The sequence below is a fragment of the Streptomyces sp. NPDC002676 genome (assembly GCF_053592455.1).
The window spans coordinates 247,109-303,795 of the sequence record NZ_JBSFVT010000001.1 but is presented as its reverse complement, the minus strand read 5'-3'; the positions used below and the strand labels follow the sequence as shown (position 1 = coordinate 303,795).

Sequence of the window (56,687 nt, the reverse complement as noted above, 5' to 3'; positions counted from 1 at the left end):
TCGGCGGGATGACGTGCGCCTCCTGCGCCGCCCGGATCGAGAAGAAGCTCAACCGGATGGACGGCGTCACCGCCACGGTGAACTACGCCACGGAGAAGGCGAAGGTCACCTTCGCCGAGGGCGTCCAGGTCGCCGACCTCATCGCCACCGTGGTGAAGACGGGCTACACCGCCGAGGAGCCCGCACCGCCGGAGCCCGAACCCGCCGAGACTCCCGAGGCGGCGGAACAGGACCCCGAACTGGGCGCCCTGCGGCACCGCCTGCTCGTCTCCGCGCTGCTCGCCGCGCCCGTCGTGCTGCTCGCCATGGCCCCCTCCCTTCAGTTCGACAACTGGCAGTGGCTCTCGCTCACGCTCGCCGCACCGGTCGTCGTCTGGGGCGGCCTGCCCTTGCACCGCGCCGCCTGGACCAACGCCCGGCACGGCGCCGCCACCATGGACACCCTGGTCTCGGTCGGCACGCTGGCCGCGTTCGGCTGGTCGCTGTGGGCCCTTTTCTTCGGCGACGCGGGCACGACCGGCATGCACGACGACTTCCGCTTCACCGTCTCCCGGATGGACGGCACCTCCACGATCTACCTGGAGGTGGCCGCCGGAGTCGTCGCGCTGATCCTGCTCGGCCGCTTCCTGGAGGCCCGCGCCAAGCGGCGCGCGGGAGCGGCGCTGCGGGCCCTGATGGAGCTGGGCGCCAAGGACGTCGCCGTACTCCGCAACGGCCGTGAGGTCCGTATACCCGTGGCCTCCCTGTCCGTCGGCGACCGGTTCGTCGTACGGCCCGGCGAGAAGATCGCCACCGACGGCACCGTGGTGGAGGGCCTCTCCGCGGTGGACGCGTCCATGCTGACCGGCGAGTCGGTTCCGGTGGACGTCGCCCCGGGCGACACGGTCACCGGCGCGACCGTCAACGCGGGCGGCCGGCTGGTGGTCGAGGCCACCCGGGTCGGCGCCGACACGCAGCTGGCCCGGATGGCGAAGCTGGTCGAGGACGCGCAGACCGGCAAGGCCGAGGTGCAGCGGCTCGCCGACCGGATCTCCGCGGTGTTCGTGCCGGTGGTCATCCTGATCGCGCTCGGCACGTTCGGCGTCTGGCTGGGCGTCACCGGGGACACCGTCGCGGCGTTCACGGCCGCGGTCGCCGTCCTGATCATCGCCTGCCCCTGCGCCCTGGGCCTGGCCACCCCGACCGCGCTGATGGTCGGCACCGGCCGGGGCGCACAGCTCGGCATCCTCATCAAGGGCCCCGAGGTCCTGGAGTCCACGCGCCGCGTCGACACGGTCGTCCTCGACAAGACCGGCACGGTCACCAGCGGCCGGATGACCCTTCAGGAGGTCTACGTCGCCGAGGGCGAGGCCGAGGAGGAGGTGCTGCGCCTCGCGGGCGCCCTGGAGCACGCCTCCGAGCACCCGGTCGCCCGCGCGGTCGCCGTCGGCGCCGAGGAGCGGATCGGCGCGCTGCCGCCCCTCCAGCACTTCGAGAACGTGCCCGGGCGGGGCGTGCGCGGGCGCGTGGAGGGCCGCGAGGTGGCCGTGGGGCGCCTCTTCGAGAGCCTGCCGGACGACTTGGCACGAGCCCGGGAAAAGGCCGAGAGCGGCGGCCGTACGGCCGTCCTGGTGGGCTGGGACGGCCGGGCCCGCGGGGTGCTGGCCGTCGCCGACGCGGTCAAGGAGACCAGCGCTCAGGCGGTGCGCGAGCTGCGCGCCCTCGGACTCACGCCGGTGCTGCTCACCGGGGACAACCGGACGGTCGCCGAGGCGGTCGCGCAGGCGGTCGGCATCGACGAGGTGATCGCCGAGGTGCTGCCCGAGGACAAGGTGGAGGTCGTACGGCGGCTGCAGCACGAGGGGCGGACCGTGGCCATGGTCGGCGACGGAGTCAACGACGCGGCGGCGCTCGCCACCGCCGACCTGGGCCTCGCGATGGGCACCGGCACGGACGCGGCGATCGAGGCGGGCGACCTGACCCTCGTACGCGGCGACCTGAGGGTGGCCGCCGACGCCATCCGGCTCTCCCGGCGCACCCTCGCGACCATCAAGGGCAACCTGGTGTGGGCCTTCGGCTACAACGTGGCCGCGCTGCCGCTGGCCGCGGCGGGGCTGCTGAACCCGATGATCGCGGGCGCGGCGATGGCCTTCTCCTCGGTGTTCGTGGTGACCAACAGCCTGCGGCTGCGCCGCTTCCGCTGATACCGCGCCGAAGTAGGAGTCCCTCTAGAGTCCTGCCCTCGGCTCACATAAGCTCTTCACAAGGCTCTCGCATCGTCTCTACGCTTGGGCTCCGATTTTCGTATCGGGGCTCTTGCGCACTTAAGGGACATATGCAAGAGACGCACATCACAGTGATGCGAACGTAACCATCGAAGGGGTTCGACGGTCTAAGTTGGCGATGTCGGTTCGGCGTCTTGGGGGGCGCCCAACCGCCATCTGAGGTTGTCTTGGGGGACTTCCTCAGAGATGCGTTGCCGGGGCACGTACACCGGGAAGCTTTGAGCGGCCCTCCCTGCGTGCGCTGTCCCGGCAGATCGCACCGCATCACTGGAGCCCAGCGGGTCAGCTCGTTGTGCTCAGACAGCGATTCAGGCGCTGTCTTCTCCGAGCGCCCGGCCGGATCCCGTGGGGGGAATCCGCACCGGGACACGGGAAGGCGCCCTGACCGTCGGCCCGTGGGGGGACCGGCGTTTCAGGGCGCCTTCTGCTCGCTCAGCACTGATTCAGGGCCCGCCGCCCAGGCAGGCCCTGCACTCAATACGCTCAGCGCTCCTCGACCGGAACGAAGTCGCGCTCGACGACACCCGTGTAGATCTGGCGCGGGCGGCCGATGCGCGAACCCGGCTCCTTGATCATCTCGGTCCACTGGGCGATCCAGCCCGGCAGACGGCCGAGGGCGAACAGGACCGTGAACATCTCGGTCGGGAAGCCCATGGCGCGGTAGATCAGGCCGGTGTAGAAGTCGACGTTCGGGTAGAGGTTGCGCGAGACGAAGTAGTCGTCGGAGAGCGCGTGCTCCTCCAGCTTCAGCGCGATGTCCAGCAGCTCGTCGGACTTGCCGAGCGCGGAGAGGACGTCGTGCGCGGCGGCCTTGATGATCTTGGCGCGCGGGTCGAAGCTCTTGTAGACCCGGTGGCCGAAGCCCATCAGACGGACGCCGTCCTCCTTGTTCTTCACCTTGTTGATGAAGGAGTCGACGTCGCCGCCGCCCGCCTGGATGCCTTCCAGCATCTCCAGCACGGACTGGTTGGCACCGCCGTGCAGGGGGCCCCACAGCGCGCTGATGCCGGCCGAGATCGAGGCGAACATGTTGGCCTGCGAGGAGCCGACCAGGCGGACCGTGGAGGTCGAGCAGTTCTGCTCGTGGTCGGCGTGCAGGATCAGCAGCTTGTCCAGCGCGGAGACGACGACCGGGTCCAGCTCGAACTCCTGCGCCGGCACCGAGAAGGTCATACGGAGGAAGTTCTCGACGTAGCCGAGGTCGTTGCGCGGGTAGACGAACGGGTGACCGATCGACTTCTTGTACGCGTACGCCGCGATCGTCGGAAGCTTGGCGAGCAGGCGGATCGTGGAGAGGTCGCGCTGGCGCTCGTCGAACGGGTTGTGGCTGTCCTGGTAGAACGTGGACAGCGCCGAGACGACCGAGGACAGCATGGCCATCGGGTGGGCGTCGCGCGGGAAGCCCTTGTAGAAGTTCTTGACGTCCTCGTGCAGCAGGGTGTGCCGCGTGATGTCGTCCTTGAACGTCGTCAGCTCGTCGACGGTCGGCAGCTCACCGTTGATCAGCAGGTACGCCACCTCAAGGAAGGTGGAGCGCTCGGCCAGCTGCTCGATGGGGTAGCCGCGGTAGCGGAGGATCCCCGCCTCGCCGTCGAGGTAGGTGATGGCGGATTTATAGGCGGCGGTGTTGCCGTACCCGCTGTCCAGGGTCACCAGACCGGTCTGGGCGCGGAGCTTGCCGATGTCGAAGCCCTTGTCGCCGACGGTGCTGTCGACCACCGGGTAGGTGTACTCGCCGTCGCCGTACCGCAGTACTACAGAGTTGTCGCTCACGTCTTCCCTCACCGACGTAGTGCCTCATCTTCGAGGTGCCCTGACTGTCTCTACCATCCCCCATTTGGCTCAGGAGAGTGCACTCGGGGTCGACCATTGGGCCTATTGGCGGCACTCAGTGCCGCCAACCTGCTCATCCTGCCCCGTTGTCTCCCTATCTGGAAGGGCTCTGTGACCTTCATGACTCATTTGATCGATCATTTTTCGTGATGAGCCTGAAGTCCAGCGCCGTACAGCGCCGTCCGGCCGACACCGTGCGCACCGCCTGGCCGATCGCCTTGCGTGAACCCACGAGAACGACCAGCCGTTTGGCCCGCGTCACCGCCGTGTACAGGAGGTTCCGCTGGAGCATCATCCATGCTCCCGTGGTGACGGGGATCACCACCGCGGGATATTCACTTCCCTGTGAACGGTGGATGGTCACCGCGTACGCGTGGGCCAGTTCGTCCAGTTCGTCGAATTCGTACGGAACCTCCTCATCCTCGTCCGTCAGCACCGTCAGACGCTGGTCGACCGGATCGAGCGAGGTGACGACGCCCACGGTGCCGTTGAAGACACCGTTCTGCCCTTTGTCGTAATTGTTGCGAATCTGCGTCACCTTGTCGCCGACCCGGAAGACCCGGCCGCCGAACCGCTTCTCCGGCAGCTCGGGCCGGCCCGGCGTGATGGCCTGCTGGAGCAGTCCGTTGAGGGTGCCGGCGCCGGCCGGTCCGCGATGCATGGGCGCGAGCACCTGGACGTCCCGGCGCGGGTCGAGCCCGAACTTGGCCGGAATCCTCCGGGCGGCCACGTCCACGGTGAGCCGGCCGGCCTCCTCGGTGTCGTCCTCGACGAAGAGGAAGAAGTCCTTCAGCCCTTCGGTGAGCGGATGCTGCCCGGCGTTGATGCGGTGCGCGTTGGTGACGACCCCGGACTGCTGGGCCTGCCGGAAGACCTGGGTGAGCCGGACGGCCGGGATCGGGCCGCCGTCGGCGAGGAGATCGCGGAGGACCTCCCCCGCACCCACGCTGGGCAGCTGGTCCACGTCCCCGACGAACAGCAGATGGGCCCCCTGCGGCACGGCCTTGACCAGCTTGTTGGCGAGCAGCAGGTCCAGCATGGAGGCCTCGTCCACGACCACGAGGTCGGCCTCCAGCGGCCGGTCCCGGTCATAGGCCGCCTCGCCTCCCGGTTTCAGCTCCAGCAGCCGGTGCACGGTGGAGGCCTCGGCTCCGGTCAGCTCGGCCAGCCGCTTGGCGGCACGACCGGTGGGCGCGGCGAGCAGCACGGTGGCGTTCCTGGCACGGGCCAGCTCCACGATCGAGCGGACCGTGAAGGACTTGCCGCAACCGGGACCGCCGGTGAGCACGGCGACCTTCTCGGTCAGCGCGAGCTTGACGGCGGCCTCCTGCTCGGGCGCCAGCTCGGCGCCGGTACGGGAGCGCAGCCAGCCGAGCGCCTTGCCCCAGTCCACGTCCCGGAAGCCCGGCATCCGGTCCTCCCCGGTCCGCAGCAGGCGCAGCAGCTGGGCGGAGAGGGACAGTTCGGCACGGTGGAAGGGCACGAGGTACACGGCGGTGACGGGCTCGGAGTCACCCTCGGGACCCGGCACCTTCTCCCGTACGACGCCCGGTTCCTCGCCGTCCTCCCCCGGCTCGGCCAGCTCGGCGAGGCATTCGATGACCAGCCCGGTGTCGACCTGAAGGAGTTTGACGGCGTCGGCGATGAGCCTCTCCTCCGGCAGAAAGCAGTGCCCCTGGTCGGCGGACTGGGACAGGGCGTACTGCAGTCCGGCCTTGACCCGCTCCGGGCTGTCGTGCGGGATGCCGACCGACTGGGCGATCTTGTCGGCGGTGAGGAAGCCGATGCCCCAGACGTCGGCGGCGAGGCGGTAGGGGTGCTCTTTGACGACGGAGATCGACGCGTCCCCGTACTTCTTGTAGATCCGCACGGCGATGGACGTCGACACCTCGACGGTCTGGAGGAAGAGCATGACCTCCTTGATCGCCTTCTGCTCCTCCCAGGCGTCGGCGATCTTCCGCGTCCGCTTCGGCCCGAGCCCCGGCACCTCGATGAGCCGCTTGGGCTCCTCCTCGATGATCCTGAGCGTGTCCAGCCCGAAGTGCTGGGTGATGCGGTCGGCGAAGACGGGCCCGATGCCCTTGACCAGCCCGGAGCCGAGGTAGCGCCGGATGCCCTGGACGGTGGCGGGCAGGAGCGTCGTGTAGTTCTCGACGTGGAACTGCTTGCCGTACTGCGGATGCGAGCCCCAGCGGCCCTCCATGCGCAGGGACTCCCCCACCTGGGCACCGAGCAGCGCGCCGACGACCGTGAGGAGGTCGCCGGCGCCTCTTCCGGTGTCGACCCGGGCGACCGTGTAGCCGTTCTCCTCGTTGGCGTACGTGATGCGTTCGAGCACACCTTCGAGTACGGCCGCTCGCCGCTCGCCCGTGGGATTCCCCGCCTGTTGCACCATGATCCGACGGTACCGGCGCCGACTGACAGTCCGGACCGGCCCGGGGATCCGGACCGGCTCAGGACGCCTGGAGGGCAGGGAGTACGTCCCGCTGTTACGGTGCGCCCGTGATGGATCCGAACAGCTCAGCGACTGCCCATGAGTTCGCCCTGAAGGTCCGGGACGCCGCTACGGGCACCCCGTACCGCATGTCCCGTACAGAGCGGGGATTCGAGCTGACGGTGGACGTCGACGTCCCACAGTGGCAGGAGCTCTTGACCCGTCACCGGACCAGCGAGGTGGTCACGTACCGCGTCGTCATGCGCCCGGAGAAGAAGGCCTTCTCGATCACGGATGTCGTCCGCACGGTCGAGTACTCGGCGGGCCCTGCCGGTGTACGGCTGGGGAAGACGGTGTCCGTCGGCCGGAGCGTGTCGATCACCTCGTCCCGCTCCCTGGACGGTACCGAGCAGTACACCTTCTCGTCCGCCGAGGGGCACCGCCTGATCCGGGGCGTGGCCGGGGAGCTGGGCTGGCGGGAGATACAGCCCGCCAGCGTGAAGATCGCCATAGGCGCCGCGATCGTCGGCGGACTCGGCGCCGTCGCCGCGCTGATCGCGGTGGCCGTCGTCAAGTGGCTCTGACAGGCAGGTGGGACAAACCTCGGGGCGGCCCTGGTCAGGGCTTGCGGTGCCGTCCGGCCCCCGGCGCCATCGGCCGACCCCTGCCGGGGACAGGCCTGATCCGAGCCGCCTCGTCGCCGATGCCGTGCAACATGCGTTGCGCGGCTGCGTAGTCGTCCACGGTGGTCACCGGAGCCCATTGACAGCCGTCCCACTCCACGATCAGCCGGGGCGCATCCGGGTTCAGGTGTGCGGCACGCTGCGGGCCGGGGCCGAGGGGGACGGCGCGGCGTTCACCGACCGCTCGCAGACGCGCGGCGCGGCGGGCCGCCCGCTCCTCCAACGATTCCTCGGCGTCCATGCAACGCTCCTCAGAGGGTCCAGGTCTGAGAGGGGTCATCCAACCACGCCCGTTGACCGTCGGGAGTGACCGTCAGCCCGAATCGCTCGACAGAGGGGCACCCTCGCTCGGTCCACCACGCGTAGGACGTCGCCACCTCGTCCCACAGGCGGCGGGGCCCGTACTGCCACACGGTGCACTGGTCGGCACCTCGGGTGCCGTCCCAGTCGACCGCTGCCCACGACGTGGCGTCCGTGGTCGCCAGCCACAGGCGTACGTCGACGCCTGGCACGCCCGGCTGTTCGTGCCAGGCGTGCCACACGTCCGGCAGCCGCAGCCCCACGGCGAACTGGGCGGCGGCGTCTTGGCCGGCGACCAGCCACGGGTCAAGTCGCGTGCTCGACTCGTCGGGGGTCTGCTCGTCGCGGACCACGTCGCGGTAGATCCGCAGGTCGGTGCGCTGTCCGCGCATCAGCATGAAAGCGGAGTGCGGGGAGAAACGGCCAGAGGCGATGCCGTCGCCGCCCACATGCAGGCGCAGCAGCCCGTAGCAGAGCCAGGGCGTTTCCCAGGGGGTGAGGATGGCTCCGCCGGGCCGGGTCTGCTCCACCCACGCATAGGGCAGGCGGCGCACGGAACAGGTGGCGATGACCCGGTCGTACGGCGCGTTCGGCGGGAAACCGCCCGCGCCGTCCGCCGCCGTGACGGCCGGGTGAAGGCCTGCGGCCTTCAACGAGCGTGCTGCGGTCTCGGTGAGTGCGGTGTCCACGTCCAAGGTCGTCACGTTCTCGTCGCCGAGCAGGGCGGTGAGAAGACCGGCGTTCCATCCTGTGCCGGTGCCGATCTCCAGAACCCTGTGTGTGGGGCGCGGGTCGAGCATGCGCAGCATGCGGAACACGATCGACGGAGCGGAGGCGGACGACGACGGCCACACGTCCCCGTCTTGCGGCTCCTGGCCGTCGTTGACCTGGGTGACGACCGGCCCGTTGGCGTAGGCGGCCTCCAGCCAGCTTGCGGGCTCCACGTCGCGGTCACACGGGGTCCAGTCGCCGTCGTCGTCCAGCCACACCAGGCGGGGCAGGAACGAGTGCCGCGGGGCGCGACAGAAAGCGGCTTCCAACTCCGCCCCCAGATGGCCGAGTTCTTCCGATACGGCGCGGAGCAGGCCGCGCGCGGCGGCCTGCTCCTTGGTGCTCATGGCGTTCATGCCGAAGGTCAGCCCTTCTTGTGCTTCGGGTCGGACTTCGGCTGGCTGGTGTCCGGAGACGGCTTCGAGGTGCCCGGGTCCTTGCCACCCGCGTGCCTGCCGTCGCCGCCCGATCCGCCCTTGCCGGTTCCCCATCCCATCGGGGCCTCCTTGTCGGTGTATGAGTTTCTGGTGTAACGGCCCATCGGTCGCGCGTTCAGCTGTTCGACGAGATTCGGCTGAGGGTCCGGTCCGCCGGCCGAGGGCTGGTCGGTTTGGGCGGCTTCGGCGGTGGCGGCGGTTGAGGCTGTTTCGTCATACGGTGGTCTCCCTTCCTTCGGGTTGGGGCCGGCCGGGGCGGATGTGTGAGAGCAGCAGCCCCGGCCGGGGCTCTTGTGTGGCCGCCCGCCCCAGAGAAGGGTCGGGCGGGCCTGGCAGATGATCAGCGCATCCGGTGGCGCTCGCTCACCGGTTGTCCCAGGTGCCGCGCCGGGCGACCAGCTCGACGGCCGTCCACTGCGCGCGCCATTCGGCACCGAGCCCGCCGCCGTACCGGGGGCGCAGGACCGGCACGCCGCCCTGTACGTCCGTCAGAACGGCCTCGCGGCTGCGCTCGGTGTCGCGCACGAGGTCGCCCACCTGAGCGCGAGCCTTGTCCGCGCCGGTCACTGCGGCTCCTTCGGATGCGTGCGCGGGGTGATCCGGCCGACCACTTCGAGCGTGCCCGGGTCCGTCGTCCACTCGCACCCGCCACCCATGGGCCGGAGCCACGCAACCAGCCGTCTGCCGTTCGGCTCGGGGGCGATGGCCCGCAGGATGCCCGTACGGCCACTCGCGGCGTCCAGCACCTGACGGCCCAGCCAGCGGCGCGCACGGTGCAGGAGACCGAGGCTGCTCCGGCTCACCGGGCCACCTCCGGAACCCCGTACATGCCCGCGAACGGCACGCACGCGTGCAGGCGCACATCGACCGCGCGCAGTATCCGCACGGGAAACCGCGGGTTCGGGGTTCCGGAGCACCAGCAGCAGGAGCGGCCCGCACGCTGCCGTTCGCTCAGCTGCTCGAAGTGGAGCGCGGGGGCGTCCACGAGTCCGTCGGCGGGTGGTGAGGGGGTGGTGCTGCGCGTCGTCAATGTCGGCCTCTTCGTCGTCTCGGTGCCCCGCCGGCCCCCCTCCGGGCTGGGAGGGACCGGCGAGCCGTCAACCGGCCGCCCTGAACAGGAGGCAATGCGGCCGGTAATCACCCAACACCTGTGCGCGACGGCCGGTAAGGGAGCAGAGTGGGGAGAGGGTTGAACTGGTTGAACGCACTCGGGGGTTCACCGATGGGACGACGACCGCGCACGCCTAACACCGCACTGGCAGAACTGACGCAGTCGGGAGGAATCGGAAACGCCCAGCTCGCGCGACGGGTGAACGCCACCGGCCGCGAACTGGGGCTGACCCTGCACTATGACAAGACGAGCGTGTCTCACTGGCTCGCCGGCAGCGTGCCCCGACCGGAGGTGAGGCCCGCAGTCGCCGAGGCTCTCTCGCGACTCCTCGGGCACCCCGTAACGTGCGCCGAGATCGGCTGGGAGACAGACCCTGCCGAGCCGCACGACCCGGTGACCGGGGTGATCGACCTGAGCCGAGCAGACATGGACCCCGCACGGCGGGGGGTACTCAAGGGCGGCATGTACGTTGCAGCGCTGGCCGTCCCGCGCTTTGAGGACATCGCCGACCGCGGCGCGCATGCCGAGGCCGATACGGCAGGTCGGACACTGCACATCGGTACATCCGACGTCGAGACCGTCCGCACGATGACGGACAAGATCGCTGACATCCTGGACCAGATGGGCGCCGGTCACGCCCGCCCCATGGCCGCCGCCTTCCTGGTCAACAGCGTAGGGACCTACCTACGCGCTTCCGGCAAAGGCCAGGTACAGCGGAACATGAAGGCCGCCGCTGCCGATCTGGTCTATCTCACGGGCTGGATGGCCATGTACGAGAACCAGCAGGGCCTGGGCCAGCAGTACTACCGGCGAGCACTCGACCTTGCCGGCGAAGCCGGTGACCACCTCACCTACTGCCGCACCCTCCGTGGCATGAGCCTTCAGGCCACCCACCTCGGCCACGGCAGGAAGGGCCTTGAACTCGCCGACTCCGCCGCCGAAGCGGCCCCCAGCGCAGGCCCGCGCCTGGTGGCGTTCCTACGCGGTCAGCAAGCTGCCGCCGCGGCGATGACCGGCGCCCGGCAAACCGCCCTCACTCGGCTCCGCGAGACCGAAACCGCCCTGTCCCAGGCCGACAATCGCCGGGACGCCGTGGGTGGCTACGACCAAGCCGCCTACTTCTTCCATGAGGCGCACGTACTTTGGCACCTGAAGGACCCCGAGGGCAGCATCAAGGCCCTGCGCCGGTCGAACGCGGTCAGGTCTCCGCTGGAGCGGCAAGGGCGTCTGCACTGCCTTGGGGTCATCGCAGAGCGGCAGTTCCGCATGCGGCACGTCGAAGCCGCCTGCCGGACGTGGGGGACATTCCTGGACGAGCACGTGGCAATCAGCAGTGCACGCGGGGACGAGCACCTGAAATCGATGCTCAAGTCTCTCCCGGCGTACCGCAGCGTCGCCGGGGTCCGCGAACTGGAGGAACGAGCCCGGCACGTGGCGGCCCTCAAGATGGCTTGACCCGCATGACCACGGCCCGCTCCCCAACGGGGCGGGTGGGTCACACCGTCCGGTCCGGGACCTCCAAAGAGTCGAGCCACCGGAGGAGACGCGCTCCCTCGCGGGTCATGATGTCCGGCTCGCGCAGGGCGTTGGCCAGGAGGGACATGCCCTGGTAGGCGGCGACGAGGGTGACGGCGAGGTCGTCAGGGTCGGGCAGGGACAGGGCGCGGAACTGGTGTGCGGTCCAGTCCAGCAGGCGCCGGATCACCGTGCCGGCCTCCGCGTCGAGGGTGCCGTCGGCGCGCTTGTCGAGTTCTACGGCCAGGGTGCCGGTCGGGCAGCCGTGGCGGGCGGCGACCTCGCGCTGGCCGACCCAGGCTTCGATCAGGGCCTTGAGGCGCTCGCGCGGGTCGGGCAACTCGTCCAGGTGGCCGGTGAGTTCGTCCAGGTGCGCGCTGTGCTCGGAGAGCGCGGCCAGGACCAGCTCGTCCTTGGTCTTGAAGTAGTAGTAGACGTTCCCGACGGGGACGTCGGCCTCGCGCGCGATGTCGGCGAGGGTGGTGCGCTCGACGCCCTGCTCGTGCAGGACCCGGGCCGCCGCGGCCGTCAGTCGCCTGCGCTTGTCGGTCGCTCGCACCCGCAGCTTCGCTGAGTCAGTCACCCAACTAACTATAGACAACCCCCGGGAAGGGCGTGCTACGGTCCTTCCACGCGAGTAAGTCAGCCAACTAACTAACTTGGGGAAAACAAAATGATCGTGGTGACCGGCGCTACCGGCAACATCGGACAGACCCTGGTGCCCCTGCTCGCCGAGGCCGGCGAGGACGTCGTGGCCGTCTCGCGGCGGCCGCAGCCCACCGAAGGGCTCCCGGCCGGCGTGCGGCATGCCCAGGCCGATGTCGGGAACGCCGCGGGCATGCGGCCGGTCCTCGACGGCGCCGACGCCTTCTTCATCCTGCTGGGCGGTGAACTCAACGGCCACGGCGAGCGCCCGGACGCCCTGCTCGACGCGGCCGTGGACGCCGGGGTCAAGCGGGTCGTCCTGCTCTCCTCCCAGATCAACTCCACCCGCCCCGAGGCCCCTTCACACACCCGCCTGCGCGCGTTCGAGGACGCCGTACGCGCTTCCGGAGCGGACTTCACGATCCTGCGCCCGGGCGGATTCGCCTCCAACGCCTTCGCCTGGGCCGAGCCGGTCCGCACCCAGCGCACCGTCTTCGCGCCGTTCGGCGATGTGGCCCTGCCCGTCGTCGACCCGGCCGACATCGCCGCGGTCGCCGCAGCCGCACTGCGCGAGGGCGGGCACGCGGGGCGCACGTACGAACTGACCGGGCCCGCTGCCATCAGCCCGCGCGAGCAGGCTGCCGTGATCTCCCAGGCCCTGGGCGAGGACGTCACCTTCGTGGAGCTGTCCCGCGCACAGGCCCATGCCCACATGGCGCAGTTCATGCCCGAGGAGGTCATCGACGGCACCCTGGACATCCTCGGCGTCCCGCTGCCGGCCGAGCAGGTGGTCAGCCGTGACGTGGAGAATGTCCTCGGTCGCCCGGCCCGGCCCTTCGGCGAGTGGGTCGCGCGCAACCTGCCCGCCTTCCGGTAGGACCTGACCTACCGGGTCGGAGAACGCGGCATGCTTCAGTTGCGGAACGGTACAACTCACCTAGCAGGGAGCCATGTTCCTAGACGACTTCGACCTACTCGGCGACGACGGCCACGGCCGTCTCCTGCTGGACTCGCTGCGGGCGGCCGGGGTCGACACGGTGGGTGTGCTGGTCGGCGGGGCCTCGACGGGCGCTGCCCTCAGTCCGTGGCTCGGGGATGCCCTGTCCCCGCGAAGGTGACCCAGCAGGTGTCATGGGCAGTGTCCAGGAGGTACCAGATGCGCCCTCCCCCGGTCACCTCGATCTGCCACTGCTCGCAGGTGTGTCCGCGGTGGGTGCCGTGCGCCAGGCTGCCTTTGAGACGGTGGTGCCGGGGTGACTCGATGGTCGGCCTGGGATCCGTACGCATGATGACCCAGGCTCGATAGGTGTTCTCCCGTGCCTGCCGGCAGAGGTTCTCCCATCCCTTCGCAGCAGCCCCGTCTGCGAAACGGACCTCCCATTGCCCCTCCGGTGCCGGCGGTGCGGCACGGTCACCGCGGCCCGCGCTCACGCGACGCCCCTCGGGTCCGGTGTCGGACCATAGTCCTCGCCGTGGTCCCTGGTCAGCGCGGCCAGCAGTTCGGGGTCGGAGTGCACCTCGGCCGTGTGCTGCCAGGCGATGAGCAGCTGGGCGACGGCAGCGCTGTTGCCGATGGAGTCGGCGGCCCGCATGGTATCGACCAGTTCGACGGCGAAGGCGTGGACATCGGCTTCTGGAAGGAAGCGGACCCAGGGGAAGGCGTCCGGCAGGATGTCCAGGAGAAGCTCCATGCTGCCGGGCTCGCGGCGCGCCATCGCGGCCAGCATGCGGGTCGCCGCCGACACCACGGTCTGGTCCTGCTCAGCCCTCGCCGCTGTGGTGAGGACCAGGTCTTCGCCGTCTCTGCGGTGCAGCAGCAGTCGTGGAGATTCCTTGAGACGGGCAAGTGTCTGCTTGTTCTTGTTCACCAGCTCGGAAAAGTTCACGGCGGCGTTTTCAGGTGGCATGACTTTGAAATTACTTCGAAAGTCGAGCGTTCGCCATCCCCCGAACGAGGGGCGGCAAGCCGGTGGGAAACGGGCACCTCAGCCCAGCCGCGCCAGACGCTCCCCCCTGCTCTCGGCGACCCGTTTGACCTCCCACAGGGACTCGCTGAGCCGTCGGGCGAGGTAGTGCAGCTCTCCGCCGGTCAAGCGGTGCTCGGTGAGGAGTTCGGCTGCGTGGTCGAGAAGGCCGTCCGCCATGCCGAGCTGAACGCTCTCGACCTGGTCCGCGAGCCGGGAGACGTACCCGGCGCCGTCACCCACGAGGTAACAGGGTTTGCCGTCGGAGCCGATCCAGGGAAGCAGGCGCCCGCTCATGCGGAGGCCTCCACGAGGTCGAGATAGGGGCGGACGAGTGGGCTGTCCTCACCACGAAGGGGGACCTCATGCCTGCGGTACGTCGTCGGGCGGCCGACGTATGGGCATGAGTACGGGTACACGTACGCGCACGGGAGCGGTACGACCGGCCTACGGCGCCGTCGCCCACGCGCGGGCAGGAGAAGCCGGAGCAACGGCTCGACCAGCCGGGCCAGGAGATGTGTCATGCCGACCTGCTTTCTCACCTGCGGTGACTGCGTTCTGTTGCGAATCACTCACAGCGTGGGGTCGGCGGTGGCTACGCTTCTAGACGCGGGGGGTTGACAACGAGCCTGTCAGCAAGGGAGTTGGCCGCATGAGCGTTGACCGCAGGCCGCGAACGCCGCGCGAGAAGTACGGGGAGGAGCTGAGGCTGCGGCGGGTGGCGGCTGGGCTCACCCAGGAGGAACTGGGCGAACTGGTCGTGTGCTCACCCACGCTGATCAGTCATTACGAGGCCGGGAGGCGGCTGCCCAAGCCCGATGACGCGCGGCGGATCGACCAGGCGTTGAAGACGGACGGGTTCTTCTCGCGGTGGCTGGAGGACCTGGAGTCGAAGTACGCCGACCACTTCGCGGCCGTAGCCGAGCTGGAGCAACAGGCCACGATGATCCAGCAGTTCGCCCTCTCGCTGGTACCAGGCGTGTTCCAGACCGAGCGCTACGCGCGTGCCCTGTTCCGCGCGTACCGGCCGAACCATACGGCCACGGAACTTGACGAAGCCGTTGTCATTCGAACAAAGCGTGCCCGGATTCTCGACGGACCGTTGAAGCCGGTCGTCTGGACGTTGCTCGACGAGTCCGTGCTGCGGCGCCGCGTCGGTGGCGCGCAGGCCATGGCCGAACAGCTCTACAAGATCGCGGACATGGCCGAGGCGGGACGGCTGCGGCTGCACGTGCTTCCGTACGGTGTCGGGGCGCACCCGCTCCAACAGAGCCTGCTCACGCTCATGAGCTTCGAGGACTCTGCTCCGGTGGCCTACGCCGAGGGCTTTCTCACCGGCCACTTGATGGACGATCCGGCGCTGGTGGCCGCCAGTCAGACCGCCTACGCTCTTGCGCTGAGCGACGCGTTATCGCAGCAGGAGTCACTGGCCCTCGTCAGGGCCGCAGCGGAGGAACACGCACATGGTCAGCAGTGAGCACACCGTCTCCGACTCGTCCACGCTCACCGGTTGGCACAAGTCCAGCTACAGCGGCGGCGACCAGGGCGAGTGCCTCGAAGTAGCCCGCGGCCACGCCGTCGTACCCGTCCGCGACAGCAAGGCCCTAACCGGCCCGGCGCTGATCTTCTCGACGGACGGCTGGGCGTCATTCGTGGCCGCCGTCAGGGAGGGAAGGATCGGCGACGCCTGAGTTTCCCAGCACCTGGGTCAGCGCCTCCTGCGTCCTGCGCTTCGTCATCATCTTCTTCAGCGGTGGCACGCGGGTGACCGCACCGTCCAGCCAGGCGGTGTCGGCGAGCCGGTGGATCTCACCCCTGGTGACCATCTCTTTCAGCAGGGCGTCGAGGAAGTAGACGTCGGGGAGCGGGTACCAGTGGGGGTGGCGGTCGAAGAAGACCATGTGGTCCTCGTAGGGATGGCGCAGCGTCATGTGGAGATAGCCGCCGCCCCGGCCCCTGAAGGGACCCGGCAGGCCGGCGAGCATGCCGAACTGGGTGACGTTCTCGCCCTTGCTGGGGTATTTGGCGCCCACGACGAGACGAAACCCCAGCATGATCCTCGTCCAGGGGATGAACTCCTCGCCGGAGTCACGCGCGTGGGCGCACAGGCCGTCCTCGCGGAACTCCACCCAGGCACCGCCGCCCGGCCTGCGGGTGTCGCCCAGCGCCCAGCGGTCCTCCAGCCGTACCAGCGGCCCCAGAGACCTGATCGTGTCGGTCATGTCCCCTATTGGATCACGTGTGCGGCAAACCGTTCAGTTGTCTCCGCCACGGACAAGGTCCGTTCCACGTCAAGTCGTTCGAGGGGGCGAACAGCCGGGGCTGTTGGCCTTATGGTCTGCTCGGCACCTCACGGAACCGTGGCCGCGCGCGGCCTGTCTACCAGGGCGTACGCCTACGAGGACCAAAAAGCACGACCAGAGGACGGACGACATGACGGTGACCCTTGCGGACGTGGCGGCCCGCGCCCAGGTCTCGCCCGCGACGGTGTCGCGCGTGCTGAACGGCAACTACCCGGTGGCCGCCGCCACGCGCGAGCGGGTGCTGCGGGCCGTCGACGAGCTGGACTACGTCCTCAACGGCCCGGCGAGCGCGCTCGCGGCGGCCACCTCCGACCTGGTCGGCATCCTCGCCATCGACATCGCCGACCCCTTCTTCGGGATCATGGCGAGCGCGATCCAGGCCGAGATAGGCGGGCCGGGCGGCCGGGCGGGCGGCGAACGCCTGGCGGTCGTCTGCAACACGGGCGGGTCGCCGGAGCGCGAGCTGACGTATCTCACCCTCCTCCAGCGGCAGCGGGCCGCGGCCGTGGTGCTGACCGGCGGAGCCATGGAGGACGCGCCGCACGCGGCGGCGGTGGCGGCGAAGCTGCGCAAACTGGCGGACGCCGGGACCCAGGTCGTGCTGTGCGGGCGCCCGTCGGCGCCGGACACCCGGGCGGTCGCGCTGACCTTCGACAACCGCGGTGGCGCCCGGCAGTTGACCGAGCACCTGACCGGCCTCGGCCACCGGCGCCTCGGCTACATCGCCGGACCGGAGGAGCGTACGACGACCCGGCACCGCCTGGAGGGCCACCGCGCGGCGCTGGCCGCGGCCGGCGTCGAGGACGACCCTCGCCGGCTCGTGCACGGCCGCTACGACCGCCGGTCGGGGTACGAGGCCACGCTGGAGCTCCTGCGCCGGGACCCGTCCCTCACGGCGGTGGTGGCCGCGAACGACTCCGTCGCCCTCGGCGCGTGCGCCGCGCTGCGCGAGTCGGGGCTGCGGATCCCGGAGGACGTGTCGGTGGCGGGCTTCGACGACCTTCCGTTCAGCGCCGATGCGGTGCCGTCCCTCACGACGGTGCGCCTGCCCCTGTCGGAGGTGGGGGCGCGGGCCGGCCGTATCGCGATGGGCCGCGAGGAGCCGCCGCCGGGGGACCTCGCCACCGTGCGCGGGGAGCTGATGGTGCGGGGGTCCACCGGGGTGCCGCGGGCGTAGACAGCGTGGGGACATGGGAGGCGTGGGGGCTCCGGGCCTTTCGAGCGGTCGGCGTCGGGGCGGAGGCGTAGGGTCCGGAGTATGAAGCTGGCGTTCTCCACTCTCGGTGTTCCCGGCCTGCCCGTGCCGGACGTCCTGGCGCTCGCCACCGCGCACGGTTACCACGGCGTCGAGCTGCGCGCCCACCCTGAGGAGCCGGTGCACCCCGGCCTCTCCCCCGCCGAGCGGGCCGAGACGGCCGCCGCGTTCCGGGCGGCCGGGGTCGAGGTGCTGGCGGTCGCCGGGTACGCGCGCGTCGCCGCGCCGGGTGACGATGCGGCCGTACTCGACGAGATCCGTCAACTCCTCCAGCTGGCCCACGACTTGGGTGCCCCCTTCGTCCGGGTCTTCCCGGGCGCCGACCCCAGCCGGCCCCTCGCCGAGTCCGATGCCGTCGCCGCGCGTCGCCTGGGCACCGTCGCCGAGGACGCGACCGCGCTCGGGGTCCGCATCCTGCTGGAGACCCACGACTCGCACCGCACCGGCGCCGACGCGATCCGCGTCCTCGGCCCGGTCGGCCACCGGCGGGTCGGCGCGCTGTGGGACGTCATGCACACCTGGCTGGGCGGCGAGCAGCCCGCCGACAGCTACGCCGCCCTCGCCCCGCACCTCGGATACGTGCAGGTCAAGGACATCTCCTCGGCCGAGGACACCACACCGTTGCCGCTCGGCGCGGGCGTGCTCCCGCTGACCGAGTGCGTGGACGTGCTGTGCCGGCACCACTGGGACGGCTGGCTGTGCTGGGAGTACGAGAAGCGCTGGTACAAGTCCGCCGCCCCACTGCCGGGTCTGCTTGACGCGGGCCGCCACCACCTGGGCCGGCTGCTGGACGAGGCGGCCTGAGCGACCGCAGAGGCGACAGCATCCGCGGAGACGACGCGGCCTGGCCGCCGTAATTCGGTGGCCCCTGCACCGTACGCCCCGCTAGCCTCCCCCGGTGATCCCGCAGCCCGCGCTCCGCGCCGCCCGCCCCCGCTCATGAGCCTCAGCAACTCCCTCATCGACGTACGGCCGCTGCGCACCTCGCCCGTCTTCCGGCGGCTGCTGATCGGCCGGACGGTGTCCCTGTTCGGCGGGTTCATGACCTTCGTGACGGTCATGTACCAGGTGTGGGACCTGACCCACAGCACCGTCTGGACCGGCGCCGTCGGGCTGGCGGACGCGCTGCCGCTGGTGGTGTTCGGGCTGTTCGCCGGGGTGTGGGTGGACCGGGCCGACCGGCGGCGGGTCTTCCTCGCGGCCACGGTCGGCCAGGCGGTCTGCTCGGCGCTGCTGGCCGTGCAGGGATTCACCGGGCACGTCCCGGTGGTGGGGATCCTCGCCCTCATCGCCGTGCAGTCGGCCTTCGGCGCGCTGGGCCACCCGGCTGCCGGGGTCTTCGTCCCACGGCTGCTGCCCAAGGAGCAGGTGGCCGCGGGGCTGGCCCTGCAAGGGGTCACCGGGCAGTCGATGATGCTGCTCGGCCCCGCTGTCGCCGGTGTGCTGCTGGGCTGGCTGGGCATCGGCCCCCTCTATCTGCTGGACGCCCTCAGTTTCGGTTTCGCCTTCTACGGCGCCTTCGGGCTGCCCGCGCTGCCGCCGGAGGGCGAGCCGTCGCGGGCGGGCCTGCACGGGGTGCTGGACGGGCTGCGGTTCCTGGCCGGGCACCGGGTGGTGCGGGGCGCGCTGATCACCGACCTCGCCGCCACCGCGCTGTCCTTCCCGGCCAGCCTGTTCCCGCTGGTCAACGCCGAGCGCTTCGGGGACAACCCGCGCACGCTCGGCCTGTTCCTGTCGGCGCTGGCAGTGGGCGGCATCCTGTCGTCCGCGCTGTCGGGGTCGCTGACCCGGCTCGGCCGGCCGGGCCCGGTGATGCTGTGCACGTCCGCCACCTGGGGCGCGGCCCTGGTGCTGTTCGGGCTGGTCGCCAACCCCTGGGCCGGTCTCGCGCTGCTCGTGGTCGCCGGGGCGGCGGACGCCATCTCGGTCGTCTCCCGCGCCACGATCGTGCAGACGCACACCCCCGACGCACTGCTCGGCCGGGTCTCGGCCGCCGAGGCGATCGTCGCCCGGGCCGGACCCAGCCTCGGCAACGTCCGCGGCGGCCTGGTCGCCCGCTGGACCTCCGGCACGACCTCCCTGGTCACGGGCGGCCTGCTGTGCGTACTGGCGGTGGCGGCGGTGGCCGGCTCGACGCCACAGCTGCGAGAGGCGGCCACGGCACCGGACGCGGCGTAAGGCGGCGCGAGGCGGGCGAGGCGCTGAGGCGGGCGAGGCAGGCGAGGCGGGCGACGCGGCGAGGCGCGCGAGGCGGGCAACGCGGGCGAGGCGCGCGGCGCGGGCAACGCGGGCAACGCGGGCGAGGCGCGCGACGCGGCAACTCGGGCGACACTGCGAGGCGCGACACGGCGACGCGGGCGACACGGCGAGGCTGCGACGCGGGCGACGCGGCTGTCGCGCCGCACGCAGCGTGCTGGCCGGGCACCCACCGGCAGGGCGCGGCAGCCGGCTTCACCCCGGTCACCGGCACGCGGTGAACGACCGGTCCACCCTCGCCGCCCTGGCCGAGGCGGGCGCCTGGAGGGCCCCGCCCCCCGGCCCCAGCCCCCGGCCCTTGGCCCCCGGCCCAACTACGGGCTACGGCGCCCGAGCCGGCCGCCGGTGTCACCTGGGTGCGCCGCCCCCTCAGCCCAGCCCGTCCGGCTCCCCGAAAGCCGCCCGGAACGCCTCGTGGAAGCCGGGGAACGTCTTGCGTACGCACCCGGGGTCGTCGAAGGACAGCCCCGGCACCCGCAGCCCGGTGACCGCGAAGGACATGACGATGCGGTGGTCGCCGTAGGTCTTGATCTCCGCTCCCGGCAGGGGTGAGCCCGGGCGGATCTCGATCCAGTCCGGGCCGGTCGCGACGTCCACGCCGAGCCGCCGGAGGTTCTCCGCGCAGGCCTCCAGCCGGTCGCACTCCTTGACCCGCGTGTTGGCCACGTCCTCGATGCGGACGGGCCCGTCGGCGAACGGCGCGAGCGCGGCGAGCGTCGGCATGGTGTCGGAGACGTCCCGCATGTTGACGGTGAGGCCGCGCAGAACTCCCGTGCCGCGTACGGTCGTCCGGTCCTCGGCGACCTCCACCTCGGCCCCCATCCGCCGCAGCACCTCGACGAACCGCAGGTCGCCCTGGAGCGCCCCCGCCCCGAGGCCCGGCACGGTCACCTCGCGGCCCGGGGTGAGGGCCGCGGCGGCGAAGAAGTAGCTCGCGGTCGAGGCGTCCGGCTCCACCGCGTAGGTGGTGGCCCGGTAGCCGCCCGCCGGCACCTCGAAGACGTCGCCGTCCTGGACGACGTCCACGCCGAACGCCCGCATCATCGCGAGCGTGATCTCGACGTACGGCGCCGACACCAGGTCGGTCACCCGGATCCGCAGGCCCGCGCGGGTCAGCGGGCCGAGCAGCAGCAGCGCGGTCAGGTACTGGGAGGACTGGCCCGCGTCCAGCACGACCTCGCCGCCCTCGACGCCGGCCGCGTGGACGGTGAGCGGGTGGTGGCCCTCGGCCTCCTCGTGCCGCAGGTCCACGCCCAGGTCGCGCAGGGCCCGGCTGAGGGGGCCGAGGGGGCGGCGGCGCATCTGCGGGGAGGCGTCGAAGCGGTAGGTGCCGTGGCCGGCGGCGGCCAGGGTGGGCAGGAAGCGGGCGGTGGTGGCGCCGTCGCGGCAGTAGACCTCGGCCTCGGCGACCGCCGGGCCCTGCGGGCGGCCGTCCACCTGCCAGGCGTCCGGCGTACGGCCGATCCGGTAGCCGAGCCGGGCCAGGCCCTCGGCGAAGCCCTCCGTGTCGTCGGAGGACAGGGGCCGGACGAGGGTGCTGACGCCGTCGGCGGCAGCGGCGAGGAAGAGCGCGCGGGCGGTGATGGACTTGGAACCAGGGATCTCGACTGCGGGCATGGCCTCATGATCGCAGCCCCGCCCGCGCGCCGGGCCCGACGGTCCAGGGGCTGGACGATCACCCTTCTGGGCGCTGCGCATTGCCTTGACGGAAAGAAACTTCCCGGATATTGGTGGCTGCTCGGAAGTTTCCTTCAGCGGTTCTCCTCCGGAAGGAGCGCACGTGCACGACAGCAGCACGGGAAACAGCACGGAAAACGGCACCGGACACAGCAGGAACAGCGCACGGCCGTCCAGACGGGCCGTCCTCGCCGCGACCGCGGGTCTCACCGCCGCCCTGACCGTACCGACGAGCGCCCACGCCGCCGGCCCCGACGGCGACCGCCGGCTGTGCGCCCTCATCTCCCGCATGACGCTGGAGGAGAAGGTCGGCCAGCTCTTCGTGATGCGGGTCTACGGCCACTCCGCCACCGCCCCCGACCAGGCCGACATCGACGCCAACCTCAAGGAGCTCGGGGTCCGTACGGCCGCCGAGCTGATCGCGAAGTACCGGGTCGGCGGGATCATCTACTTCAGCTGGGCGCACAACACCCGCGACCCCCACCAGATCGCGGACCTGTCCAACGGGATCCAGCGGGCCTCCCTGGAGCAGCCCCGCGGCCTGCCGGTGCTGATCACCACCGACCAGGAGCACGGCATAGTGTGCAGGGTGGGCAAGCCGGCCACGCTGTTCCCGGGCGCGATGGCGATGGGCGCGGGAGGCTCCCGGTCCGACGCCCGCACCCTCGGCCGGATCTCCGGCGCCGAGCTGCGCGCGATGGGCATCAACCAGGACTACTCCCCCGACGCCGACGTGAACGTCAACCCGGCCAACCCGGTCATCGGCGTACGGTCGTTCGGGGCGGACCCGGCCGCGGTGGCGGAGCTGGTCGCGGCCGAGGTGAAGGGGTATCAGGCCTCCCGGGTCGCGGCGACCGCCAAGCACTTCCCGGGGCACGGCGACACCGCCGTCGACAGCCACACCGGCTTCCCGGTCATCACGCACAGCCGGGAGCTGTGGGAGAAGCTGGACGCGGTGCCGTTCCGGGCGGCGATCGAGGCGGGCATCGACTCGGTCATGACCGCGCACATCCAGTTCCCGGCCCTCGACGACTCCGGCGACCCGGCCACCCTCTCCCACCCGATCCTGACCGGCATCCTGCGCGGCGAACTCGGCTACGACGGGGTCGTGGTGACCGACTCCCTCGGCATGGAGGGCGTCCGCACGAAGTACGGCGACGACCGGGTGCCGGTGCTGGCGCTCAAGGCCGGGGTCGACCAGCTGCTCAACCCGCCCTCGATCGACGTGGCCTGGCACGCGGTCCTCAAGGCGGTCCAGTCGGGCGAGCTGACCGAGGCGCGCCTGGACGAATCGATCCTGCGGATCCTGCGGCTGAAGACGCGGCTCGGGCTCCTCGAGCAGCCGTACGTCAGCCAGGCCGGCGTCGACCGCACGGTGGGCACCGAGGAGCATCTGGAGACCGCCGACCGCATCGCCGAGCGGACCACGACCCTGCTCGTCAACGAGGGCGGCATCCTCCCGCTCGACCGCCGCACCGCGCCCCGGATCCTCGTCGTCGGCGCCGATCCGGCCTCCCCGTCCGGCACCACCGGCCCGCCCACCGGCGTGCTGGCCGCCGCCCTCACCGAGCTGGGCTTCACCGCCACCGCGCTGTCCACCGGCACCGCACCCTCCGCAGCCACCATCGACAAGGCGGTCACGGCGGCGCGGGACGCGGACGCGGTGGTCGTCGGGACGTACAACGTGACGGCGGGCAGCGCCCAGAAGACCCTCGTGCAGCAGCTGCTCGCCACGGGCAGGCCGGTGGTGGCGATCGCCGTCCGCAACCCCTACGACGTGGCCCAACTCACTGCCGTCAAGGGTTACTTGGCGTCCTACTCCTGGACCGACACGGAACTGCGCGCCGCCGCACGGGTGATCGCCGGACGGGTGGCGCCGAACGGACGGCTGCCGGTTCCGGTGCAGCGGGCGGACGATCCGGCGCGGGTGCTGTTCCCGATCGGGTACGGACTGACCTACTAGCCCGCGTTCGTCGCCCGTCTCGTCGTCAGCACAGGATCCAGCCGGAGTCGACCGAGTCCCGGCCCACCGCGCCCTTGATGTAGACGCAGCGGTGGCCGGCGTGCACGGTGATCGGGCCTGCGTGGTGCCTGAAGTAGCCCTTGTCCACGACGGCCCGGTTGCCGCGGGCCTGCAGGCTGACCATCATCCAGCGGGTCACGCCCGGCCTCTTGGTGACGGTCATGGCGCAGACGTAGCCGTCGCGCTTGTAGACCTGCACGGCGCCGGATCTGAACGGCAGGGTCCGCACCGTGCGTCCGGTGCAGGCACTGTCCGCCGCCTGCGCGCTGCCCGGCACCGCCAGAGCGAATGCCCCGGACGCGGCCAGCACCGCCGCACCGAGCGCCAGACGCCGGCGTATCGCACCACTGTCCACTGAGTCCTCCCCGTCACACGACGGCCATGCCGTACTCCCGTACTTACGTACTGATGTACGGACGCACGGGTGTGTCGCATGGTTGCACGACCGTCAGGAGACGGTGAGACGGGGTCAGCGGGAGGCGCCCACCGGCTCCTCCGGTTCTGCCTGGCCGATGAACGTGCGCCACAGCTCGGCGTACCGGCCGTCGCGCGCCAGGAGTTCCGCGTGGCTGCCGTCCTCGGCGACCCGGCCGTGGTCCATCACCACCACCCGGTCGGCGCGGGCCGCGGTGGTGAGCCGGTGGGCGACCACCAGCGTCGTACGGCGGCCCGCGAGGCGGTCGGTGGCCATGTTGACCTGGGCCTCGGTGGCCAGGTCCAGGGCGGCCGTCGCCTCGTCCAGCAACAGGACGTCCGGGTCCACGAGTTCGGCGCGGGCGAGGGCGATCAGCTGGCGCTGGCCGGCCGAGAGGTTACGGCCACGCTCGGCGACCTCGTGCAGATAGCCGCCGTCGAGCGTGGCGATCATCTCGTGCGCGCCCACCGCCCGTGCCGCCGCCTCGACTTCGGCGTCGGTGGCCTCCGGGCGGCCGTAGGCGATGGCGTCCCGGATCGTGCCCGGGAAGAGGTACGCCTCCTGCGGGACGACCCCGAGGCGGTGACGGTAGGACGTCAGGTCCAGGGTGCGCAGGTCCGTGCCGTCCACGGTGACCCGCCCGCCGGTGGGGTCGTAGAACCGGGCCACCAGCTTCACCAGGGTCGACTTGCCGGCGCCGGTCTCGCCGACGAAGGCGACCGTCTGCCCGGCGGGGATCCTGAGGTCTATACCCCCGAGGGCCTCCTCGTCGTCCCCGTAAGCGAAGTGCACGCCCTCGAAGCCGATGTCGCCGCGCAGGGACAGGACGTCCCGGGGCTCCTCGGCGGGCTTCGTGGACGTCGGCTCGCGCAGCAGCTCCTGGATGCGGCCCAGCGAGACCGTGGCCTGCTGGTAGCCGTCGAAGACCTGGGAGAGCTGCTGGACGGGCGCGAAGAACAGGTCGATGTAGAGCAGGTACGCCACCAGCGCGCCCGTGGTCAGCGTGGCCGCCTCCACCCGGTGCGCGCCCGCGATCAGCACGGCCGCCGCGGCCACCGAGGACAGCAGCTGCACGAACGGGAAGTAGACGGAGATCAGCCACTGGCCGCGGATGCGGGCGCTCCGGTAGCTGTCGCTGCGCTCGGCGAACCGCGCGCCGCCGTCCCGCTCGCGCCGGAAGGCCTGCACGATCCGCAGCCCCGCCACCGACTCCTGTAGGTCGGCGTTGACCACCGACACGCGCTCACGGGCGAGTTCGTACGCCTTCACGCTCGCCCGGCGGAAGAAGAAGGTGGCGATGATCAGCGGGGGCAGGGTGGTGAACACGACGAGGGCGAGCTGCACGTCGATCACCAGCAGGACGACCATGATGCCGAGGAAGGTGACGACCGAGACGAACGCCGTGACCAGACCGGTCTGCAGGAAGGTCGAGAGGGCGTCGACGTCCGTCGTCATCCTGGTCATGATCCGGCCGGTCAGCTCGCGCTCGTAGTAGTCGAGGCCGAGCCGCTGGAGCTGGGCGAAGATCTTCAGCCGCAGCGCGTACAGCACGCGTTCGCCGGTACGGCCGGTCATCCGGGTCTCGCCGATCTGCGCCACCCACTGCACCAGCACGGTGAGCAGGCCCAGCAGCGAAGCCGCCCAGACCGCGCCCAGGGCCATCTTGGTGACGCCCTGGTCGATGCCGTGCCGGATCAGCACCGGCAGCAGCAGACCGGCGCCCGCGTCCACGGCGACGAGCAGCAGGCTGAGCAGGAGGGGCAGCCCGAAGCCGCGCAGCAGGCGCCTGAGGCCGTACGACTCCTCGGCGCGGACGGCGCGGGCCTCGTCTATGTCGGGGGTGTCGGTGGCCGGGGGCAGCGCCGCCACCTGGGCGAGCAGCTCCGGGGTGGCCGGGGAGCCGGCCAGCGCTGTGTCCTCCGCGTTCTTGGCCTCACGGTCGCCGGTCCACAGCCGCGGGGTGACCCCGCGCTCGGCGTCGAACTCGGCGTCCAGTTCCTCGCGGACGCTGGTGTCCTCCTGCGGCACGGGCGGCAGGGCGTGGCCCGGAGAGACTCCGCCGAGCTCGTCCGGGTCGGTGAGCAGCCGGCGGTAGAGGGCGGAGCGCTCCTGGAGCTCCTCGTGCGTGCCGAGATCGGCAAGCCGCCCCCCGTCGAGGACGGCGATGCGGTCGGCGAGGTTCAGGGTGGAGCGCCGGTGGGCGATCAGGAGGGTGGTCCGGCCCTCCATGACCTGCTTGAGGGCCTCGTGGATCTCGTGCTCGACACGGGCGTCCACGGCCGAGGTGGCGTCGTCCAGGACCAGCAGGCGCGGGTCGGTGAGCAGGGCGCGGGCGAGCGCGATGCGCTGGCGCTGGCCGCCGGAGAGGGTCAGACCGTGCTCGCCGACCTTGGTGTCGTAGCCCGCGGGCAGCTCGGCGATGAATCGATCCGCCTGAGCGGCGCGGGCGGCGGCCTCGATCTCCTCCTGGGTGGCGTCCGGGCGGCCGTAGGCGATGTTGGCGCGGACGGTCTCGGAGAACAGGAACGAGTCCTCCGGAACCAGCCCGATCGCGGCCCTGAGCGAGTCCAGGGTCAGCTCGCGCACGTCGTGCCCGCCGATCAGGACGGCGCCGTGCGTGACGTCGTAGAAGCGCGGGAGGAGGAGGGAGAGCGTGGACTTGCCGGAGCCGGAGGAGCCGACGACGGCGAGGGTCTCGCCGGGCTGTATCTCGAGGCTGAGCCCGTCGAGGACCTTGGAGCCGCTGGCGTACCCGAAGGACACGTCGTCGAACTCGACGCTCGCGGGCGCGTCGGCGGGCAGAGTCCGGGTGCCGTCCTGCAGGGTCGGCTCGGTGTCGATCAGCTCCAGGACGCGCTCGGTGCCGGCGCGGGCCTGCTGGCCGACCGTGAGGACCATCGCGAGCATGCGGACCGGGCCGACCAGCTGGGCGAGATAGGTGGAGAAGGCGACGAAAGTGCCGAGCGTGATGTGCCCGCGCACGGCCAGCCAGCCCCCGAGCGCCAGCATGGCCACCTGGCCGAGGGCGGGTACGGCCTGGAGTGCCGGGGTGAACTTGCTGTTCAGGCGTATGGTGCGCAGCCGCCCCGCGAAGAGCCTGCGGCCGACCTCCCTGAGCTTCCCGGTCTCCTGCTCCTCCTGCCCGAACCCCTTCACCACGCGTACGCCGCTCACGGCGCCGTCGACCACTCCGGCCACGGCTGCGGCCTGGGCCTGCGCGTACCAGGTGGCGGGGTGCAGCTTGCTGCGGCTGTGCTTGGCGATCCAGGCGAGGGCGGGGGCGACGGCGAGGGCGACCAGGGTCAGCGGCAGCGACAGCCACGCCATGATCGCCAGGGAGATGACGAAGAGCAGGACGTTCCCGACGGTCATCGGGAGCATGAAGAGCAGGCCCTGGATCAGCTGGAGGTCGCTGGTGGCCCGGCCGACGACCTGCCCGGTCGACAGCTCGTCCTGGCGGCGGCCGTCGAGCCGGGTGATCGTGCCGTACATCTCGGTCCGCAGGTCGTGCTGGACGTCGAGGGCGAGCCGGCCGCCGTAGTAGCGGCGTATGTAGGTGAGCGCGTAGACGAAGACGGCGGCACCGATCAGGGCGCCGGCCCAGGGCCCCATGGAGCGGCTGTGGTCGCCGATCACGTCGTCGATGATCACCTTGGTGATCAGCGGGACGACGGCCATGACGGCCATACCGGCCAGGGACGAGCCCAGAGCGAGGACGACGTCCTTCGGATACCGCCAGGCGTATCCCGCCAGCCTCCGTGCCCATCCCCGTTGCGCTGCCACGCTGGTGCCTCCCGTCGATTCTGTTCTGCCGGAAGACACCAACGCGTACGGGGGCGGATTTCATCCCCCTGCAACAAAGCGGCGCCAGGCGTCAGACATGCACTCGCAGGAAATAGAACCGGGTCGTCTGCGCCGGGTTCTGGTTGTCGTCGCTCACCAGCAGGACCCGAAGGCGACCGGTGTGGTCACGGCCCGTGATCGTCATGCCCTCGATGTTGTCCAGCAGCGGGTTGGGCTGGGGCTGCCGGGCGGTCGCGCCCAGGCTCGGGCAGTCGGCGATGTCCGCGAGCCGGGCCTTCCGGATCAGCTGGACCTCGGGCTGCCCGGTGAGGTTCTCGACGCCGCTCGTGTCCGTGGCATGGCGCATGTCGGCCAGGTAGAGGCGGACGGTGTTGCCGACGCCGGGGGTGAAGCCGCGCTCCAGGACGAGGAGGCGGCCGTCGGGGGTGGCCTGGACCTCCGGGACGCCGAGACCGGCGTCGGTGCGGTAGGCGTACTGGGCGGAGAGCCGGAAGTGGTCGTCCTTGGTCCGTTCCCAGGTCTGGAAGCGGACGATGCCGGTGGAGTCGCCCGAGATCGAGGACTCCATGGAGGCCAGCAGGGTGTGCCCGCCGGGCAGGAGGGTCAGGCCCTCGAAGGTCAGGTTGCGGGTGGCGCGCCCGGCCGGGGCGACCAGCAGGGAGGACGGCACCGGGAGCCGGTCGAGGATCTTCCCGTCGCGGGAGTAGCGCCGTACGGACGGCTCGTTCTCGGAGGTGATCAGCCGGGTGCCGTCCCGGTCGATGACCAGCCCCTCCGAGTCGAGGTCGGCGCCGTTCTCGTCGGCGAGGTGGACGGCCGACGCCGGCTGAAGGGTCGTCGGGTCCAGGGTGAAGAGGGACGACCGGTCCTCCAGCGCGGCGAAGGAGCCGTCCCGGTCCACGGCGAGCGCGGAGAAGTTGCCGACGAAGGTGCCGTCGTACGTCGTCTTGTCGAGCGCGTCGGAGAAGCGGTCGAGGGAGACGGTGGACGAACAGGCGTGATCCGTGGCCGAGTTGGCCGGGCTGGCTATGACGGGCCCGGCGGCGGTCAGGGTGCTGGTGGCCGCCGCCAGGCCGGCGGTGAGGGTGGCGAGTACGGTTCTCAGACGCATGGCCGCCACCGTAGGGCGAACCGATGACGTACGGGAGTCCGCGCCGTGAAGCGTCAGCCGCTCGACGGCACCGCGGGGATCGCCTCGCTGGGCGTGGTCGTCGGGGTGTAGCGCTGGGCGGTGGCGGCGGACGTGGTCGGCACCAGGTCCTTGTGGACCGCCCGCGCCACGGCCTGGATGGTGTTGACGCCGTAGTCCATGGTGCTGTTGTCCCAGGTCAGCACGGACATCATGTAGTCGTGGCCGTTGCCGTTGAAGGTGCCGAGGCTGTGCACGCGCCAGCCGTGCGTGGAGCGCGGCAGCCAGCCGTTCTTGACGTGCACGGTGACGGTGGACGGCGCCCCGGCGGGTGTGCCCCAGCGCTGCGAGGAGATGACCTGGCTCATCAACTTCAGGATGTACGCACGGGAGTTGTCACTCAGCACGGCGTTCCTGGCGGTGATGAGCTTGAGCAGCTTCTGCTCGTCGGTGACGTTGATCTGGGTGAGCCCCCAGTAGCCGTTCGCGCCCGGCACGGTCTTCGTCATCCCGGCGGCGGCCAGGAAGCCCTTGATCTTCGTCAGCCCGAGCTGCCTCCACAGCGTGGTGGTCGCGTTGTTGTCGGACTGCGTGATCATGGCCCTGGTGAGCGTGACCTCACGGTCGGTCAGATACCGGTTGTGCAGCTTCGCGTCCCACAGCAGCGTGGCGAGGACGGTGACCTTGACGGTGCTGGCCGAGTCGAAGGAGCTGGTGGCGCGCAGCGTGCAGGTGGTGTTGGTGACACGGTCGTACACGCCGACCGCGACGGTGCCCCTGCGGTTGGCGAGGGCGGCCGTGATGTCGTTCTGCAGCTTGGCGGCGAGCCCCGCCTTGGCGGAGGTGCAGCTGACGGCGGGCGTGGCCGCGGCGGCCGGGGTGGCGGCGGCCACGGTGGGTATGAGCACCCCGGCGGCAAGCCCGGCACCGAGCACACGGGCCCGCCGGGACGTGTGACGAGTCATGGAGTTTCCCGTCCCCTTCAGATGAGACGGCCGCGCGAAGCACGCGGCCGCCTCCCTTGACTCGCCAGGGCGGCCGATAGTTGCACGGGGGTTCGAGAGCGGGCGGCTCAGGAGCGAGGCGCGAGGATCACGGACGTGACGCAAAATGCGGCCAATTACCCTTACTCTCAAGCAAGTTGATGCCCGCGAGCCCGACTCGCCTTAGCATGTGCACGGCAGAGAGACGGGGGAATGATGGACGCATCAACGCTCGTGTCACAAGCCGCGCAAGTAGTGACAGAACTTGCCAAAAGCTCAGCAACTGCCGCTGCCACCGGTGCCGGACAGGCGGTCGGTGATCTCGTACGGCAGCGACTCGGCGGCACGCCGTCAGGACAGGCCACCCTGGATGCGGTGGCCGCGCAGCCGGACGACCCGGCCGCGATCGCGGGACTGCGCGAGGAACTCAGCGCCCGCGTCACGGCCGACCAGGACTTCGCCGCCGCACTGGCAGCCGCCCTGGCTCCCGTCCTCGCCGGGCCACCACCCGCCGCACCACCCATGCGCGACATCCGGAACAGCGTGGTGATCGACGGCGGGTCGCGGGTACGCGGCAACACGATCGCGATCGGCCCGGTGACCTTCAACAACACGCCGGCCGGGCGCACCGCCCTCGGTGCCGTCTGCGTCGCGCTGGCCGCCTTGGTGGCGCTCCTGGTCTACGGCGGCATCCACGTCGTGGACAACGGTTCGGGCAACGGGGAGGCCAGAGGCGGCGGCTCCGCGCAGGGACAAGGCCAACCGGCCGTCGGCTTCACGGTCGGCGGATCGGGCAACGACGCGGCGGGAGACGGCCGTACTGGCGCGGCGAAGCCGCTCACCGATGCCGAGGCCGTCCGGAGCGTGCTGCCGGACGCGGGCAGCCTCCCGTCGGGCTGGACCGAACAAACCGCCCCGACCGCGGACGCCTCCTCGCAGGACGACGGCTCCACCTTCGAAGCGGAGGCCGAGTATCTGGGTCGCTACAGCATGGACACCCAGTTTGCGGTGTACGCCTACCCGGACGAGAAGACGGCACGGGCAGCCTTCGACGCGAAGACCCGCAAGGCGCAGCAGCAGGGAGCGGACACGCTGACCATGCCCCGCATCGGGGACCAGACCGCCGCGTTCTCGATCTCGACGAGCCAGGGGGTCGGCTACGAAACCGAGACCAGCCGCAACACCATGGTCCGCACCGGAACAGTCCTCACCATCGTCGTCGGCAACGACAACGAGAGCCGCAGCTACGACAGCACCGACCTCGAAGACCTCACCCGACTCCTCTCCGACCGTGCCCGCAACGCCCAGACTGCGTAGGCCTCTTGAAGCGCGTCGTCCTCGCCCTCGATCACCACTGCCGGGATGTCATCGCGCCCCGGTCCACGGCCGAGCGGCCCCTGCACGTGCTTCCGGCGCTCGGCTGACAGGCGCCATCAGGACAGATGCGTCGGCGCGAACATCCGCAGTACCGCCGGGAGTACGACCACCGACGGGCCTGGTGTCGCCAACGCCTTCGCCAGGTCCGCCTCCAGGGTCTCCGGAGTCGTCCGCACCCCCGGCACGCCGAAGGATTCCGCCAGGGCCACGAAGTCCGGGCGGGTCAGTTCCGTGGCCGTTGCCTGGCCGAAGGCGTCGGTCATGTACTCGCGGAGGATGCCGTAGCCGCCGTCGTCCACGATCAGCCAGGTGACCGGCAGGTCGTACTGCTTCGCCGTCGCCAGCTCGGCGATCGAGTACAGCGCACCGCCGTCGCCCGAGACCGCCAGGACCGGGTGCGTCGGGTCCGCTGCCGCCGCGCCGAGCGCCGCCGGGAAGCCGTAGCCGAGGCCGCCCGCGCCCTGGGCCGAGTGCATGGTGTTGGGGCGCTGCGCGTCGAAGGCCGACCATGCCCAGTACGCCAGGATCGTCATGTCCCAGAAGGAGGGGGAGGAGGGCGGCAGTGCTCGGCGGACCGCCGCCAACACCGCCTGTTCCAGGGCCAGTTCCTGGGACGCTATGCGCGCCGAGACCTTTGACAGCAGGTCCCGTACGCGCTCGGGTGCCTGGTCGTCCTGCCTCGGTTCCACCGTTTCCAGCAGTGCCTGGAGCGCCGGGCGGGCGTCCGCGTGGATGCCCAGGGCGGGGTGGTTGGACTCCAGTTTGCCCAGGTCCGCCTCGATCTGGATCACTCGGCCGCGGGGCTTGAACGTGTGGTAGTTCGAGGAGAGTTCACCCAGACCTGAGCCCACCACCAGCAGGACGTCCGCGTCCTCCAGGAAGTCCGTCGTGTGACGGTCCTCCAGCCAGGACCGGAGGGAGAGGGGGTGCTTCCAGGGGAACGCGCCCTTGCCGCCGAAGGTCGTCACCACCGGGGCGTTCAGCTTCTCGGCCAGCGCCTTCAGCTTGCCCGAGGCGTCCGAGCGTACGACCCCGCCGCCCGCGATGATCGCCGGACGCGCGGCATTCGACAGCAAGTCCGCTGCCAGCGCCGTCAGTTCGGGGCGCGGGAGCAGGTCATCCGGCGTTGCGTCCGGTGCCGTCACCACCGGCAGCAGAGTGGGAGACAGCAGTACGTCCTGCGGGATCTCCACCCATACCGGGCCGTGCGGAGCCGTCAGCGCCGACTTCCAGGCCTCCGCGATCGCCGAGGGGATCTGCGACTGGGTACGGACCGTGTGGACCGACTTGACCACCCCGCGGAACGAGGCCGCCTGGTCCGGGAGTTCGTGGAGGTAGCCGTGGCGGCCACCGCCCAGGCCCGCCGTCGGGATCTGGCTGCTGATCGCCAGGACCGGGGCCGAGGCCGCGGCTGCCTCATGGAGCGCCGCGAGGGACATCAGCGCGCCCGGGCCCGTCGACAGCAGCAGCGGGGCCGCCTCGCCCGTGATCCGGCCGTACGCGTCCGCCGCGAAGCCCGCGTTGTTCTCCATCCGGAGGCCGATGTACCGCAGTGACGAGCGGCGCAGGGCGTCGAACATGCCCAACGCGTGCTGGCCGGGCAGGCCGAACACCGTCGTCGCGCCCAGACCGGCCAGGGTCTCCACGACCAGGTCTCCGCCGCCTCGCCCGGGAGGCGGGTTCAGCGCGGCCTCCGTCTGCGCGGGCGTCGGGCGGAGTACCTGGTCGTGGTCGTGTGTCACTGCTCTCGGTCTCCTGAGGAGCGTCAGGCGTTGCGGGCCGCCGCGATCTGGCGGCTCATGATGGTGGTCAGTTCGTAGGCCGTGTGGGAGGCCGCGACCGACGTGATCTCCGCATGGTCGTAAGCCGGCGCCACCTCGACGACGTCCGCCGAGACCAGGTTGCAGGACGCCAGGCCGCGCAGGATCTCCAGCAGCTCGCGGGAGGTCATGCCGCCCGCCTCCGGCGTGCCCGTGCCGGGCGCGTGCGCCGGGTCGAGGCAGTCGATGTCGATGGAGATGTACAGCGGGCGGTCGCCGATGCGCTGGCGCAGCTGGTCGGCGACCTCGTCGGCGCCGCGGCGGTAGATGTCGGCGGACGTGACGATGCCGAAGCCCATCTTCTCGTCGTCCGTCAGGTCCTGCTTGCCGTACAGCGGGCCACGGGTACCGACGTGCGACAGCGCCTCCGTGTCGAGGATGCCCTCCTCGACCGCGCGGCGGAACGGGGTGCCGTGGGTGTACTCGGCGCCGAAGTACGTGTCCCAGGTGTCCAGGTGGGCGTCGAAGTGGAGCAGGGCCACCGGGCCGTGCTTCTTCGCCATCGAGCGGAGGAGGGGAAGCGCGATGGTGTGGTCGCCGCCGAGGGTCATCAGGCGGGCGCCGGTGCCGAGGAGGTCGTCGGCCGCGGCCTCGATGGTCTCGACCGCCTCGTTGATGTTGAAGGGATTCACGGCGATGTCACCGCCGTCGGCCACCTGCGCGAGCGCGAAGGGGGAGGCGTCCTGCGCCGGGTTGTACGGGCGCAGCAGCCGGGAGGCCTCGCGGATGGCGTTGCCGCCGAAGCGGGCGCCCGGCCGGTACGAGACGCCGGAGTCGAACGGCACGCCGATCACGGCGACGTCGGCGGTGCCGACCTCGTCCAGGCGGGGCAGTCGCGCGAAGGTCGCGGGGCCGGCGTACCGCGGGATGCGGGAGGAGTCGACGGGGCCGCGGGGCGTCTCGTTGCCGTTCATGGTTCGCATTCCTTCTGTCTCATGCGGATGACCGCTATCCACACTAAGTGGCTGGAAAGCGGCTGCGAAGTGTACGTTTCATCCATTCGAGGGGTACGGGATGGAGGGAGTGCACACCATGCCGGAATCGATCACCCCGGGCGCCCCAGCCACCCCGGCCGTCCCGCCCACCCCGCCGGTCCCGCTCTCGGCCCTGCTGGCCCGCGAGGATCTCGCCCTGCGCCAGATCGCCGGCCCGACGGACCCGGAGATCGCCGTCCACTGGGCGCACACCTCCGAGATGGCCGACCCGTACCCGTATCTGCTGGGCGGCGAGCTGCTGCTCACGGCCGGGGTCCATATTCCGGAGGCGGCGAGTTCGGATGGGGGCGCCCCCGGTCGAGCGAATTCGAGACTGGGGGAGTACTTCGACGACTACGTCTCGCGGATCGTCGCGGCCGGCGGCGCGGCCCTCGGCTTCGGCGTCGCGCCCGTGCACGACACCGTCCCCCGCGCGCTGGTGGCCGCCTGCGAGGCCCAGGGCCTCCCCCTGCTGGAGGTCCCGCCGCAGACCACCTTCTCGGGCGTGGCCCGCGCGGTCTGGCAGCTGATGGCCCAGGCCCGCCTGGCCGAGCTGCGCCGGGTCACGGAGGCCCAGCAGAGCCTCGCGTCGGCCGCCTCCCGGCCGGACCCGGTGCCGTCCGTGCTGCGCCGGCTGGCCCAGCGGCTGAGCGGCCGTGCGGTGCTCTACGGCCCCGACGGCACGGAGATCGCCGCGGCGGGCCGGGAGCCGGCGAAGGGGGTCGGCGAGGCGCTCGCGGGCCTGGCGGCCGTCGTACGAGCGCCCCGCCCCACCCCCGCCTCCGCCACCGACACCCTCGGCGGGACCCACCTCGCCGCCTACGCGCTCGGCACCGGTGAGGGCTTCGTGCTCGGGGTCGCCGCCGGGCGGCGGGAGCCCGGGGACCACACCATCGCCTCCGTCGCCGCTGTGCTGCTCACCCTCCTCACCGGCGAGCAGCACAGCGGCAGCGGCGCGGCCCGCTCCTCCGCGCTGGTGCGGCTGCTGCTGGGCGCCGCGCCGGAGGCGGTCGCGCCACTGCTCGGGGAGGGCAGGTGGCTCGTGGTGCACGCGCGGCCCGAGAAGCAGCCTCCGGACGCCGTCGCCGCCTCGGCCCTCGGGGCCGCGCTCGGCTCGCCGCTGGTCGACCTCGGACGGGACGTCGTACGGGTCCTGGTGCCGGCCGGAAGGGAGCCCGCCGCGCAGCCGGGCTGGACCCTCGGCGTCAGCGCCGCCGCCGACCCGCGCGAGTGGCCGGCCGCCGACACCCAGGCGGCCCGCGCCCTGGCCCGCGCCCGCGCCACCCGCACCCCGCTGCTGGGGCACGGATCCCGGCCCGCCCTGGCGGAGTTGGTGCCCCCTCAGGAGGCCGAGGAGCACGCCCGCGTACTGCTCGCGCCGCTTACCGGGCAGCCCGCGCTCGCCGAGACCCTGCGCACCTGGCTTTCGCTGCACGGCAGTTGGGACCGTACGGCGGTGGCGCTGGGCGTGCACCGCAACACCGTGCGGCAGCGCATAGCCCGCTGCGCGGCGCTGCTGGACGCCGACTTGGACGACATGGACGTACGGATGGAGCTGTGGTTCGCACTGCGGCAGCCGTGAAGGACGGGGCGACGTACAGGACGTGACCCGCGTCCCAGGGTGCGATATGCCGAGGACGCGCACCGGCCGCTGCCCCACAATGGGAGGCATGCCGATATCCGGGACACCCAGCCGCGCTCAGCTCGTCGACCACTTGGTGAGGACCCGTATCGCGGGGGACGTCGCCACGCCCCGCGAGAACAACCTCTCCCACTACCGCAAGCTGGCCAACGGCGACCGCAACTACTGGCTGGGCCTGGAACTGGGCAACCGCTGGACGGACGAGCAGGACGTGCTCGCGGTCATGGCCGAACGGGTGGGTGTCAACGACGATCCCGAGTACCGGCACGGGCAGGACACCATCGACCCGGAGCTGACCGTGGACGCGCTCGACCGGATGGCGGCCCGGCTACGCAAGGCCGCTGCCGGGCGGCAGCGGGTGCTGTTCGCCACCGGCCACCCGGGCGGACTGCTGGACGTGCACCGGGCCACGGCCGGCGCGTTGCGCGCCGCCGGCTGCGAGGTCGTCGTCATCCCGGACGGGCTGCAGACGAGCGAGGGTTACGTCATGCAGTTCGCGGACGTGGCCGTCCTGGAGCACGGGGCGACGCTGTGGCACACCCACTCCGGCGAGCCGATGCGGGCCATTCTGCTGGGACTTGAGCACGAGGGGCGTCCGCTGCCGGACCTGGTGGTCGCCGACCACGGCTGGGCCGGGTACGCGGGACAGCACGGCCTGGACTCCGTCGGATACGCCGACTGCAACGACCCGGCGCTGTTCCTCGCCGAGTCCGAGGGCACCGTGCAGGTGGTCGTGCCGCTCGACGACCACGTGCTCAGCCCCCGCTACTACGACCCGATGACGGCGTACCTGCTGACGGAGGCGGGCCTGGTGTGAACCGGCGCTGACCGCGGCGTCGAGCGCCCTGACATGCGATGTGCGGCCCCGGCGCAGGGCCGCACATCGTGTTCGGTTTCGGGTTGTGGTCGGATCAGCGGCCGCCACCGCCGTGGTCACCGCCACCGCCGTGGTCACCGCCGCCACCGTGGTCACCGCCGCCGTAGCCGCCACCGCCGTGGTCGCCGCCGTAGCCGCCGTGGTCACCGCCGTAGCCGCCGTGGTCACCGCCGTAGCCGCCATGGTCGCCATGGTCACCGCCGTAGCCGCCATGGTCGCCGTGGTCGCCGCCATAGCCGCCGTGGTCGCCATGGTCGCCGCCATAGCCGCCGTGGTCGCCGTGGTCGCAGTTGTCGTCGTTCCACCAGCCGTGGCCGTGGTCGTCGCAGTCCCTGCTGTAGCCGCCGTGGTCGTTGTGTGCCGGCGCCGCCGAGGCGGTGCCCGCCGCGCCGATGGCGGCTCCACCGGCCATCAGCAGACCGGCAGCGGACATCGCGACAAGGCGCCTGGTGCGCTGTGATCGCATAGGAAATGCCCTTCCGTTCCATCGTTCTCGCGGCTTCCGGAGGGAGACGCGAGGTGGATGGCCGTCGCCGCGGTCAAGAGGGGAAGTCTTCGCGGCGCGGTCTTCAGGTGTCACCGCAGCCTCAGGAGGGGGGCACGTTGCGTTCCGCCGACGCCTTCAGTCCACCCGTACGCGGTTGCGCGGACGGGTGCTGCGGCTGAGGTCCCGGGGTCCGGAGCCTCGTCGGCCGGGCATTCCGTGCCACTGCGGCCTTCACTCAAAGAGCCTAATACCCCATCAGTCACACGGCACCTCGGGCAACGGGTTGCTCCCCGAATGCCCTGACGGGTCACCGCGGGACGCGGACCACACCCTCCTGGATGACCGTGATGGCGAGCTGCCCGTCCTGGGTGTAGATACGGGCCTGGCCCAGGCCCCGGCCGCCGTGCGCGGAGGGTGACTCCTGGTCGTACAGCAGCCACTCGTCGGCCCGGAACGGGCGGTGGAACCACATCGCATGGTCCAGCGAGGCCCCGACCACGTCCCCTACGGCCCAGCCGCCGCGCCCGTGCGCGAGCAGCACGGAGTCGAGGAGGGTCATGTCGGAGACGTAGGTGGCGAGGACGACGTGCTGCAGCGGGTCGTCGTCGAGCTTGCCGTTGGTGCGGAACCACACCTGGGAGTGCGGCTCGCGCGGCTCGCCGAACTGCCCGTACGGCGGCTCGTCCACGTACCGCAGGTCGATCGCCTCGCGGGCCTCCAGGAACCGCTCCACGACCTCGGGCGCGAGGTGCTCGTAGCCGCGGAACCGCTCCTGGGAGGTGGGCAGGCCCGCCGGGTCGGGCGCGGCCGGCATCGGCGCCTGGTGCTCCAGCCCCTCCTCGTACGTCTGGAAGGACGCCGAGAGGTGGAAGATCGGCTTGCCGTGCTGGACGGCGACGACGCGGCGGGTGGTGAACGAACGCCCGTCGCGGATGCGGTCGACGTTGTAGACGATGGGCACGCCGGCGTCGCCGGGGCGCAGGAAGTACGCGTGCAGGGAGTGGGCGGGCCGGTCCGCGGGGACCGTCCGCCCGGCGGCGACCAGCGCCTGCGCCGCGACCTGCCCGCCGAAGACGCGCGGGACGACGGCGAAGCGGGACTGGCCGCGGAAGATGTTCTCCTCGATCTGCTCAAGGTCGAGCAGATCGAGGAGACCCTGGAGTGCTTGGCTCATGGCGTGTAGTTGTACCGGCCAGTGATTGCGCCGGCCTTACAGACCCATGTCCTTGGCGATGATCGACTTCATGATCTCGCTGGTGCCGCCGTAGATGCGGTTGACGCGGTTGTCCGCGTACAGGCGGGCGATCGGGTACTCGTTCATGAAGCCGTAGCCGCCGTGCAGCTGGAGGCAGCGGTCGATCACGCGGTGGGCGACCTCGGTGCAGAACAGCTTCGCGGAGGCGGCCTCGGCCGGGGTCAGCTCGCCGGCGTCGAGGGCCTCGGTCGCGCGGTCGGCGACGGCCTCGGCGGCGTCCACCTCGGCCTGGCAGGCGGCCAGCTCGAACTTGGTGTTCTGGAAGGCGGCGACGGGCTGGCCGAAGACGGTGCGCTGCTGGACGTACTCCTTGGCGAACCGGACGGCGGCCTTGGCCTGCGCATAGGCGCCGAAGGCGATGCCCCAGCGCTCGGAGGCGAGGTTGTGGCCGAGGTAGTAGAAGCCCTTGTTCTCCTCGCCGAGGAGGTCCTCGACGGGGACCTTGACGTCGACGAACGCCAGCTCGGCGGTGTCGGAGGTCTTCAGGCCCAGCTTGTCGAGCTTGCGGCCGACGGAGTAGCCCTCGGCCTTGGTGTCCACGACGAAGAGGGAGATGCCGTGGCGGCGGTCCTCGGCGGTGGGCGCGGCGGTGCGGGCGCAGACGATCATGCGGTCGGCGTGCACGCCACCGGTGATGAAGGTCTTGGCGCCGTTGAGGACGTAGTGCGTGCCGTCCTCGGAGAGCTTGGCAGTGGTCTTCATGCCCGCGAGGTCGGAGCCGGTGCCCGGCTCGGTCATCGCGATGGCCCACATCTCCTCGCCGGAGACGAACTTGGGCAGGTAGCGCTTCTTCTGCTCGTCGGTGGCGAGCAGCTTGACGTACGGCAGGCCGAGCAGCACGTGGACGCCGGAGCCACCGAAGGAGACGCCGGCCCGGGCGGTCTCCTCGTAGATGACGGCCTCGAACTTGTGGGTGTCCAGGCCCGCGCCGCCGAACTCCTCGGGCACGCTGATGCCGAAGACGCCCAGCTCGCCGAGCTTGTAGTAGAAGTCGCGCGGGGCCTGGCCGGCGGCGAACCACTCGTCGTACACCGGTACGACCTCGGCTTCGATGAAGGCGCGGAGAGTCTCCCGGAACGCCTCGTGATCCTCGTTGAACAGGGTGCGGCGCACGGCTACCTCCACGTACTTCGGGCCTGTCTAAGCGCTTGCTCAGACTCGAAGATACCGACGAGTAGGTCAGCCGTCCAGGGTGAGCTTGCCCACCCGTACGAGGCGGACAGGCGCTTCAGCGGCCGGCCGCGTCACTCCTCCCCCGCCGCCGCGAACGCCCCCCGGGCCATCCGGTGCAGCAGGGTGGCCGTGGTGCCCCGGCCCGGGAGGGTGCCCGCGCGGCCCAGGTGCGGGGTGGAGTTCAGCAGGCCGAAGACCGAGTGGACCGCAGAGCGGGCGGCAGGCTCGGTGAGGGCCGGGTAGACCTCGCGGACCACCTCCACCCACAGCTCGACGTACTGCCGCTGGAGCTGGCGCACCAGCTTGCGGTCGCTGTCGCGCAGGCGGTCCAGCTCGCGGTCGTGCAGGGTGATCAGGGGACGGTCGTCGAGGGCGAAGTCGATGTGGCCCTCGATGAGGGAGTCGAGCACCGCCGAGGGGCCGGCCTCCCCGTCGGCCTCCGCCAGGCGCCGCTTGGCCCCGGTCAGCAGCTGGCCGCTGATGCCCACCAGCAGCTCGGCGAGCATCGCATCCTTGCCGGGGAAGTGGCGGTACAGGCCGGGCCCGCTGATACCGACCGCGGCACCTATCTCGTCGACACCGACACCGTGGAAGCCTCGCTCGGCGAAGAGCCGGGCGGCCTCCTTGAGGATCTGCTCGCGACGGGTGGGCGCGTCGGTTCTGGTGACCATGCCGGTAATTCTAGACAGCGGGGTTAGCGGTCGTTAACCTGAAGGCAATGGTTAACGCTCATTAACCGGTTCGAACACTGGGTGAGGGGACCGCAAGAATGCACGAGGCACCGGAGCTGACGAGCGCGGCGGATCCCGCGTCGGAGGCCTGGCGGGCCAATGAACAAGCCCACCTCGCACTCGTCGGGGAACTGCGCGCCAAGCTGGCCGCAGCCGCCCTCGGCGGCGGCGAGAAGGCGCGGGCGCGGCACACCGCGCGCGGCAAGCTGCTGCCGCGGGACCGGGTGGACACACTGCTCGATCCCGGCTCGCCCTTCCTGGAGCTTGCCCCGCTCGCCGCCGACGGCCTGTACGACGGCCAGGCCCCGGCCGCCGGAGTGATCGCCGGGATCGGCCGGGTCAGCGGGCGCGAGTGCGTGATCGTCGCCAACGACGCCACCGTCAAGGGCGGCACGTACTACCCGATGACCGTGAAGAAGCACCTCCGGGCACAGGAAGTCGCCCTGGAGAACCGGCTCCCCTGCCTCTACCTGGTCGACTCCGGCGGCGCCTTCCTGCCGATGCAGGACGAGGTGTTCCCGGACCGCGAGCACTTCGGGCGGATCTTCTACAACCAGGCCCGGATGTCCGGCGCCGGGATTCCCCAGATCGCCGCCGTCCTCGGCTCGTGCACGGCCGGTGGCGCCTACGTCCCGGCCATGAGCGACGAGGCCGTGATCGTCCGCAACCAGGGCACGATCTTCCTGGGCGGCCCGCCGCTCGTGAAGGCGGCCACCGGTGAGGTCGTCACCGCCGAGGAACTGGGCGGCGGCGAGGTGCACTCCCGGATCTCCGGGGTCACCGACCACCTCGCCGAGGACGACGCGCACGCCCTGCGGATCGTGCGGAACATCGTCGCCACGCTCCCCGCGCGCCAGTCCCTCCCCTGGGAGGTCACGCCCGTCGCGGAGCCCAAGGTGGACCCGTACGGGCTGTACGGCGCCGTGCCCGTCGACTCCCGCACCCCCTACGACGTGCGCGAGATCATCGCGCGCGTGGTCGACGGCTCCCGCTTCGCCGAGTTCAAGAGCGAGTTCGGGCAGACCCTGATCACCGGCTTCGCCCGGATCCACGGCCACCCGGTCGGCATCGTCGCCAACAACGGCATCCTGTTCTCCGAGTCCGCCCAGAAGGGCGCCCACTTCATCGAGCTGTGCGACCAGCGCGGCATCCCGCTGGTGTTCCTGCAGAACATCTCCGGGTTCATGGTGGGACGCGACTACGAGGCGGGCGGCATCGCCAAGCACGGCGCCAAGATGGTCACCGCCGTCGCGTGCACGCGCGTGCCGAAGCTGACCGTCGTCGTCGGCGGCTCGTACGGCGCGGGCAACTACTCCATGTGCGGCCGGGCCTACTCCCCCCGCTTCCTGTGGATGTGGCCCAACGCCAAGATCTCCGTCATGGGCGGCGAGCAGGCCGCCAGCGTCCTCGCCACGGTCAAGCGCGACCAGCTGGAGGCACGCGGCGAGGAGTGGCCCGCCGAGGACGAGGAGACCTTCAAGGCGCCCATCCGCGCGCAGTACGAGCGCCAGGGCAACGCCTACTACGCCACCGCCAGGCTGTGGGACGACGGGGTCATCGACCCGCTGGAGACCCGGCAGGTGCTGGGGCTCGCGCTGACGGCCTGCGCCAACGCGCCGCTGGGAGACCCCCAGTTCGGCGTCTTCCGGATGTGAGGAGGGGAACCGTGTTCGACACAGTGCTTGTGGCCAACCGAGGCGAGATCGCCGTACGCGTCATCCGTACGCTCCGCTCGCTGGGCGTGCGCTCGGTGGCGGTCTTCTCCGACGCCGACGCCGATGCGCGGCACGTCCGGGAGGCCGACACGGCCGTACGGATCGGTCCGGCTTCGGCCGCCGAGAGCTATCTGTCGGTGGAGCGGCTGCTGGAGGCCGCCGTCCGCACCGGCGCGCAGGCCGTCCACCCCGGGTACGGCTTCCTCGCCGAGAACGCGGGCTTCGCGCGCGCGTGCGAGGAGGCGGGGCTGGTCTTCATCGGCCCGTCGGCGGACGCGATCGCGCTCATGGGCGACAAGATCCGCGCCAAGGAGACGGTGAAGGCGGCCGGGGTGCCGGTCGTGCCGGGGTCGAGCGGCAGCGGGCTGTCCGACGCCCAACTCGCCGAGTCCGCCCGGGAGATCGGGACACCCGTGCTGCTCAAGCCGTCCGCGGGCGGTGGCGGCAAGGGCATGCGCCTGGTGCGGGACGTGACGAAGCTGGAGGAGGAGATCGCCGCCGCCCGCCGCGAGGCGCGCGCCTCCTTCGGCGACGACACGCTGCTGGTGGAGCGGTGGATCGACCGCCCCCGGCACATCGAGATCCAGGTGCTGGCCGACGGCCACGGCAATGTCGTCCATCTCGGCGAGCGCGAGTGCTCGCTGCAGCGGCGGCACCAGAAGATCATCGAGGAGGCGCCCAGCGTCCTCCTCGACGAGGCGACCCGGGCCGCGATGGGCGAGGCGGCCGTGCAGGCGGCCCGCTCCTGCGGGTACCGGGGCGCGGGCACCGTGGAGTTCATCGTGCCGGGCGGGGACCCGTCCCAGTACTACTTCATGGAGATGAACACCCGCCTCCAGGTGGAGCACCCCGTCACCGAACTCATCACCGGGCTCGACCTGGTGGAGTGGCAGCTGCGGGTCGCCGCCGGTGAGCGGCTGGGCTTCGCCCAGGAGGATGTGACGCTGACCGGGCACGCCGTCGAGGCCCGGATCTGCGCCGAGGACCCCACGCGCGGCTTCCTGCCGTCCGGCGGCACGGTACTGCGGCTGCACGAACCCCAGGGCGACGGCATCCGCACCGACTCCGGGCTCCACGAGGGCACCGAGGTCGGCAGCCTGTACGACCCGATGCTCTCCAAGGTGATCGCCTACGGCCCCGACCGGGCGACGGCGCTGCGCAAGCTCCGGGCGGCGCTCGCGGAGACCGTCACGCTGGGCGTGCCCACCAACGCGGGCTTCCTGCGCCGGCTGCTGGCCCATCCGGCCGTCGTGTCGGGCGAGTTGGACACCGGCCTGGTGGAGCGGGTGGTCGACGACCTGGTCGGCACGGACGTGCCGGAGGAGGTCTACGAGGCGGCGGCTGCCGTCCGCCTGGAGGCGCTCAAGCCCGCCCCGCAGGGCTGGACCGACCCCTACTCGGTGCCGAGCGGCTGGCGGCTGGGCGGCACCCCGAAGGCACCCGCCTTCCACCTGAGGGTGCAGGACCCGGTGACGTACACCCCGCGCGGCACGCACACCGTCGCCGAGGACCGGGTCTCCGTGACCCTGGACGGCGTCCGGCACACCTTCCACCGCGCCGCCGACTGGATCGGCCGCGACGGCGACGCCTGGCACGTGCGCGACCACGACCCGGTGGCCGCGTCGCTGAGCCGATCGGGCCATGCGGGCGCCGACTCGCTCACCGCGCCCATGCCCGGCACGGTGACCGTCGTCAAGGTGGCCGTCGGTGACGAAGTGGCTGCCGGTCAGAGCCTGTTGGTCGTCGAGGCGATGAAGATGGAGCACGTGATCTCCGCCCCGCACGCCGGCACGGTGGCCGAGCTGGACGTGACGCCAGGCACCACGGTCGCCATGGACCAGGTGCTGGCCGTCATCGCACCGCACGACAAGGAAGGGGTGGTGGCGGAATGAGCGCCGTCGGACTGCCCATGGCCGTACCGGCCCAGGATCTGCCCGCACGGGTGCGCATCCAGGAGGTGGGTGCGCGCGACGGGCTGCAGAACGAGAAGACGCCGGTGCCTACGGCGGTGAAGGCGGAGTTCATCCGCCGGCTGGCCGAGGCGGGCCTCACCACGATCGAGGCGACGAGCTTCGTGCACCCCAAGTGGGTGCCCCAGCTCGCCGACGCCGAGGAGCTGTTCCCCCTGGTGCGGGACCTCGACGTGGAACTCCCCGTGCTGGTGCCCAACCAGCGCGGCCTGGACCGGGCGCTCTCGCTCGGCGTGCGCAGCATCGTCGTCTTCGCCAGCGCCACCGAGTCCTTCGCGCGGGCCAACCTCAACCGCTCGCTGGACGAGTCGCTGGGCGCGTTCGAGCCGGTGGTGCGGCAGGCGAAGGACGCGGGCGTCCACGTGCGCAGCTATGTGTCGATGTGCTTCGGCGACCCGTGGGAGGGGGCGGTCCCGCTCCACCAGGTGGCCCGCGTCTGCAAGGCCCTGCGGGACATGGGCTGCGACGAGCTGGGCCTGGGGGACACGATCGGCGTCGGCACACCGGGGCATGTCCTCGAACTCCTCAACCTGCTCAACGAGGAGGGCATCCCGACCAACACGATCGGCGTGCACTTCCACGACACCTACGGCCAGGCGCTCGCGAACACCTACGCGGCCCTGGAACACGGCGTGACGACGGTCGACGCCTCCGCCGGAGGGCTCGGCGGCTGCCCGTACGCCAAGTCCGCCACCGGCAACCTCGCCACCGAAGACCTCGTATGGATGCTGCACGGCCTCGGCATCGAGACAGGGGTCGACCTGGGCCGTCTGACCGCCACCAGCGTGTGGATGGCCGAACAGCTGGGCCGACCCAGCCCGTCCCGTACCGTCCGCGCTCTCTCCCACAAGGACCAGTGATCAGCATGGACCACCGCCTCAGCCCCGAGCTGGAGGAACTCCGTCGTACTGTGGAGGAGTTCGCGCACGACGTGGTCGCGCCGAAGATCGGCGACTTCTACGAGCGGCACGAGTTCCCGTACGAGATCGTCCGCGAGATGGGCCGCATGGGCCTGTTCGGCCTGCCCTTCCCGGAGGAGTACGGCGGCATGGGCGGCGACTACCTGGCCCTGGGCATCGCCCTGGAGGAACTGGCCCGGGTGGACTCGTCGGTGGCGATCACCCTGGAGGCCGGCGTCTCCCTGGGCGCGATGCCCCTGCACCTCTTCGGCACGGAGGAGCAGAAGCGCGAGTGGCTCCCCCGCCTGTGCGCCGGCGAGATCCTCGGCGCCTTCGGCCTGACGGAGCCGGACGGCGGCAGCGACGCCGGGGCCACCCGTACGACGGCCCGCCTGGACCCGGACACCGACGAATGGGTCATCAACGGCACCAAGTGCTTCATCACCAACTCGGGCACGGACATCACGGGCCTGGTGACGGTCACGGCGGTCACGGGCCGCAAGCCGGACGGCAAGCCGCTGATCTCGGCGATCATCGTCCCGTCCGGCACCCCGGGCTTCACGGTGGCCGCGCCGTACTCGAAGGTCGGCTGGAACGCCTCCGACACCCGCGAACTCTCCTTCCAGGACGTCCGCGTGCCCGCCGCCAACCTCCTGGGCGAGCAGGGCCGGGGCTACGCCCAGTTCCTGCGCATCCTGGACGAGGGCCGCATCGCGATCGCGGCGCTCGCGACGGGCCTGGCCCAGGGCTGCGTGGACGAGTCGGTGAAGTACGCGAAGGAACGTCACGCCTTCGGCCGCCCCATCGGCGCCAACCAGGCCATCCAGTTCAAGATCGCCGACATGGAGATGAAGGCCCACACGGCCCGCCTGGCCTGGCGCGACGCGGCCTACCGCCTGGTGGCGGGCGAGCCCTTCAAGAAGGAGGCGGCCATGGCCAAGCTGTACTCCTCCACGGTCGCCGTCGACAACGCCCGCGAGGCCACGCAGGTCCACGGCGGCTACGGCTTCATGAACGAGTACCCGGTGGCCCGCATGTGGCGCGACTCCAAGATCCTGGAGATCGGAGAGGGCACGAGCGAGGTCCAGCGGATGCTGATCGCACGGGAGTTGGGGCTGGCGGGCTGATCCATCCCCCTTCCCCGGACGCGGGGGCGCACCGGCTGCTTCGTCGAGGGCGCCTCCTGCCGCTTCCCTGAACGGCAGAGGAACGCGTCATGGCGCCTTGCCGTGGCAGACCTGTGGACGCGGCAGCCGCGGATACGGTTCGCGTCATGACCATGCGGGGGAGACAACGTACGGCGGTCGGGCTGCCGGCGCTGCTGACGGCAGCCCTCACCGCCTGCAGCGGCAGCGCGGGCGTGCGTGGGGCGGACCCGGAGTTCCCGAGCACGCCCGCGCCGACGGTCCGGCACGATGCGGCCACGTCGTCGCCGGCGCCGGAACGCGCTCGCACGGCGCGCTCCGGCAGCCCGTCCGTCCCCGCCGCGATCCCGGCGGCAAGGCGCACGCCGGCACGCACGAACACGCCGTCCCGCACGACGGCGCCCGCCGCCCACGCCTGCGCCGCGAGCGCCCTCACCGCGTCGGAGGGGAAGACCGGCACCGGTCGCTACGGCTGGTTCGCCACACCGGTCCTGTTGCGCAACCGCTCCGGCTCGACGTGCCGTCTGCGAGGCCGGCCCGGTCTCACGTTCTTCGGCGACGCAGTCATCCGGGCCTGCACCAAGGGCGACACCTCCCCCGGCTGCGGCAAGCCGGTGAGCACGTCAGGACCGCGCCACTTCTCGGTCACCCGGACCTCCGAGCACGACCTCCCCGACGTCCACCTCGCCCCGGGCCACACCATTTCCTTCACGGTCCTGTGGGAGGGCGGCTACGCCTCCACGTGTTACGACCGCTACGAGACTCCGGCCTACGGAGTCGACATACGGGTTCCGGGCGACTCGCGGGCCCTGACCCTGGTCACCTCCGGCCTGATCACCCCATGCGGAGGAAGGACCCAGGTCACGCCGTTCGGCGTGACGGGCTGAGCGAAGGCCTGGCCAAGGCCCAGCAGTTGGAGCACTGCGGGCCGAAGCCCCCTGCGCAGAGGGCATTTACGGCCAGCCTCCCGCGTACCCGCCTCTGGACATCTAGTGAGGTTAGGCTAACCTACCTTCGACCTTGTCCGGCGGGCGTTTCGCCCTGTTCGAAAGCAGTCACACCCATGCCCCATGCCCGTGCCACCCACCTCACTCGCCGCGGACTGCTCGCCGCGGGCGGCGTCCTCAGCCTCGGTGCCGCGCTCGCCGCCTGCGGGGACGACAAGGGGAAAGACGCGGGCTCCGGCGAAGGCGGGAGCAAGGGCGGGGCGGCCGGCAAGTCCGGGCCCTGGAGCTTCAAGGACGACCGCGGTACGACCGTGAAGCTGGACAAGGTGCCTGCGAACATCGTCGCCTTCACCGGCGTCGGCGCCGCGCTGTACGACTACGGCATCCAGGTCAAGGGCGTCTTCGGCCCGACCAAGACCACCGACGGCAAGCCCGATGTCCAGGCCGGCGACATGGACATCAGCAAGCTGACGGTCCTCGGCAACACCTGGGGCCAGTTCAACATCGAGAAGTACGCCGCCCTCGCGCCCGACGTGCTCATCACGACGATGTTCGACGGCGCCGGCACCCTCTGGTACGTCCCCGAGGAGTCGAAGAAGAAGATCGGCCAACTCGCGCCCAGCGTCGGCATCTCCGTCTACGACCGTCAGCTCACCCAGCCGCTGCAGCGCATGTGGGAGCTGGCCGAGTCGCTCGGCGCCGACATGAAGGCCGCCAAGGTGACGGACGCCAAGAAGCGCTTCGAGGACGCGGCGGCCCGGCTGCGCGCCGCCGCCAAGGCCAAGCCCGGCATCAAGGTCATGGCCGGTTCCGCGAGCGACCAGCTCTTCTACGTCTCCGGCACCAACCTCTCCGTCGACCTGGAGTACTTCAAGGCCCTCGGCGTGAACTTCGTGGAGCCCCCGGAGAGCGCCAAGAAGCAGGGCGGCGGCTGGTACGAGTCGCTGAGCTGGGAGAACGTCGACAAGTACCAGACCGACATCATCATGATGGACGACCGCTCCTCGACCATCCAGCCCGCCGACATCACCAAGGCCACCTGGAAGAAGCTCCCCGCGGTCAAGGCCGGCCAGGTCATCGCCCGCTCCCCCGAGCCGATCCTCTCGTACGACAAGTGCGTACCGCTGCTGACCAGCCTGGCGGAGGCCATCGAGAAGGCCAAGAAGGTCGGCTGAGCCCACCCCGATTCCTGAAACCAGGAGCACACATGACGACGGCCGTAGCCGCCCCGTTCCGTTTCTTCTCCCTTCAGGTCGTACGGACGAGGCGGCTCGGCCCGTCTCTCGTCCGCGTCACCTTCACCGGTGCCGACCTGCACGCCTTCCACTCGGACGGGCGTGACCAGTCCCTCTCCCTGTTCCTGCCGCACCCGGGACAGGCCGAGCCCGTCGTCCCGCTGGACCTGGGGAAGGACTGGTGGCAGGCCTGGCGTGAACTCCCGGACGACGTACGGGCGGTGATGCGCTCGTACACGCTCCGCGCCCTGCGCCGCGCCCCCGACGAGATCGACATCGACTTCGTCCTGCACGGCGTCGAGCCGGGCGCCCACACCCCCGCCGGCCCCGCCTCGCAGTGGGCCTCCCGCGCCACCCCCGGCGACCGCGTCCTGCTCCTCGGCCCGGCCGTCGCGGACAATCGCGCCATCCGCTTCCGCCTGCCCGAGGACGCCGACCTCGTCCTCCTGTGGGGCGACGAGACCGCCGTACCCGCCGCCACCGCGATCCTGGAAACCCTCCCGGCGGGTGTCCGTGTCTGCGCCTGGCTGGAGGTGCCGCACGCCGGTGACATCCAGGACGTGGCCACCAAGGCGGACGCGGAGATCACGTGGCTCGTACGGCACGACGGGTCCCCCATGGCCGTCGAGGCCGTACGAGCCGCCCGACTGCCCGCCGCCGAGCGGCCGTACGTCTGGATCGCCGGCGAGTCGGGGCAGGTGAAGGCGCTGCGCCGGTACTTCGTCCGGGAGTGCGGGGTGGACCGGCGGCGGGTCACCTTCGTCGGCTACTGGCGGCAGGGGATGACGGAGGAACAGCTCCGCGAGGCGGAATGACCTCCCCTTTCAACTTAGGTTAGGCTAACCTAAGTTGAACCCGCGGAACCGGAGGACCCCGCATGCGCTCGCACCTGCTCAATGGCCTCACCGCGGAGCACTACCGCCGCTCCGTGACCGAAGGAGTCGAGCGGGTGGCGGCCAAACTCGCCACCACCGACCGTCCGTTCACCGGCGTCACCGTCGACGCCCTCACCCCCCGCCTCGACGCCATCGACCTGGACCGGCCGCTCGGCGACACCGGCGCCGTCCTCGACGAGCTGGAGGACGTCTACCTCCGGGACGCGGTCTACTTCCATCACCCCCGCTATCTCGCCCACCTCAACTGCCCGGTGGTCATCCCGGCGATGCTCGGCGAGGCCGTGCTCTGCGCCGTCAACTCCTCGCTGGACACCTGGGACCAGTCGGCCGGCGGGACCCTCATCGAGCGCCGGCTCATCGACTGGACGGCCGCCCGCATCGGCCTCGGACCCGCCGCCGACGGCGTGTTCACCTCCGGCGGCACCCAGTCCAACCTCCAGGCGCTGCTGCTGGCGCGGGAGGAGGCCAAGACCGACGACCTGGCCAGGCTGCGCATCTTCGCCTCCGAGGTCAGTCACTTCAGCGTGCAGAAGTCCGCGAAACTGCTCGGCCTGGGCCAGGACGCCGTCGTCGCGATCCCCGTCGACCACGAGAAGCGCATGCACACCCTCGCCCTCGCCCACGAGTTGGAACGCTGCGCGCGAGACGGCCTGGTCCCCATGGCGGTCGTCGCCACCGCAGGCACCACCGACTTCGGCTCCATCGACCCGCTGCCGGAGCTGGCCGAGCTGTGCGCCCGGTACGGCGTGTGGATGCACGTGGACGCGGCCTACGGCTGCGGACTGCTCGCCTCCCGCAGGTACCGGGACCGCATCGACGGCATCGAGCGCGCCGACTCCGTCACCGTCGACTACCACAAGTCCTTCTTCCAGCCGGTGAGTTCGTCCGCGGTACTGGTCCGGGACGCGGCCACCCTGCGGCACGCCACCTACCACGCGGAGTACCTGAACCCGCGCCGCATGGTGCAGGAGCGCATCCCCAACCAGGTCGACAAGTCCCTCCAGACCACCCGCCGCTTCGACGCCCTCAAGCTGTGGCTGACCCTGCGGGTCATGGGCGCCGACGGCATCGGGGAACTCTTCGACGAGGTCTGCGACCTGGCCCGGGAGGGCTGGAGGCTCCTTGCCGCCGACCCCCGCTACGACGTCGTCGTCGAGCCCGCCCTCTCCACCCTCGTCTTCCGCTACATCCCGGCCGCCGTCACCGACCCGGCCGAGATCGACCGTGCCAACCTCCATGCCCGCAAGGCCCTGTTCGCCTCCGGTGACGCCGTGGTGGCGGGCACCAAGGTCGGCGGCCGTCACTACCTGAAGTTCACCCTGCTCAACCCCGAGACGACACCGGCCGACATCGCCGCCGTCCTCGATCTGATCGCCGGCCATGCCGAGCAGTACCTGGGAGAGTCCCTTGACCGCGCTTCCTGAGGCCACCCCCATTCATGACTTCGTGGGGATCGGACTCGGCCCCTTCAACCTCGGGCTCGCCTGCCTCACCGAGCCCATCGCCGAACTGGACGGCGTCTTCCTGGAGTCCAAGCCGGACTTCGAGTGGCACGCGGGCATGTTCCTGGACGGCGCCCACCTTCAGACCCCGTTCCTGTCGGACCTGGTCACCCTCGCCGACCCGACCTCCCCGTACTCCTTCCTCAACTACCTGAAGGAGCAGGGGCGGCTGTACTCGTTCTACATCCGCGAGAACTTCTATCCGCTGCGGGTGGAGTACGACGCCTACTGCCGCTGGGCGGCCGGAAAGCTGGGCAGCATCCGCTTCGACACGACCGTCACCGAGGTGACGTACGACGACGAGGCCGAGGTCTACGTCGTCCGCACCCACACCGGCGACACGTTCCGCGCCCGCCACCTGGTCCTCGGGACCGGCACTCCCCCGTACCTCCCGGCGGCCTGCGACGGCCTGGGCGGCGACTTCATCCACAACTCCCGCTATCTGCACCACAAGCAGGAGTTGCAGCGCAAGGAGTCGATCACGCTGGTCGGCAGCGGCCAGTCCGCCGCCGAGATCTACCACGACCTGCTCAGCGAGATCGACGTCCACGGCTACCGGCTGAACTGGGTGACCCGCTCGCCCCGCTTCTTCCCGCTGGAGTACACCAAGCTCACGCTGGAGATGACGAGCCCGGAGTACATCGACTACTTCCACGCGCTGCCGGAAGCCACCCGTTACCGCCTCACGGACCAGCAGAAGGGCCTGTTCAAGGGCATCGACGGCGACCTCGTCAACGAGATCTTCGACCTGCTGTACCAGAAGAACCTCGGCGGCCCGGTCCCCACCCGCCTGCTCACCAACTCCTCCCTGAACAGTGTCAGTCACGAGAACGGCACCTACACCCTGAGCCTGCGCCAGGAGGAGCAGGAGAAGGACTACGAGCTGCGCTCCGAGGGCCTGATCCTGGCCACCGGCTACAAGTACACCGAGCCCGAGTTCCTGAACCCGGTCCGCGACCGGCTCCGCTACGACTCACAGGGCAACTTCGACCTCGCCCGCAACTACGCCATCGACGTCACGGGCCGCGGAGTCTTCCTCCAGAACGCCGGCGTCCACACCCACAGCATCACCAGCCCCGACCTGGGCATGGGCGCGTACCGCAACGCGTACATCATCCGCGAGCTGCTCGGCAGCGAGTACTACCCGGTCGAGAAGACCATCGCCTTCCAGGAGTTCGCCGCATGACCTTCACTTTCCGTGCCGTCGACCCGCCGAAGGACGCGAAGCTGCTGCACTCCTGGGTCACCCACCCCAAGGCCGCCTTCTGGATGATGCAGGACGCCGAGGTCGAGGACGTCGAGCGGGCCTACCTGGAGATCGCGGCCGACGAGCACCACGACGCGCTGCTCGGGCTGCACGACGGCGAACCCGTCTTCCTGATGGAGCGGTACGACCCCGCCCGCCGCGAGCTGGTCGGACTGTACGAGCCGGAGCCGGGCGATGTCGGCATGCACTTCCTCGTCGCGCCCACCGACGCGCCCGTGCACGGGTTCACGCGGGCCGTCATCACCGCCGTGATGGCCCATCTCTTCGAGAGCCCGGCGACAGAACGCGTCGTCGTCGAGCCCGACGTGCGCAACAAGGCGGTGCACGCCCTCAACGAAGGCGTCGGGTTCGTGCCCGAGCGGGAGGTCCAGAAGCCGGAGAAGACGGCGCTGCTGAGCTTCTGCACCCGGGCGCAGTTCGCGAAGGCGGTGGCCGTATGAGCCTCGCCGCTGCCGTGGCCCACCTGTCCCCCGAGCGCTGGGACACCGCCAACCGGCTGCTGATACGCAAGGCGCTCGCCGAGTTCGCGCACGAGCGGCTGATCACGCCCGAGGAGGAGGGCGGTGCGTACGTCGTCCGGAGCGACGACGGGGGTACTCGGTACACGTTCGCCGCGACCCGCCGTGCCCTCGACCACTGGGACGTCGACGCCGGGTCCATCGTCCGGCACCGCGACGGCGTGGAACTTCCCCTCGCCGCACTGGACTTCGTCATCGAGCTGAAGGAGTCCCTCGGGCTGAGCGACGAGATCCTGCCCGTCTATCTGGAGGAGATCTCCTCCACCCTCTCCGGCACCTGCTACAAGCTCACCAAGCCGCGCGTCCCCGCGGCCGAGCTGGCGCGGAGCGGGTTCCAGGACATCGAGACCGGGATGACCGAGGGCCACCCCTGTTTCGTCGCCAACAACGGGCGGCTGGGCTTCGGCGTGCACGAGTACCTGTCGTACGCCCCGGAGACCGCGAGCCCCGTCCGGTTGGTGTGGCTGGCCGCGCACCGCTCGCGGGCCGCGTTCACGGCGGGCGCCGGGATCGAGTACGAGGACTTCATCCGGCGGGAGTTGGGGGCCGGGACCGTCGAGCGGTTCCAGGAGCAGCTGAGCGACCAGGGGCTCGACCCTGCCGACTATCTGCTCATCCCGGTCCATCCCTGGCAGTGGTGGAACAAGCTCTCCGTCACCTTCGCCGCCGAGGTCGCCCGCCGGAACCTGGTGTGCCTCGGGGAGGGCGACGACGAGTACCTGGCCCAGCAGTCCATCCGGACCTTCTTCAACACCTCCCATCCACAGAAGCACTACGTGAAGACGGCCCTGTCCGTCGTCAACATGGGCTTCATGCGGGGGCTTTCGGCCGCCTACATGGAGGCCACCCCGGCGATCAACGACTGGCTCGCCCAGCTGATCGAGAACGACAGCGTGCTGAAGTCGACCGGGCTCACGATCATCCGGGAGCGGGCCGCCGTCGGTTACCGGCACCTGGAGTACGAGCGGGCCACCGACCGCTACTCGCCGTACCGCAAGATGCTGGCCGCGCTGTGGCGGGAGAGCCCGGTTCCCTCGCTGCGGGAGGGCGAGTCACTGGCGACCATGGCCTCCCTGCTGCACGTGGACCACGAGGGTGCCTCGTTCGCGGGCGCCCTGATCGAGCGCTCGGGCCTCGGCCCGGCTCAGTGGCTGCGGCAGTACCTGTGGGCCTACTACACCCCGCTGCTGCACAGCTTCTACGCCTACGACCTGGCCTTCATGCCGCACGGCGAGAACGTGATCCTCGTACTGAAGGACGGGGTCGTGCAGCGCGCGGTCTACAAGGACATCGCCGAGGAGATCGTGGTGATGGACCCGGCCGCCGTCCTGCCGCCGCAGGTGCGGCGGATCCGGGCCGAGGTCCCGGAGGACCAGCGGCTGTTGTCGATCTTCACGGACGTCTTCGACTGCTTCTTCCGCTTCCTCGCCGCGCACCTCGCCGCCGAGGGCATCCTGGCGGAGGACGCCTTCTGGCGTACGGTCGCGGAGGTCACGCGCGCGTACCAGGACTCCGTGCCCGAACTCGCCGAGCGGTTCCGGCAGTACGACCTGTTCGCCCCCGAGTTCGCGCTGTCCTGCCTCAACCGGCTCCAGTTGCGCGACAACCGGCAGATGGTGGACCTCGCCGATCCGTCCGGCGCGCTTCAGCTGGTGGGGACGCTGCCGAATCCCATCGCCGGGTACTGAGCCGAACGGCTGACGGGCACCCCCGAGTGCGGTCCTCGGGGGTGCCCGTCAGTCATGGGTCAACCCGTCGGCCAGGGAACCTGGGGCGACTTGTAGTACGCCATCCCGAGCGCGTCCCAGCGCGGGGCCTGGGCGGCCAGGCGCACCTTGTAGGTGTTCCAGTCGTGCGTGGCCGCCGGGGACCAGCCCAGCTCGGCCGCGCCGGGCAGCCGCGGGAAGGCCATGTACTCGATGTCGGCCGAACTGGTGACGGTCTCCGACCACAGCGGCGCCTCGACGCCCCTGATGGCGGACGCGGGGGCGCCCGTCAGATAGGCGCCCGGGTTCCAGTCGTACGACCGCTGCACCTCCACGTACCCGGCCCACTTCGTGCCCAGCCTGGTGCTGGTCGTGTACTTCATGTCCAGGTAGACCCGGTCGGCCGGGGACAGGATCAGCCCGGTGCCGTTCTGGGCGGCCTTGGCCACCTGCGCCTTCTCCTCCGCTCCGGTGCGGTCCAGGCCCCAGTACTGGGCGAGGGCGCCCTCGGCCGGGTGGGCGCCGGTCAGCTGGTGCCAGCCGATGACCGTCTTGTGGTACTTGGCCACGATCGGCTGCACCCGGTCCATGAACGCCACGTAGTCGGTGTGGCTGGTGGAGTGCGCCTCGTCGCCGCCGATGTGCAGATAGCGGCCGGGGGTGATCGCGGCCAGCTCCCTGACGACGTCGTCCACGAAGTCGTACGTCACCTGCTTGGGCACGCACAGCGAGCTGAAGCCGACGTGGGTGCCGGTGTACAGCGGGGGCGCGGTGCCGTCGCAGTTCAGCTTGGCGTAGGAGGCGAGGGCCGCGTTGGTGTGGCCGGGCATGTCCATCTCGGGGACGACCTCCAGATAGCGGGAGGCGGCGTAGCGCACGATCTCCTGGTAGTCGGCCTTGGTGAGGTATCCGCCCCGGCCGCCGCCGACCTCGGTGGAGCCGCCGTAGGAGGCGAGGCGCGGCCAGGAGTCGATCGCGATGCGCCAGCCCTGGTCGTCGCTGAGGTGCAGATGCAGCTCGTTGATCTTGTAGAGGGCCAAATGGTCGATGTACCGCTTGACTTGGGCCACCGTGAAGAAGTGTCGGGAGACGTCCAGCATGGCGCCCCGGTAGGCGTAGCGGGGACGGTCCGTGATGGTGCCGCCCGCGATGCGCCAGGGGCCGTCCTGGACGGTCCGCTTCTCCACGCTCGCCGGGAGCAGCTGGCGCAGGGTCTGGACGCCGTGGAAGAGGCCGGCGGGCGTGCTCGCGGTGAGGCGGACGCCGGCCGCCGTGCTGATCAGCCGGTAGCCCTCGGCGCCGTGGTCGCGGCCGTCGAGGTGGAGCTGGATGCCGCCCGGGCCCTCGTCGGTGAGGGGCAGCGGGTAGCCGGTGGAGGGCCGCAGGATGCCGGCGAGGTAGGTGCCGACCGCGCGCACCTCGGGGGTGTCGTCGACGCGGACGCTGGTGCTGCTGGTGATGCGGTACGAGGTTCCGCCGGGGAGGACCGAGGCGGGCGCCGGGATCACCTGGCCGAGGGGGGTGGTGGTGGCGGGTCGCGGAGGGGCGGCGGCGCCGAGGGTGAACACACCGCCTGCCGCGAGAAGCAGCAGCGATCCGAGTATGCGAGGCGTGCGGGGAGTCGAGCTGTGCTTCCGTCTCACATGCGCTCCCTTCAGATGTGGTAAAGACCACTCTCCCGCAGCAGGGTGAAACAATCCACGCATGGCGGAAATCATCCAGAAGGACGGCACCTGGGTCTTCGACGGCGACACCCTGCGGCTCACCCCCGGCCGGGAGCGGAACGTCGGCCCGCTCCGCCAGGCACTGGGTGAACTCACCGTGCCACTCGGGGCGTTGGCCGGGATCTTCTTCGAACAGGGCCGCAGGTCGGGGCGGCTGAGGCTGCGGCTGCGCGAGGGCGCGGATCCTCTGCTGCACGCCACCGGCGGGCGGCTCGCCGAGGGGGACGACCCGTATGTGCTGACCGTGGCGTCCGACCGGTACGGCGTCGCCGAGTACTTCGCGGACGAGGTGCGCAACGCCCTGCTGCTGGACCAGGTTTCCGCCGCTCCGGTCACGGAGTTCCTGCTGCCCGGCCCGGCCGTCCCGCTCTCCGCGTCCGCCGGGGACGGCTCGGCGAGCTTCGACGGGGAGTGGGTGCGGCTGGAGTGGAACTGGAAGACGGAGCAGGCCAAGTCCGCCGCCGGTCCGCGGGCGATACCGCTCGCCGAGATCGCCGGCGTGGAGTGGCAGCCGGCGGCCGGGCTGGAGAACGGGCATCTGCGCTTCCTGGTGCGCGGCGCCCCGGTCACGGCGCCGCCCAAGTACGACCCGAACACGGTCGAGCTGTGGGGCTTCAGGAAGGACCCGCTGATGGCCCTGGTGGCGGCGGCCGTCCGGGCCCGGCTGCCGCATCCGTCGGCGACGGCCACTTCCGGGAACTCCGCCCCCGCCCTCGAGAAGACGGATACGGCCGGCGAAGACAACGGGGCCCTGCCGTCACGGCCCACCGGGGCTGACGACCACGACGCCCTGCTGCGGCGGCTGCGGGAGCTGGGCGAGCTGCACCGCGCCGGGGTGCTCACCGAGGAGGAGTTCACCCTGGCCAAGCGGGCGGTCCTCAACCGCATGTGAGGACCGCCCGCCGCCCGGGACCAAAGGCCGCCGGGCGGACTGCTCACTACTTGGCCCGGCGGGCCACCGTGAAGTGGTCGATGCGGTCACCGGTCTCGGCGATGCCCTGCACCTTCAGGGTGGTGTAGCCGCC

50 protein-coding genes and 1 pseudogene (2 of these 51 running past the window's edge) are annotated in these 56,687 nt (G+C 71.0%); 26 read left to right on the top strand and 25 right to left on the bottom strand.

Annotated elements, in window-relative coordinates:
* Nucleotides 1-2,183: the 3' portion of a heavy metal translocating P-type ATPase gene (locus ACWD3E_RS01420; RefSeq protein ID WP_451385499.1), read on the top strand. 61 nt of this gene lie to the left of the window's left edge; only the last 2,183 of its 2,244 coding nucleotides appear in the window; the start codon falls outside the window, past its left edge; the stop codon is at nt 2,181-2,183.
* 564 nt (nt 2,184-2,747) lie between these two features.
* Here ACWD3E_RS01420 and ACWD3E_RS01415 read toward each other — a convergent pair.
* Nucleotides 2,748-4,037: a citrate synthase gene (locus ACWD3E_RS01415; RefSeq protein WP_451385498.1), complete on the bottom strand. Its 1,290-nt coding sequence runs from the start codon at nt 4,035-4,037 to the stop codon at nt 2,748-2,750.
* Nucleotides 4,038-4,215: 178 nt separating this feature from the next.
* Nucleotides 4,216-6,492 carry an SF1B family DNA helicase RecD2 gene (recD2, locus tag ACWD3E_RS01410; RefSeq protein ID WP_451385497.1) on the bottom strand — a complete coding sequence of 759 codons (2,277 nt, stop codon included), beginning with the start codon at nt 6,490-6,492 and terminating at the stop codon, nt 4,216-4,218.
* Between the two features lie 107 nt (nt 6,493-6,599).
* On the opposite strand from recD2, the gene ACWD3E_RS01405 reads away from it, so the two are divergent.
* Nucleotides 6,600-7,115, top strand: a complete 516-nt coding sequence (locus ACWD3E_RS01405; protein ID WP_451385496.1) for a hypothetical protein — start codon at nt 6,600-6,602, stop codon at nt 7,113-7,115.
* 34 nt (nt 7,116-7,149) lie between these two features.
* Here the strand turns inward: ACWD3E_RS01405 and ACWD3E_RS01400 are convergent, their stop codons facing one another.
* From ACWD3E_RS01400 to ACWD3E_RS01375, 6 genes are all read right to left on the bottom strand, one after another.
* Nucleotides 7,150-7,455, bottom strand: coding sequence for a DUF6087 family protein (locus tag ACWD3E_RS01400; RefSeq protein ID WP_451385495.1), 306 nt, complete (start codon nt 7,453-7,455; stop codon nt 7,150-7,152).
* A 10-nt stretch (nt 7,456-7,465) separates the two neighbouring features.
* The gene (locus ACWD3E_RS01395) at nt 7,466-8,641 is read right to left on the bottom strand and encodes a methyltransferase domain-containing protein (RefSeq protein ID WP_451385494.1); all 1,176 of its coding nucleotides are present in this window, start codon (nt 8,639-8,641) and stop codon (nt 7,466-7,468) included.
* 8 nt (nt 8,642-8,649) lie between these two features.
* Nucleotides 8,650-8,781, bottom strand: coding sequence for a hypothetical protein (locus tag ACWD3E_RS01390; protein WP_451385493.1), 132 nt, complete (start codon nt 8,779-8,781; stop codon nt 8,650-8,652).
* A 304-nt stretch (nt 8,782-9,085) separates the two neighbouring features.
* Entirely contained in the window at nt 9,086-9,289 is a 204-nt protein-coding gene (locus ACWD3E_RS01385; protein WP_451385492.1) for a hypothetical protein, read from the bottom strand.
* Nucleotides 9,286-9,525, bottom strand: coding sequence for a hypothetical protein (locus tag ACWD3E_RS01380; protein ID WP_451385491.1), 240 nt, complete (start codon nt 9,523-9,525; stop codon nt 9,286-9,288). Before ACWD3E_RS01380 ends, ACWD3E_RS01385 begins: the two co-directional genes overlap by 4 nt.
* Entirely contained in the window at nt 9,522-9,752 is a 231-nt protein-coding gene (locus ACWD3E_RS01375; protein WP_451385490.1) for a hypothetical protein, read from the bottom strand. Before ACWD3E_RS01375 ends, ACWD3E_RS01380 begins: the two co-directional genes overlap by 4 nt.
* A gap of 192 nt (nt 9,753-9,944) precedes the next feature.
* Here ACWD3E_RS01375 and ACWD3E_RS01370 point away from each other — a divergent pair, with 192 nt between their 5' ends.
* On the top strand, nt 9,945-11,288 hold the full coding sequence (locus ACWD3E_RS01370) for a hypothetical protein (RefSeq protein ID WP_451385489.1): 1,344 nt from the start codon (nt 9,945-9,947) through the stop codon (nt 11,286-11,288).
* A 40-nt stretch (nt 11,289-11,328) separates the two neighbouring features.
* On the opposite strand, the gene ACWD3E_RS01365 is transcribed toward ACWD3E_RS01370, so the two are convergent.
* The gene (locus ACWD3E_RS01365) at nt 11,329-11,931 is read right to left on the bottom strand and encodes a TetR/AcrR family transcriptional regulator (protein ID WP_451385488.1); all 603 of its coding nucleotides are present in this window, start codon (nt 11,929-11,931) and stop codon (nt 11,329-11,331) included.
* A 90-nt stretch (nt 11,932-12,021) separates the two neighbouring features.
* On the opposite strand from ACWD3E_RS01365, the gene ACWD3E_RS01360 reads away from it, so the two are divergent.
* On the top strand, nt 12,022-12,870 hold the full coding sequence (locus ACWD3E_RS01360) for an NAD(P)H-binding protein (RefSeq protein WP_451385487.1): 849 nt from the start codon (nt 12,022-12,024) through the stop codon (nt 12,868-12,870).
* Nucleotides 12,871-12,967: 97 nt separating this feature from the next.
* A pseudogene (locus ACWD3E_RS01355) lies at nt 12,968-13,072 on the top strand (ribokinase); the annotation flags it as partial.
* 348 nt (nt 13,073-13,420) lie between these two features.
* On the opposite strand, the gene ACWD3E_RS01350 reads toward ACWD3E_RS01355, so the two are convergent.
* Together ACWD3E_RS01350 and ACWD3E_RS01345 are read right to left on the bottom strand one after the other, a co-directional pair.
* Complete coding sequence (locus tag ACWD3E_RS01350) at nt 13,421-13,900, bottom strand: hypothetical protein (RefSeq protein WP_451385486.1); 480 nt, start codon at nt 13,898-13,900, stop codon at nt 13,421-13,423.
* Between the two features lie 78 nt (nt 13,901-13,978).
* A complete protein-coding gene (locus tag ACWD3E_RS01345; protein ID WP_451385485.1) occupies nt 13,979-14,254 on the bottom strand; it encodes a hypothetical protein in 276 nt (91 codons plus the stop codon).
* A gap of 355 nt (nt 14,255-14,609) precedes the next feature.
* On the opposite strand from ACWD3E_RS01345, the gene ACWD3E_RS01340 reads away from it, so the two are divergent.
* Nucleotides 14,610-15,434 (top strand): helix-turn-helix domain-containing protein, encoded by an 825-nt coding sequence (locus ACWD3E_RS01340; protein ID WP_451385484.1) that lies wholly within the window; start codon nt 14,610-14,612, stop codon nt 15,432-15,434.
* The gene (locus tag ACWD3E_RS01335; RefSeq protein WP_451385483.1) at nt 15,421-15,648 is read left to right on the top strand and encodes a DUF397 domain-containing protein; all 228 of its coding nucleotides are present in this window, start codon (nt 15,421-15,423) and stop codon (nt 15,646-15,648) included. The genes ACWD3E_RS01340 and ACWD3E_RS01335 overlap by 14 nt, the downstream gene beginning before the upstream one ends.
* On the opposite strand, the gene ACWD3E_RS01330 is transcribed toward ACWD3E_RS01335, so the two are convergent.
* A complete protein-coding gene (locus ACWD3E_RS01330) occupies nt 15,604-16,179 on the bottom strand; it encodes a hypothetical protein (protein ID WP_451385482.1) in 576 nt (191 codons plus the stop codon). The two genes, ACWD3E_RS01335 and ACWD3E_RS01330, sit on opposite strands and share 45 nt — an antisense overlap.
* 211 nt (nt 16,180-16,390) lie before the next feature.
* Between ACWD3E_RS01330 and ACWD3E_RS01325 the strand changes: the two genes are divergently transcribed.
* The 3 genes from ACWD3E_RS01325 to ACWD3E_RS01315 all read left to right on the top strand — a co-directional run bounded on the left by ACWD3E_RS01325 (nt 16,391) and on the right by ACWD3E_RS01315 (nt 19,693).
* Nucleotides 16,391-17,437 (top strand): LacI family DNA-binding transcriptional regulator, encoded by a 1,047-nt coding sequence (locus tag ACWD3E_RS01325; protein ID WP_451385481.1) that lies wholly within the window; start codon nt 16,391-16,393, stop codon nt 17,435-17,437.
* 81 nt (nt 17,438-17,518) lie between these two features.
* On the top strand, nt 17,519-18,319 hold the full coding sequence (locus ACWD3E_RS01320) for a sugar phosphate isomerase/epimerase family protein (protein ID WP_451385480.1): 801 nt from the start codon (nt 17,519-17,521) through the stop codon (nt 18,317-18,319).
* A gap of 135 nt (nt 18,320-18,454) precedes the next feature.
* On the top strand, nt 18,455-19,693 hold the full coding sequence (locus tag ACWD3E_RS01315) for an MFS transporter (RefSeq protein WP_451385479.1): 1,239 nt from the start codon (nt 18,455-18,457) through the stop codon (nt 19,691-19,693).
* 447 nt (nt 19,694-20,140) lie between these two features.
* On the opposite strand, the gene aroA is transcribed toward ACWD3E_RS01315, so the two are convergent.
* Nucleotides 20,141-21,388 (bottom strand): 3-phosphoshikimate 1-carboxyvinyltransferase, encoded by a 1,248-nt coding sequence (gene aroA / locus ACWD3E_RS01310; protein ID WP_451385478.1) that lies wholly within the window; start codon nt 21,386-21,388, stop codon nt 20,141-20,143.
* 163 nt (nt 21,389-21,551) lie between these two features.
* Here aroA and ACWD3E_RS01305 point away from each other — a divergent pair, with 163 nt between their 5' ends.
* On the top strand, nt 21,552-23,411 hold the full coding sequence (locus ACWD3E_RS01305) for a glycoside hydrolase family 3 protein (protein WP_451385477.1): 1,860 nt from the start codon (nt 21,552-21,554) through the stop codon (nt 23,409-23,411).
* A 25-nt stretch (nt 23,412-23,436) separates the two neighbouring features.
* Here ACWD3E_RS01305 and ACWD3E_RS01300 read toward each other — a convergent pair whose 3' ends face one another.
* The 4 genes from ACWD3E_RS01300 to ACWD3E_RS01285 form a co-directional block, all read right to left on the bottom strand.
* Nucleotides 23,437-23,826: a hypothetical protein gene (locus ACWD3E_RS01300; protein WP_451385476.1), complete on the bottom strand. Its 390-nt coding sequence runs from the start codon at nt 23,824-23,826 to the stop codon at nt 23,437-23,439.
* Between the two features lie 114 nt (nt 23,827-23,940).
* Nucleotides 23,941-27,669: an ABC transporter ATP-binding protein gene (locus tag ACWD3E_RS01295; RefSeq protein WP_451385475.1), complete on the bottom strand. Its 3,729-nt coding sequence runs from the start codon at nt 27,667-27,669 to the stop codon at nt 23,941-23,943.
* 91 nt (nt 27,670-27,760) lie between these two features.
* Complete coding sequence (locus ACWD3E_RS01290; protein WP_451385474.1) at nt 27,761-28,801, bottom strand: esterase-like activity of phytase family protein; 1,041 nt, start codon at nt 28,799-28,801, stop codon at nt 27,761-27,763.
* A gap of 53 nt (nt 28,802-28,854) precedes the next feature.
* Entirely contained in the window at nt 28,855-29,784 is a 930-nt protein-coding gene (locus ACWD3E_RS01285) for a serine hydrolase (protein WP_451385473.1), read from the bottom strand.
* 393 nt (nt 29,785-30,177) lie between these two features.
* Here ACWD3E_RS01285 and ACWD3E_RS01280 point away from each other — a divergent pair, with 393 nt between their 5' ends.
* Nucleotides 30,178-31,119, top strand: a complete 942-nt coding sequence (locus ACWD3E_RS01280; protein ID WP_451385472.1) for a hypothetical protein — start codon at nt 30,178-30,180, stop codon at nt 31,117-31,119.
* Between the two features lie 116 nt (nt 31,120-31,235).
* Here the strand turns inward: ACWD3E_RS01280 and ACWD3E_RS01275 are convergent, their stop codons facing one another.
* Both ACWD3E_RS01275 and speB read right to left on the bottom strand, forming a co-directional pair.
* Nucleotides 31,236-32,921 (bottom strand): thiamine pyrophosphate-binding protein, encoded by a 1,686-nt coding sequence (locus tag ACWD3E_RS01275; RefSeq protein WP_451385471.1) that lies wholly within the window; start codon nt 32,919-32,921, stop codon nt 31,236-31,238.
* A 23-nt stretch (nt 32,922-32,944) separates the two neighbouring features.
* A complete protein-coding gene (gene speB, locus ACWD3E_RS01270; RefSeq protein WP_451350205.1) occupies nt 32,945-33,913 on the bottom strand; it encodes an agmatinase in 969 nt (322 codons plus the stop codon).
* Between the two features lie 100 nt (nt 33,914-34,013).
* Here speB and ACWD3E_RS01265 point away from each other — a divergent pair, with 100 nt between their 5' ends.
* Both ACWD3E_RS01265 and ACWD3E_RS01260 read left to right on the top strand, forming a co-directional pair.
* Nucleotides 34,014-35,555, top strand: a complete 1,542-nt coding sequence (locus ACWD3E_RS01265; RefSeq protein WP_451385470.1) for a helix-turn-helix domain-containing protein — start codon at nt 34,014-34,016, stop codon at nt 35,553-35,555.
* A gap of 88 nt (nt 35,556-35,643) precedes the next feature.
* Nucleotides 35,644-36,432 (top strand): phosphatase, encoded by a 789-nt coding sequence (locus ACWD3E_RS01260; protein ID WP_451385469.1) that lies wholly within the window; start codon nt 35,644-35,646, stop codon nt 36,430-36,432.
* Between the two features lie 94 nt (nt 36,433-36,526).
* On the opposite strand, the gene ACWD3E_RS01255 is transcribed toward ACWD3E_RS01260, so the two are convergent.
* From ACWD3E_RS01255 to ACWD3E_RS01240, 4 genes are all read right to left on the bottom strand, one after another.
* Entirely contained in the window at nt 36,527-36,925 is a 399-nt protein-coding gene (locus ACWD3E_RS01255) for a hypothetical protein (RefSeq protein WP_451385468.1), read from the bottom strand.
* A 361-nt stretch (nt 36,926-37,286) separates the two neighbouring features.
* Nucleotides 37,287-38,153, bottom strand: coding sequence for an acyl-CoA thioesterase II (tesB, locus tag ACWD3E_RS01250; protein WP_451385467.1), 867 nt, complete (start codon nt 38,151-38,153; stop codon nt 37,287-37,289).
* A 36-nt stretch (nt 38,154-38,189) separates the two neighbouring features.
* Nucleotides 38,190-39,347 (bottom strand): acyl-CoA dehydrogenase family protein, encoded by a 1,158-nt coding sequence (locus ACWD3E_RS01245; protein WP_451385466.1) that lies wholly within the window; start codon nt 39,345-39,347, stop codon nt 38,190-38,192.
* Between the two features lie 131 nt (nt 39,348-39,478).
* Nucleotides 39,479-40,078 carry an SACE_7040 family transcriptional regulator gene (locus tag ACWD3E_RS01240; RefSeq protein WP_451385465.1) on the bottom strand — a complete coding sequence of 200 codons (600 nt, stop codon included), beginning with the start codon at nt 40,076-40,078 and terminating at the stop codon, nt 39,479-39,481.
* Between the two features lie 98 nt (nt 40,079-40,176).
* Between ACWD3E_RS01240 and ACWD3E_RS01235 the strand changes: the two genes are divergently transcribed.
* The 11 genes from ACWD3E_RS01235 to ACWD3E_RS01185 all read left to right on the top strand — a co-directional run bounded on the left by ACWD3E_RS01235 (nt 40,177) and on the right by ACWD3E_RS01185 (nt 53,920).
* A complete protein-coding gene (locus ACWD3E_RS01235) occupies nt 40,177-41,793 on the top strand; it encodes a carboxyl transferase domain-containing protein (RefSeq protein WP_451385464.1) in 1,617 nt (538 codons plus the stop codon).
* 11 nt (nt 41,794-41,804) lie between these two features.
* Nucleotides 41,805-43,745 (top strand): acetyl-CoA carboxylase biotin carboxylase subunit, encoded by a 1,941-nt coding sequence (locus ACWD3E_RS01230; RefSeq protein ID WP_451385463.1) that lies wholly within the window; start codon nt 41,805-41,807, stop codon nt 43,743-43,745.
* Nucleotides 43,742-44,683 (top strand): hydroxymethylglutaryl-CoA lyase, encoded by a 942-nt coding sequence (locus tag ACWD3E_RS01225; protein WP_451385462.1) that lies wholly within the window; start codon nt 43,742-43,744, stop codon nt 44,681-44,683. The genes ACWD3E_RS01230 and ACWD3E_RS01225 overlap by 4 nt, the downstream gene beginning before the upstream one ends.
* A gap of 5 nt (nt 44,684-44,688) precedes the next feature.
* Complete coding sequence (locus ACWD3E_RS01220) at nt 44,689-45,849, top strand: acyl-CoA dehydrogenase family protein (RefSeq protein ID WP_451385461.1); 1,161 nt, start codon at nt 44,689-44,691, stop codon at nt 45,847-45,849.
* A gap of 146 nt (nt 45,850-45,995) precedes the next feature.
* Complete coding sequence (locus ACWD3E_RS01215; protein ID WP_451385460.1) at nt 45,996-46,754, top strand: DUF4232 domain-containing protein; 759 nt, start codon at nt 45,996-45,998, stop codon at nt 46,752-46,754.
* 176 nt (nt 46,755-46,930) lie between these two features.
* Nucleotides 46,931-47,989 (top strand): ABC transporter substrate-binding protein, encoded by a 1,059-nt coding sequence (locus ACWD3E_RS01210; protein ID WP_451385459.1) that lies wholly within the window; start codon nt 46,931-46,933, stop codon nt 47,987-47,989.
* Between the two features lie 32 nt (nt 47,990-48,021).
* Entirely contained in the window at nt 48,022-48,864 is an 843-nt protein-coding gene (locus tag ACWD3E_RS01205) for a siderophore-interacting protein (RefSeq protein WP_451385458.1), read from the top strand.
* A 62-nt stretch (nt 48,865-48,926) separates the two neighbouring features.
* Nucleotides 48,927-50,369 carry a lysine decarboxylase DesA gene (gene desA, locus ACWD3E_RS01200; RefSeq protein WP_451385457.1) on the top strand — a complete coding sequence of 481 codons (1,443 nt, stop codon included), beginning with the start codon at nt 48,927-48,929 and terminating at the stop codon, nt 50,367-50,369.
* Nucleotides 50,353-51,633 (top strand): lysine N(6)-hydroxylase/L-ornithine N(5)-oxygenase family protein, encoded by a 1,281-nt coding sequence (locus tag ACWD3E_RS01195; protein WP_451385456.1) that lies wholly within the window; start codon nt 50,353-50,355, stop codon nt 51,631-51,633. Before desA ends, ACWD3E_RS01195 begins: the two co-directional genes overlap by 17 nt.
* Complete coding sequence (locus ACWD3E_RS01190) at nt 51,630-52,154, top strand: GNAT family N-acetyltransferase (protein WP_451385455.1); 525 nt, start codon at nt 51,630-51,632, stop codon at nt 52,152-52,154. Before ACWD3E_RS01195 ends, ACWD3E_RS01190 begins: the two co-directional genes overlap by 4 nt.
* The gene (locus ACWD3E_RS01185; protein ID WP_451385454.1) at nt 52,151-53,920 is read left to right on the top strand and encodes an IucA/IucC family protein; all 1,770 of its coding nucleotides are present in this window, start codon (nt 52,151-52,153) and stop codon (nt 53,918-53,920) included. Before ACWD3E_RS01190 ends, ACWD3E_RS01185 begins: the two co-directional genes overlap by 4 nt.
* Nucleotides 53,921-53,979: 59 nt before the next feature.
* Here the strand turns inward: ACWD3E_RS01185 and ACWD3E_RS01180 are convergent, their stop codons facing one another.
* Nucleotides 53,980-55,581, bottom strand: a complete 1,602-nt coding sequence (locus ACWD3E_RS01180; RefSeq protein WP_451385453.1) for a beta-N-acetylhexosaminidase — start codon at nt 55,579-55,581, stop codon at nt 53,980-53,982.
* Between the two features lie 61 nt (nt 55,582-55,642).
* On the opposite strand from ACWD3E_RS01180, the gene ACWD3E_RS01175 reads away from it, so the two are divergent.
* Entirely contained in the window at nt 55,643-56,554 is a 912-nt protein-coding gene (locus ACWD3E_RS01175; protein ID WP_451385452.1) for a DUF4429 domain-containing protein, read from the top strand.
* Nucleotides 56,555-56,600: 46 nt separating this feature from the next.
* Here the strand turns inward: ACWD3E_RS01175 and ACWD3E_RS01170 are convergent, their stop codons facing one another.
* Nucleotides 56,601-56,687: the final stretch of a purple acid phosphatase family protein gene (locus ACWD3E_RS01170; RefSeq protein WP_451385451.1), read on the bottom strand. It continues 1,482 nt past the right edge of the window; 87 of the gene's 1,569 nt are visible here — the last part of the coding sequence; its start codon lies beyond the right edge, outside the window; the stop codon is at nt 56,601-56,603.

Coding starts and splice junctions, on each gene's coding strand:
- recD2 (WP_451385497.1), bottom strand. CDS start 6,492: ATGGTGCAACAGGCGGGGAATCCCACGGGCGAGCGGCGAGCGGCCGTA.
- ACWD3E_RS01395 (WP_451385494.1), bottom strand. CDS start 8,641: ATGAACGCCATGAGCACCAAGGAGCAGGCCGCCGCGCGCGGCCTGCTC.
- ACWD3E_RS01175 (WP_451385452.1), top strand. CDS start 55,643: ATGGCGGAAATCATCCAGAAGGACGGCACCTGGGTCTTCGACGGCGAC.
- ACWD3E_RS01390 (WP_451385493.1), bottom strand. CDS start 8,781: ATGGGATGGGGAACCGGCAAGGGCGGATCGGGCGGCGACGGCAGGCAC.
- ACWD3E_RS01360 (WP_451385487.1), top strand. CDS start 12,022: ATGATCGTGGTGACCGGCGCTACCGGCAACATCGGACAGACCCTGGTG.
- ACWD3E_RS01325 (WP_451385481.1), top strand. CDS start 16,391: ATGACGGTGACCCTTGCGGACGTGGCGGCCCGCGCCCAGGTCTCGCCC.
- ACWD3E_RS01260 (WP_451385469.1), top strand. CDS start 35,644: ATGCCGATATCCGGGACACCCAGCCGCGCTCAGCTCGTCGACCACTTG.
- ACWD3E_RS01255 (WP_451385468.1), bottom strand. CDS start 36,925: ATGTCCGCTGCCGGTCTGCTGATGGCCGGTGGAGCCGCCATCGGCGCG.
- ACWD3E_RS01320 (WP_451385480.1), top strand. CDS start 17,519: ATGAAGCTGGCGTTCTCCACTCTCGGTGTTCCCGGCCTGCCCGTGCCG.
- ACWD3E_RS01290 (WP_451385474.1), bottom strand. CDS start 28,801: ATGCGTCTGAGAACCGTACTCGCCACCCTCACCGCCGGCCTGGCGGCG.
- speB (WP_451350205.1), bottom strand. CDS start 33,913: ATGAACGGCAACGAGACGCCCCGCGGCCCCGTCGACTCCTCCCGCATC.
- ACWD3E_RS01350 (WP_451385486.1), bottom strand. CDS start 13,900: ATGCCACCTGAAAACGCCGCCGTGAACTTTTCCGAGCTGGTGAACAAG.
- ACWD3E_RS01285 (WP_451385473.1), bottom strand. CDS start 29,784: ATGACTCGTCACACGTCCCGGCGGGCCCGTGTGCTCGGTGCCGGGCTT.
- ACWD3E_RS01265 (WP_451385470.1), top strand. CDS start 34,014: ATGGAGGGAGTGCACACCATGCCGGAATCGATCACCCCGGGCGCCCCA.
- aroA (WP_451385478.1), bottom strand. CDS start 21,388: ATGCCCGCAGTCGAGATCCCTGGTTCCAAGTCCATCACCGCCCGCGCG.
- tesB (WP_451385467.1), bottom strand. CDS start 38,153: ATGAGCCAAGCACTCCAGGGTCTCCTCGATCTGCTCGACCTTGAGCAG.
- ACWD3E_RS01220 (WP_451385461.1), top strand. CDS start 44,689: ATGGACCACCGCCTCAGCCCCGAGCTGGAGGAACTCCGTCGTACTGTG.
- ACWD3E_RS01235 (WP_451385464.1), top strand. CDS start 40,177: ATGCACGAGGCACCGGAGCTGACGAGCGCGGCGGATCCCGCGTCGGAG.
- ACWD3E_RS01335 (WP_451385483.1), top strand. CDS start 15,421: ATGGTCAGCAGTGAGCACACCGTCTCCGACTCGTCCACGCTCACCGGT.
- ACWD3E_RS01190 (WP_451385455.1), top strand. CDS start 51,630: ATGACCTTCACTTTCCGTGCCGTCGACCCGCCGAAGGACGCGAAGCTG.
- ACWD3E_RS01330 (WP_451385482.1), bottom strand. CDS start 16,179: ATGACCGACACGATCAGGTCTCTGGGGCCGCTGGTACGGCTGGAGGAC.
- ACWD3E_RS01225 (WP_451385462.1), top strand. CDS start 43,742: ATGAGCGCCGTCGGACTGCCCATGGCCGTACCGGCCCAGGATCTGCCC.
- ACWD3E_RS01205 (WP_451385458.1), top strand. CDS start 48,022: ATGACGACGGCCGTAGCCGCCCCGTTCCGTTTCTTCTCCCTTCAGGTC.
- ACWD3E_RS01210 (WP_451385459.1), top strand. CDS start 46,931: ATGCCCCATGCCCGTGCCACCCACCTCACTCGCCGCGGACTGCTCGCC.
- ACWD3E_RS01315 (WP_451385479.1), top strand. CDS start 18,455: ATGAGCCTCAGCAACTCCCTCATCGACGTACGGCCGCTGCGCACCTCG.
- desA (WP_451385457.1), top strand. CDS start 48,927: ATGCGCTCGCACCTGCTCAATGGCCTCACCGCGGAGCACTACCGCCGC.
- ACWD3E_RS01340 (WP_451385484.1), top strand. CDS start 14,610: ATGAGCGTTGACCGCAGGCCGCGAACGCCGCGCGAGAAGTACGGGGAG.
- ACWD3E_RS01400 (WP_451385495.1), bottom strand. CDS start 7,455: ATGGACGCCGAGGAATCGTTGGAGGAGCGGGCGGCCCGCCGCGCCGCG.
- ACWD3E_RS01185 (WP_451385454.1), top strand. CDS start 52,151: ATGAGCCTCGCCGCTGCCGTGGCCCACCTGTCCCCCGAGCGCTGGGAC.
- ACWD3E_RS01370 (WP_451385489.1), top strand. CDS start 9,945: ATGGGACGACGACCGCGCACGCCTAACACCGCACTGGCAGAACTGACG.
- ACWD3E_RS01240 (WP_451385465.1), bottom strand. CDS start 40,078: ATGGTCACCAGAACCGACGCGCCCACCCGTCGCGAGCAGATCCTCAAG.
- ACWD3E_RS01345 (WP_451385485.1), bottom strand. CDS start 14,254: ATGAGCGGGCGCCTGCTTCCCTGGATCGGCTCCGACGGCAAACCCTGT.
- ACWD3E_RS01215 (WP_451385460.1), top strand. CDS start 45,996: ATGACCATGCGGGGGAGACAACGTACGGCGGTCGGGCTGCCGGCGCTG.